General features: G+C 63.4%; 55 protein-coding genes (2 of these 55 only partly in view). 26 read left to right on the top strand and 29 right to left on the bottom strand.

Annotation, left to right across the window (positions count from 1 at the left end):
* The 7 genes in view from RO069_RS10265 to hpxZ are tightly spaced (at most 37 nt apart) and all read left to right on the top strand, a layout consistent with a single transcriptional unit that may run on beyond the window.
* A protein-coding gene (locus RO069_RS10265) for an ABC transporter permease (RefSeq protein ID WP_328187277.1) crosses the window boundary here: on the top strand, window positions 1–277 show its final stretch. It extends 782 nt beyond the left edge of the window; only the last 277 of its 1059 coding nucleotides appear in the window; its start codon lies off the left edge, out of view; the stop codon is at window positions 275–277.
* Between the two features lie 37 nt (window positions 278–314).
* Window positions 315–1247: an ABC transporter permease gene (locus tag RO069_RS10260; protein ID WP_328187276.1), complete on the top strand. Its 933-nt coding sequence runs from the start codon at window positions 315–317 to the stop codon at window positions 1245–1247.
* A 33-nt stretch (window positions 1248–1280) separates the two neighbouring features.
* A complete protein-coding gene (locus RO069_RS10255; protein ID WP_328187274.1) occupies window positions 1281–2342 on the top strand; it encodes a BMP family ABC transporter substrate-binding protein in 1062 nt (353 codons plus the stop codon).
* Between the two features lie 17 nt (window positions 2343–2359).
* A complete protein-coding gene (locus RO069_RS10250) occupies window positions 2360–3058 on the top strand; it encodes a cysteine hydrolase family protein (RefSeq protein ID WP_442915361.1) in 699 nt (232 codons plus the stop codon).
* Between the two features lie 6 nt (window positions 3059–3064).
* Window positions 3065–3751 carry a biuret amidohydrolase gene (biuH, locus tag RO069_RS10245; RefSeq protein WP_328187271.1) on the top strand — a complete coding sequence of 229 codons (687 nt, stop codon included), beginning with the start codon at window positions 3065–3067 and terminating at the stop codon, window positions 3749–3751.
* Window positions 3748–5565 carry an allophanate hydrolase gene (gene atzF, locus RO069_RS10240; protein ID WP_328187269.1) on the top strand — a complete coding sequence of 606 codons (1818 nt, stop codon included), beginning with the start codon at window positions 3748–3750 and terminating at the stop codon, window positions 5563–5565. Before biuH ends, atzF begins: the two co-directional genes overlap by 4 nt.
* Window positions 5566–5570: 5 nt before the next feature.
* On the top strand, window positions 5571–5960 hold the full coding sequence (gene hpxZ / locus RO069_RS10235) for an oxalurate catabolism protein HpxZ (RefSeq protein WP_328187339.1): 390 nt from the start codon (window positions 5571–5573) through the stop codon (window positions 5958–5960).
* Here hpxZ and RO069_RS10230 read toward each other — a convergent pair.
* A complete protein-coding gene (locus RO069_RS10230; RefSeq protein WP_328187267.1) occupies window positions 5955–6902 on the bottom strand; it encodes an isopenicillin N synthase family dioxygenase in 948 nt (315 codons plus the stop codon). The two genes, hpxZ and RO069_RS10230, sit on opposite strands and share 6 nt — an antisense overlap.
* A 26-nt stretch (window positions 6903–6928) precedes the next feature.
* Window positions 6929–8275, bottom strand: a complete 1347-nt coding sequence (locus tag RO069_RS10225) for an amidohydrolase family protein (RefSeq protein ID WP_328187266.1) — start codon at window positions 8273–8275, stop codon at window positions 6929–6931.
* A 305-nt stretch (window positions 8276–8580) separates the two neighbouring features.
* On the opposite strand from RO069_RS10225, the gene RO069_RS10220 reads away from it, so the two are divergent.
* From RO069_RS10220 to RO069_RS10210, 3 genes are all read left to right on the top strand, one after another.
* Window positions 8581–9312: a hypothetical protein gene (locus RO069_RS10220; RefSeq protein ID WP_328187265.1), complete on the top strand. Its 732-nt coding sequence runs from the start codon at window positions 8581–8583 to the stop codon at window positions 9310–9312.
* 261 nt (window positions 9313–9573) lie between these two features.
* On the top strand, window positions 9574–10779 hold the full coding sequence (locus RO069_RS10215) for an amidohydrolase/deacetylase family metallohydrolase (protein WP_328187264.1): 1206 nt from the start codon (window positions 9574–9576) through the stop codon (window positions 10777–10779).
* The gene (locus RO069_RS10210) at window positions 10776–11669 is read left to right on the top strand and encodes a rubredoxin (RefSeq protein WP_328187263.1); all 894 of its coding nucleotides are present in this window, start codon (window positions 10776–10778) and stop codon (window positions 11667–11669) included. Before RO069_RS10215 ends, RO069_RS10210 begins: the two co-directional genes overlap by 4 nt.
* 58 nt (window positions 11670–11727) lie before the next feature.
* Here RO069_RS10210 and RO069_RS10205 read toward each other — a convergent pair whose 3' ends face one another.
* The 13 genes from RO069_RS10205 to RO069_RS10145 all read right to left on the bottom strand — a co-directional run bounded on the left by RO069_RS10205 (window position 11728) and on the right by RO069_RS10145 (window position 25600).
* Window positions 11728–13113, bottom strand: a complete 1386-nt coding sequence (locus tag RO069_RS10205) for an amidohydrolase family protein (protein WP_328187262.1) — start codon at window positions 13111–13113, stop codon at window positions 11728–11730.
* Window positions 13110–13646, bottom strand: a complete 537-nt coding sequence (locus tag RO069_RS10200) for a (2Fe-2S)-binding protein (RefSeq protein ID WP_328187260.1) — start codon at window positions 13644–13646, stop codon at window positions 13110–13112. The genes RO069_RS10205 and RO069_RS10200 overlap by 4 nt, the downstream gene beginning before the upstream one ends.
* Window positions 13643–15916, bottom strand: a complete 2274-nt coding sequence (locus RO069_RS10195) for a xanthine dehydrogenase family protein molybdopterin-binding subunit (protein WP_328187258.1) — start codon at window positions 15914–15916, stop codon at window positions 13643–13645. The genes RO069_RS10200 and RO069_RS10195 overlap by 4 nt, the downstream gene beginning before the upstream one ends.
* Window positions 15906–16739 carry an FAD binding domain-containing protein gene (locus RO069_RS10190; protein WP_328187256.1) on the bottom strand — a complete coding sequence of 278 codons (834 nt, stop codon included), beginning with the start codon at window positions 16737–16739 and terminating at the stop codon, window positions 15906–15908. The genes RO069_RS10195 and RO069_RS10190 overlap by 11 nt, the downstream gene beginning before the upstream one ends.
* A gap of 8 nt (window positions 16740–16747) precedes the next feature.
* Window positions 16748–17818, bottom strand: coding sequence for an ABC transporter substrate-binding protein (locus tag RO069_RS10185; RefSeq protein WP_328187255.1), 1071 nt, complete (start codon window positions 17816–17818; stop codon window positions 16748–16750).
* A 115-nt stretch (window positions 17819–17933) separates the two neighbouring features.
* Window positions 17934–18437, bottom strand: coding sequence for an ureidoglycolate lyase (locus tag RO069_RS10180; RefSeq protein WP_328187254.1), 504 nt, complete (start codon window positions 18435–18437; stop codon window positions 17934–17936).
* Window positions 18434–19462: an allantoicase gene (gene alc, locus RO069_RS10175; RefSeq protein WP_328187252.1), complete on the bottom strand. Its 1029-nt coding sequence runs from the start codon at window positions 19460–19462 to the stop codon at window positions 18434–18436. The genes RO069_RS10180 and alc overlap by 4 nt, the downstream gene beginning before the upstream one ends.
* Window positions 19459–20418 (bottom strand): allantoinase PuuE, encoded by a 960-nt coding sequence (gene puuE / locus RO069_RS10170; protein WP_328187250.1) that lies wholly within the window; start codon window positions 20416–20418, stop codon window positions 19459–19461. The genes alc and puuE overlap by 4 nt, the downstream gene beginning before the upstream one ends.
* Window positions 20415–21104, bottom strand: a complete 690-nt coding sequence (locus RO069_RS10165; protein WP_328187248.1) for a TetR/AcrR family transcriptional regulator — start codon at window positions 21102–21104, stop codon at window positions 20415–20417. Before RO069_RS10165 ends, puuE begins: the two co-directional genes overlap by 4 nt.
* A 69-nt stretch (window positions 21105–21173) precedes the next feature.
* Window positions 21174–21950: an outer membrane protein OmpK gene (locus tag RO069_RS10160; RefSeq protein ID WP_328187246.1), complete on the bottom strand. Its 777-nt coding sequence runs from the start codon at window positions 21948–21950 to the stop codon at window positions 21174–21176.
* Between the two features lie 99 nt (window positions 21951–22049).
* On the bottom strand, window positions 22050–22970 hold the full coding sequence (locus RO069_RS10155) for an ABC transporter permease (RefSeq protein WP_328187245.1): 921 nt from the start codon (window positions 22968–22970) through the stop codon (window positions 22050–22052).
* A 1-nt stretch (window position 22971) separates the two neighbouring features.
* Window positions 22972–24078 carry an ABC transporter permease gene (locus RO069_RS10150; RefSeq protein ID WP_328187244.1) on the bottom strand — a complete coding sequence of 369 codons (1107 nt, stop codon included), beginning with the start codon at window positions 24076–24078 and terminating at the stop codon, window positions 22972–22974.
* Window positions 24065–25600, bottom strand: coding sequence for an ABC transporter ATP-binding protein (locus tag RO069_RS10145; protein WP_328187242.1), 1536 nt, complete (start codon window positions 25598–25600; stop codon window positions 24065–24067). Before RO069_RS10145 ends, RO069_RS10150 begins: the two co-directional genes overlap by 14 nt.
* 238 nt (window positions 25601–25838) lie before the next feature.
* Between RO069_RS10145 and xdhA the strand changes: the two genes are divergently transcribed.
* From xdhA to RO069_RS10105, 8 genes are all read left to right on the top strand, one after another.
* Window positions 25839–27302: a xanthine dehydrogenase small subunit gene (gene xdhA, locus RO069_RS10140; RefSeq protein ID WP_328187240.1), complete on the top strand. Its 1464-nt coding sequence runs from the start codon at window positions 25839–25841 to the stop codon at window positions 27300–27302.
* A complete protein-coding gene (gene xdhB, locus RO069_RS10135) occupies window positions 27295–29649 on the top strand; it encodes a xanthine dehydrogenase molybdopterin binding subunit (protein WP_328187238.1) in 2355 nt (784 codons plus the stop codon). The genes xdhA and xdhB overlap by 8 nt, the downstream gene beginning before the upstream one ends.
* Window positions 29649–30539: a xanthine dehydrogenase accessory protein XdhC gene (gene xdhC, locus RO069_RS10130; RefSeq protein WP_328187236.1), complete on the top strand. Its 891-nt coding sequence runs from the start codon at window positions 29649–29651 to the stop codon at window positions 30537–30539. The genes xdhB and xdhC overlap by 1 nt, the downstream gene beginning before the upstream one ends.
* The gene (gene uraD / locus RO069_RS10125) at window positions 30529–31029 is read left to right on the top strand and encodes a 2-oxo-4-hydroxy-4-carboxy-5-ureidoimidazoline decarboxylase (protein ID WP_328187234.1); all 501 of its coding nucleotides are present in this window, start codon (window positions 30529–30531) and stop codon (window positions 31027–31029) included. The genes xdhC and uraD overlap by 11 nt, the downstream gene beginning before the upstream one ends.
* Window positions 31026–31370, top strand: a complete 345-nt coding sequence (uraH, locus tag RO069_RS10120; RefSeq protein ID WP_328187232.1) for a hydroxyisourate hydrolase — start codon at window positions 31026–31028, stop codon at window positions 31368–31370. Before uraD ends, uraH begins: the two co-directional genes overlap by 4 nt.
* Window positions 31371–31390: 20 nt before the next feature.
* Window positions 31391–32767, top strand: a complete 1377-nt coding sequence (gene guaD / locus RO069_RS10115; RefSeq protein WP_328187338.1) for a guanine deaminase — start codon at window positions 31391–31393, stop codon at window positions 32765–32767.
* Window positions 32768–32770: 3 nt separating this feature from the next.
* Complete coding sequence (locus tag RO069_RS10110) at window positions 32771–33964, top strand: urate hydroxylase PuuD (protein WP_328187231.1); 1194 nt, start codon at window positions 32771–32773, stop codon at window positions 33962–33964.
* Window positions 33965–34455: 491 nt separating this feature from the next.
* Window positions 34456–35589: a hypothetical protein gene (locus RO069_RS10105; RefSeq protein WP_328187230.1), complete on the top strand. Its 1134-nt coding sequence runs from the start codon at window positions 34456–34458 to the stop codon at window positions 35587–35589.
* A 230-nt stretch (window positions 35590–35819) separates the two neighbouring features.
* Here RO069_RS10105 and RO069_RS10100 read toward each other — a convergent pair whose 3' ends face one another.
* Complete coding sequence (locus RO069_RS10100; protein ID WP_328187228.1) at window positions 35820–36803, bottom strand: AraC family transcriptional regulator; 984 nt, start codon at window positions 36801–36803, stop codon at window positions 35820–35822.
* A 156-nt stretch (window positions 36804–36959) separates the two neighbouring features.
* On the opposite strand from RO069_RS10100, the gene RO069_RS10095 reads away from it, so the two are divergent.
* Together RO069_RS10095 and RO069_RS10090 are read left to right on the top strand one after the other, a co-directional pair.
* Entirely contained in the window at window positions 36960–37646 is a 687-nt protein-coding gene (locus RO069_RS10095; RefSeq protein WP_328187226.1) for a class I SAM-dependent methyltransferase, read from the top strand.
* Entirely contained in the window at window positions 37594–37770 is a 177-nt protein-coding gene (locus RO069_RS10090; RefSeq protein ID WP_328187223.1) for a hypothetical protein, read from the top strand. Before RO069_RS10095 ends, RO069_RS10090 begins: the two co-directional genes overlap by 53 nt.
* Before the next feature lie 16 nt (window positions 37771–37786).
* On the opposite strand, the gene RO069_RS10085 is transcribed toward RO069_RS10090, so the two are convergent.
* The 3 genes from RO069_RS10085 to tmpA all read right to left on the bottom strand — a co-directional run bounded on the left by RO069_RS10085 (window position 37787) and on the right by tmpA (window position 40460).
* A complete protein-coding gene (locus tag RO069_RS10085) occupies window positions 37787–38632 on the bottom strand; it encodes an EamA family transporter (RefSeq protein WP_328187221.1) in 846 nt (281 codons plus the stop codon).
* A 95-nt stretch (window positions 38633–38727) separates the two neighbouring features.
* On the bottom strand, window positions 38728–39297 hold the full coding sequence (locus tag RO069_RS10080; protein WP_328187219.1) for an HD domain-containing protein: 570 nt from the start codon (window positions 39295–39297) through the stop codon (window positions 38728–38730).
* Window positions 39297–40460 (bottom strand): 2-trimethylaminoethylphosphonate dioxygenase, encoded by a 1164-nt coding sequence (gene tmpA / locus RO069_RS10075; RefSeq protein WP_328187218.1) that lies wholly within the window; start codon window positions 40458–40460, stop codon window positions 39297–39299. Before tmpA ends, RO069_RS10080 begins: the two co-directional genes overlap by 1 nt.
* Before the next feature lie 105 nt (window positions 40461–40565).
* On the opposite strand from tmpA, the gene RO069_RS10070 reads away from it, so the two are divergent.
* Window positions 40566–41444 carry a LysR substrate-binding domain-containing protein gene (locus RO069_RS10070; protein ID WP_328187216.1) on the top strand — a complete coding sequence of 293 codons (879 nt, stop codon included), beginning with the start codon at window positions 40566–40568 and terminating at the stop codon, window positions 41442–41444.
* Here RO069_RS10070 and RO069_RS10065 read toward each other — a convergent pair.
* The 5 genes from RO069_RS10065 to RO069_RS10045 form a co-directional block, all read right to left on the bottom strand.
* Window positions 41436–43049 (bottom strand): ABC transporter ATP-binding protein, encoded by a 1614-nt coding sequence (locus tag RO069_RS10065; RefSeq protein ID WP_328187214.1) that lies wholly within the window; start codon window positions 43047–43049, stop codon window positions 41436–41438. The two genes, RO069_RS10070 and RO069_RS10065, sit on opposite strands and share 9 nt — an antisense overlap.
* Window positions 43046–43852: an ABC transporter permease gene (locus RO069_RS10060; protein WP_328187213.1), complete on the bottom strand. Its 807-nt coding sequence runs from the start codon at window positions 43850–43852 to the stop codon at window positions 43046–43048. Before RO069_RS10060 ends, RO069_RS10065 begins: the two co-directional genes overlap by 4 nt.
* A gap of 86 nt (window positions 43853–43938) precedes the next feature.
* Entirely contained in the window at window positions 43939–44895 is a 957-nt protein-coding gene (locus RO069_RS10055) for an ABC transporter permease (RefSeq protein WP_328187211.1), read from the bottom strand.
* A 3-nt stretch (window positions 44896–44898) separates the two neighbouring features.
* Entirely contained in the window at window positions 44899–46497 is a 1599-nt protein-coding gene (locus RO069_RS10050; RefSeq protein ID WP_328187210.1) for an ABC transporter substrate-binding protein, read from the bottom strand.
* Between the two features lie 212 nt (window positions 46498–46709).
* Window positions 46710–47426, bottom strand: coding sequence for an HD domain-containing protein (locus RO069_RS10045; protein ID WP_328187209.1), 717 nt, complete (start codon window positions 47424–47426; stop codon window positions 46710–46712).
* A gap of 86 nt (window positions 47427–47512) precedes the next feature.
* Between RO069_RS10045 and RO069_RS10040 the strand changes: the two genes are divergently transcribed.
* Complete coding sequence (locus tag RO069_RS10040; protein WP_328187207.1) at window positions 47513–48133, top strand: TetR/AcrR family transcriptional regulator; 621 nt, start codon at window positions 47513–47515, stop codon at window positions 48131–48133.
* A 272-nt stretch (window positions 48134–48405) separates the two neighbouring features.
* Window positions 48406–48870 carry an SRPBCC family protein gene (locus RO069_RS10035; RefSeq protein ID WP_328187205.1) on the top strand — a complete coding sequence of 155 codons (465 nt, stop codon included), beginning with the start codon at window positions 48406–48408 and terminating at the stop codon, window positions 48868–48870.
* A 145-nt stretch (window positions 48871–49015) separates the two neighbouring features.
* On the opposite strand, the gene RO069_RS10030 is transcribed toward RO069_RS10035, so the two are convergent.
* From RO069_RS10030 to RO069_RS10015, 4 genes are all read right to left on the bottom strand, one after another.
* Window positions 49016–50152, bottom strand: coding sequence for a glycerate kinase (locus RO069_RS10030; RefSeq protein WP_328187203.1), 1137 nt, complete (start codon window positions 50150–50152; stop codon window positions 49016–49018).
* 1 nt (window position 50153) lies between these two features.
* Complete coding sequence (locus RO069_RS10025) at window positions 50154–51497, bottom strand: GntP family permease (protein ID WP_328187201.1); 1344 nt, start codon at window positions 51495–51497, stop codon at window positions 50154–50156.
* Window positions 51498–51605: 108 nt separating this feature from the next.
* Entirely contained in the window at window positions 51606–52730 is a 1125-nt protein-coding gene (locus RO069_RS10020) for a sugar diacid recognition domain-containing protein (RefSeq protein ID WP_328187200.1), read from the bottom strand.
* A 1-nt stretch (window position 52731) separates the two neighbouring features.
* Complete coding sequence (locus tag RO069_RS10015; RefSeq protein ID WP_328187198.1) at window positions 52732–53646, bottom strand: LysR family transcriptional regulator; 915 nt, start codon at window positions 53644–53646, stop codon at window positions 52732–52734.
* Between the two features lie 134 nt (window positions 53647–53780).
* Between RO069_RS10015 and RO069_RS10010 the strand changes: the two genes are divergently transcribed.
* Window positions 53781–54221, top strand: coding sequence for a VOC family protein (locus tag RO069_RS10010; RefSeq protein ID WP_328187196.1), 441 nt, complete (start codon window positions 53781–53783; stop codon window positions 54219–54221).
* 13 nt (window positions 54222–54234) lie between these two features.
* A complete protein-coding gene (locus tag RO069_RS10005; RefSeq protein ID WP_328187194.1) occupies window positions 54235–54831 on the top strand; it encodes a glutathione S-transferase family protein in 597 nt (198 codons plus the stop codon).
* A 47-nt stretch (window positions 54832–54878) separates the two neighbouring features.
* On the opposite strand, the gene RO069_RS10000 is transcribed toward RO069_RS10005, so the two are convergent.
* A complete protein-coding gene (locus tag RO069_RS10000; RefSeq protein WP_328187192.1) occupies window positions 54879–55967 on the bottom strand; it encodes an aldo/keto reductase in 1089 nt (362 codons plus the stop codon).
* Window positions 55968–56126: 159 nt separating this feature from the next.
* Here RO069_RS10000 and RO069_RS09995 point away from each other — a divergent pair, with 159 nt between their 5' ends.
* On the top strand, window positions 56127–56548 hold the 5' portion of the coding sequence (locus RO069_RS09995) for an AraC family transcriptional regulator (RefSeq protein WP_328187191.1). The gene runs 538 nt beyond the window's last position; only the first 422 of its 960 coding nucleotides appear in the window; the start codon lies at window positions 56127–56129; its stop codon lies off the right edge, out of view.

The raw sequence follows: 56548 nt of genomic DNA, 5'->3' as shown, positions 1-56548 counted from the left end.
CGCCGGCATCGCGGAAGCCTCGGTGATCCAGAACCGCCTGCAGGACGGCCTCGCCAGCGGCTACGGCATGACCGGCTTCCTGGTGGCCTGGCTCGCCGGCCAGCACTTCCTGCGCATCATCCCGCTGTCGGTGCTGATGGGCGGCCTGCTGGCGTCGGCGGACTCGCTGCAGCTGTATGCCCAGCTCCCCAAGGCCAGTGCCGACATCCTGCAGGCGCTGCTGTTCATCATCGTGCTGGCGGTGGCCAGCCTGTGGGCCAGGCGCCGCGAGGCCTGATCGCACCGTCGCCTGAAAGCAATCCAGAGGAACCTGTATGGAATCGTTTATCACTGAACTCCTCACCCTACTGTTTGCCGCCCTGCGCAGTGCCACGCCGGTACTGGCAGTGGTACTGGGTGAAGCCATGACCCAACGCAGCGGCGTCATTAACCTCGGGGTGGAAGGCCAGATGCTGCTGGGGGCAATGACCGGCTTTGCGGTGGCCTCCGTCACCGGCGACCCCTGGCTCGGCGTGCTGGCCGCCTGTGGTGCCGGGACGGCCCTGTCGATGGTGCACGCCACTCTGGTACTGGGCTGTGGCGCCAACCAGATCGCCAGTGGCGTGGCGGTACTGATCCTCGGCGGGGGGCTCAGCGCCTATTACGGCATCCCTTTTGTGGGCGACAAGATCGACACCCTCGGCAACCTGAACCAGACCTTCGTCAGCGATATCCCGCTGCTGGGACAGTTCCTCGGCCCCATCACCCCCACCGTGCTGATCACACTGCTGGCGATCCCGGCGATCTCCATTTTCCTGTTCCGCACCCGGCTCGGCCTGCGCTGGCGCTCCACCGGTGAATCCCAGGACATCACCCGCAACCTGGGCCATAACCCGGTGCCCTACCAGCTCGCCGCCATTGCCTTTGGCGGCCTGATGTCCGGTTTCGCCGGCGCCGCGCTGGCCGTGGACTACACCGCCAACTGGGTGGAAGGCATGACCGCCGGCCGCGGGCTGGTGGCCGTCGGGCTGGTCATCGTCGCCCGCTGGAACCCCTGGTACGCCCTGCCGGCCGCCTTGCTGTTCGGGGCCTCCGAAGCCCTCAACCTGAAACTGCAGTCCTGGGGTGTCGATATCTCCCCCTACCTGCTGGCAACCCTTCCCTATCTGATACCCCTGAGCGTGCTGATGCTCAGCTATCGCGGCCTGAGGGCCAGCGGTGGCGGCATGCCGGCCGGTCTCAGGGTGGTCTTCCAGAGTGCCCGATAACTGACTGAAACAACCATCAAACGGAGAATCCTCATGAAAAAAGCCATCCGCACCCTACTGGCTACGTCCATTCTCGCCGCAAGTCTCCCGGTAGCCGCCGAGACCAAGGTCGGCTTCATCTACGTTGGCCCCAAAACCGATTACGGCTACAACTACGCCCAGGACCAGGGCCGACTGTACCTGGAAGAGCATCTGGACGACGTGGAAACCGTCTACTTCGAGAACATCCCGGAAAATGCCGATGTGCAGCGGGTTATGGAGCGCATGGTGCGCTCCGGTGTCGAGGTGGTCTTCCCCACCAGCTACGGCTACCTGGACCACGCCCTGAAGGTGGCGGAGAAGTATCCGGAGGTGCATTTCGCCCACTCCGGCGGTCTCAAGACTTCCGACAACCTGATGACCTACTTCGCCGAGATCGACCAGGCCATGTACCTGTCCGGTGTTGCCGCCGGCCTGACCACCGAGACCAACCAGCTGGGCTTTATCGCCGCCCACCCCATCCCGCAGGTGCTGCGTAACATCAACGCCTTTACCCGGGGCGCCCGGAGTGTCAATCCGGACGTCACCACCTCGGTGATCTGGACCTCCAGCTGGTCCGACCCCACCAAGGAAGCGGAAGCGGCGGAAGCCCTGATCAGTGATGGCGCCGATGTGCTGACCGGTCACGTGGACTCCCCCATCAACTACGTGCAGGTGGCGGAGCGCCGGGGCGTCTACTCCGTGGGCTATCACGCCGATGCCAGCCAGTTCGCGCCGGAAGGCTGGCTGGTGGGTGCCGTCTGGAACTGGGGACCGATGATGGTGGACATCGTCAACTCCGCCCAGGACGGTACCTGGAAGTCCGAGCACCTACGTGGTGACCTGCTGACCGGCGCCGCCAGGCTCAGCGACTTCGGCAGCGCGGTGAGCGAGGAAGACCAGCAGACCGTGCTGGACCGCCAACAGGCCATCATGGATGAAGAATTCCGCGTCTGGGCCGGCCCGGTGGTTGCCCAGGATGGCACCGTGCTGGTGGCGGAAGGCGATGTCATGACCCTGGAAGAAACCGAGAAGATGGACTTCCTGGTGGAAGGCGTCGAGGGACGGCTGAAGTGAACACCCCGAATACCGTCATGATCCCCGATGCACGGCCCTATGCCTGGCCGTGCATCGCGCCGGTGGACGCCCGGAGACTTGCCCTGGTGGTCATCGACATGCAGAAGGATTTCTGCGCGCCCGGGGGGTATATCGACTCCCAGGGCGTCGACCTGACCCCGGCCCGGGCGACGATCGAACCGATCCGGCGGGTGCTGGATGCGTTCCGCGCGCTGCCGGACTCGCTGGTGATCCACACCCGTGAGGGCCACCGGCCGGAGCTGGTGGACCTGCCCGACAACAAGCAGTGGCGAAGCGAACAGGTCTGCCCCGGCATCGGCAACGAGGGCCCTCTGGGCAAAATCCTGGTTCGTGGTGAGCCTGGCTGGGAGATTATCCCGGAACTGGCTCCCGCGCCCGGCGAAATCGTGATCGACAAGCCCGGCAAGGGCGCCTTCTACGCCACCGACCTGGACCACATCCTGCGGCTGCGGGGCATCACTCACCTGATTGTCGCGGGCCTGACCACCGACGTGTGCGTGCATACCACCATCCGGGATGCCAATGACCGGGGGCTGGAAACGCTGATCCTGAGGGACTGTACCGCGGCCACCGAGACCCGGCACCGGGATGCGATCTTCACCATGACCGAGATGCAAGGCGGACTGTTCGGTGCCACGGCCACATCCGACCAGCTGCTGTCCGCCCTCGGCCCCCTACGACCGATTCAGGAGTAAATCACCATGACCTCCACCCTGGACTCACGTCCCTACGCCTGGCCCTGGGACAACAACCTGGACAAACTCAACACCGCCCTGGTCATCATCGATATGCAGACGGATTTCTGCGGCAAGGGCGGCTATGTCGACACCATGGGCTATGACCTGTCCCTGACCCGGGCGCCCATCGAACCGATTGGCCGGCTGCTGGCGCGCTTCCGGGCCCTGGGCATGCCGGTGATCCATACCCGCGAGGGTCACCGCCCGGACCTCAGCGACCTGCCCGCCAACAAACGCTGGCGCTCGCAACAGATCGGCGCCGGCATCGGTGACCCCGGCCCCTGCGGGCGCATTCTGGTAAGGGGGGAGCCAGGCTGGGACATCATCCCGGAACTCTATCCAACGGACGGTGAACCCATCATCGACAAGCCCGGCAAGGGCTCTTTCTACGCCACCGACCTGGAGCTGATCCTCAGGACCCGGGGCATCCGGAACCTTGTACTCACCGGCATCACCACCGATGTCTGCGTGCATACCACCATGCGGGATGCCAATGACCGGGGCTTCGAGTGCGTGCTGGTGGAAGACTGCTGCGGCGCCACCGACCAGGCCAACCATGACCACGCCATCAAGATGATCCAGATGCAGGGTGGCGTGTTTGGCGCGGTCACCGATTCCGGCAGCCTGTTGCAACGACTGGAGTCCCTATGACCAAGGATTTCACCCCGCCCGTGCGGCTGGATATCGACCACCTCCAGTCCCTGTACCGGAGCGGCGGGCTGACACCCCGCCAGCTACTGGACCGGTTGGACGACTATCAGGCGGCGTTCACCGATCGCAACCTCTGGATCCACTACCTCACCCCCGATGAACGGGAACCCTTCCTGCAGACCCTGGAAGGGGAATCGCCGGATTCCCTCCCCCTGTATGGCGTGCCCTTTGCCATCAAGGACAACATTCACCTGAGGGGTATTCCGACCACCGTCGCCAACCGGCACGTGCGCATCGTTCCGGACGCCAGCGCCTTCGTGGTGGAGCAACTGCTGGCCGCCGGTGCCATCCCGGTGGGCAAAACCAACCTGGACCAGTTCGCCACCGGGCTGAATGGCACCCGCTCCGATTTCGGCCCCTGTGGTAACGCCTTTGATCCGGACTGGATTTCCGGCGGCTCCTCCGCCGGTTCCGCCGTCGCCGTGGCCCTGGGGATGGTCAGTTTCGCCCTGGGTACGGATACCGCCGGCTCCGGTCGCGTACCCGCAGCCCTGAATCACATTGTCGGCCTCAAGCCCACCCTGGGCAGGCTGAGCGTGGAAGGTGTGGTACCCGCCTGCCAGACCCTGGACTGTGTCTCAATCTTCGCCCGCACCGCCGCCCAGGCCGACCGTGTGCTGACCCTGGCTGACCGACGCAACCCGACGGATGCCTGGCAGGAGCACCAACAGCCACCCAAACGCCTGATGGGTCAGAGCTTCCGCTTTGGCGTTCCCGCCGCCGATCAGTTGGGACTGGTTGAATACCCGGAGGCACAGGCCCTGTTCGATGCGACCGTCGCACACCTGGAGGCCCTTGGCGGGACTGCCGTGGACATCGACCTGACACCCTTCTCGGAGGCTGCGGCCCTGCTCTACGACGGCCCCTGGGTCAGCGAACGGCAACTGGCGATCAACGATCTGGTGAATACCCCGGACCAGGTCCACCCGGTGGTCCGCGATGTCCTCTCCGCAGGCGATCAGTTCACAGCCGGCGATGCCTTCAGCGCCAGGTACCGGCTGGCGGCTCTGAAACGCCGGACCGATGCCGTACTGGCAACCCTGGATACCATCCTTACCCCCACTTGTCCGGCGCCTTACACCATCGCCGACATGATGGCCGATCCGGTTGCCCTCAACGCCCGTCTGGGTGCTTTCACCAATTTCATGAACCTGCTGGATTACTCGGCGGTGTCGGTGCCGGCCGGCTTCCTCGACAACGGCATGCCCTGGGGAGTCACCCTGTTCGGTCCCGCCTGGAGCGACAGCACGCTCAATGGCCTGGCTGGCCGCCTGCACCACCGGGTTACCGATACGGTGGGAGCCACCAGCGACCCGTTACCCGATGAACAGCCACCGCAACCGCTGCGCACGTTGCAGGTCGCCGTCTGCGGCGCCCACCTCGCCGGATACCCACTGAATCACCAGTTGACCGACCGTGGCGCCGTGCTGGTGAAACGCACCCGCACCGCCCCACGATACCGGTTCTATGCGTTGGCCGGAGGGCCTCCCTACCGGCCAGGACTGATCCGCACCGAAGACCGTGGCGCCGCCATCGAGGTGGAAGTATGGCGCATGCCTGAGGACCGCTTTGGGAGCTTTGTTGCCGGCATTCCCCACCCCCTGGGCATCGGCCAGCTGGAGCTGGAAGACGGCACCTGGTGCACCGGCTTCATCTGCGAACCCTGCGGCATGGACGGTGCCACCGATATCAGCGACACCGGCGGATGGCGCCGGTACATGGCCAGCATGGCAACGACGGAGACCCGACAATGACTGACCTGACCATCAATCAGCCGGACACGGTCGCCAGTGTCACCCACGCCTTTGAAACCTATGAGAAGGCGCTGATCGACAACGACCTGGCGATACTGGATGGCTATTTCTGGAACTCGGAATTCACCGTGCGCTTCGGCGTGACGGAAAACCTCTATGGCGCGGACGCCATCCAGGCCTATCGCCGGCGATGCCAGCCGGTAGGCCCGGGGCGGACCCTCCATGGCACCGTGGTGACCACGTTCGGTGATTCATTCGCCACTGTCAGCACCCGGTTCCGGGATGGCGAGACCGACGACCAGGGGCGCCAGATGCAGACCTGGGTACGGTTCGCCGATGGCTGGAAAGTGGTGGCTGCCCACGTCAGCGTCATGAGGGCAGCCGCCGGCTCATGATGGCTTGCGGTGATCGTAGGTGGCATTCAGCCGTGACGCCAGGTACTCGGCGCAGGTAATCGGCTCGTACTTCGGCGTCTCATCCTTCACGATCTCCCGCGGGTCCACCACCGAGTCCGGGTTCACTTCCAGGAAAAAGGCGATGGAGTATCGCTCCTTCGCCGGCGGCCTCACCCGGTGGGGCGTGGACACGTAGGTGTCGTTGCTCCAGCGCATCAGGCAGTCACCAATATTGCACACAAAGGCACCCGGAACATGGGGTGCCTGGATCCACTCCCCCTGGCGGTTCAGCACTTCCAGCCCCGCCACTTCGTCCGTCGCCAGGATGGTGACATTGCCATAGTCGCTGTGGGTGCCGGCACCGCCATCCTCGCGCTCGAGCTTGCCGGCACTGGGCGGGTACCGCAGCATGCGAAGGGTGGCGATGGGCAGGGTCAGGTGACCCGCGAAAAAATCCTCCTCCAGCCCCAGGTCCAGGCTGAACCCCCGGTGGATGGTCCGCCCCAGCTCCAGGCAGTGGTTGAAGTAGTCCAGGGCCTGCTGGCGCCAGCCGTTGATGGGCGGCCAGAAGTTCACGCCCCGGAAGGGCTTGCCCGCCAGCACGTCCGGGTGATCCGCCGGGAAGTCGGTGCCGATATTGAACGCCTCCTTCATGTCAGCCCCGGACTCCGGATTCAGCTTCTCGTCCGCCATGGCCACGTAGCCCCGGTTATGGGGTGAGCGCTTGATGGACAGGGGTTCCTTGTCCTCTGCCGGTAGCGCAAAAAGTTGCTTCGCCAGGTCAAAGGCCCCCTGGCAGACCTCATCCGGAATGCCATGGTCGGTGACGTAGAAGAAGCCCACCTCACGGCAGGCACGGCCCAGCTCGGCGGCTGTGGACTGTCGTTCGGTCGGGTCGTCGCTGCGTAGGCCGGCCAGGGAAATAATGGGAAGTGATGACATGGGGTTACTCCAGACTGTTCTCGTGTTCAAACCATGGACGTTCGGGTATGGGAAAGTTTCCTGCAGGCCTCGTGCAGGGCCAGCCCCTGGTGCTGGGCCTCGGCGATCACCCTGGCGCCGTTCACCAGCGTGGCATTACCGTTATCGATCAGCCGGCGGCCATCCACCCAGACCCCGGCCACGTTGGTCGTACCGGCGGCAAACACCAGGTTCCACAGCAGGTTGCCACCCTGTTCATCGATACTCACCGGGGTCAGGTTGGGGTTTTCCAGGTCCAGCAATAACAGGTCCGCCTTCTTGCCCACCTCCAGCGAGCCGATCTCATGGTCCAGCCCCAGGGCCTTGGCACCATTGATGGTCGCCATGCGCAGGATCTGGTCTGCGGGGAGTGCGGTGGCGTCCAGCCGGGTGGCCTTCTGGATCAGGGAGGCGAACTTCATCTCCTCAAACAGGGTCAGGCTGTTGTTGCACACCGGGCCGTCCGTACCCAGGCCCACGGTGACGCCGGTGGCCAGCATCTCCGGCACCGGTGCCACCCCACTGGCCAGCTTGGCGTTGCTCACCGGGCAGTGGGCGATGCTGGTACCGGTGTCCGCTACCCGGGCAATCTCGTCATTGTTCAGCCAGACACAGTGGGCCAGCAGGGTGCGCTCGCCAAGAATGCCGTAGTGATCCAGCATGGCCAGGGACCGTCGCCCCAGCTCGGCGGTGACTGCCTGCTCTTCTTCCTTCTGTTCGCTGCAGTGGGTGTGAACACCCACCCCGTATTCCCCACTCAGTTGCGCTGCCTCGCGATAGGCGTCTTCGGTGCAGTAGAACAGGTGCTCCAGCCCCATCCACACGCGGATGCGACCGCCTTGGGTCTCATGATGGCTATGGATCAGCCGGCGGTTCTCCTCCCGGGTGGCGAAGAAATCCTTGCCGGGGCGGTCCGCCACGTAGGGCGCCAGCTGAACCCGCAGGCCCAGCTCGGCGGCGGCATCGGCACACCGGTCCATGTAGCGGAACATGTCCATCACGCAGGTGGTGCCGGACTGCAGCGCTTCCAGGTAGCACAGGCGGGCCGAATGGTAGGCGAATTCCTCGGTCATGGCCCGATGTTCCAACTGGTACCAGGGCAGCCACTCCATCAGCGGCATGTTCTCGGTCACGCCCCGCATCAGGCTGGAATGGGAGTGGCAGTCGATCAGTCCGGGCAGCAGCGCGTGGCCCCGCCCGTCGATAACCTCACAGCCTTCGGGCACAGTGACCGCCCGATCATCCCCCACCTGGGTAATCACACCATCCTGCACCACCAGGGTGCCGTCCGGAATGACCCGATCATGGGGGTCGACCGTGAAAATCGCGGCATGACGGATCGCAAAACCGGGCATGGAGACTCCTGAAACTTCCTGACCAAATGATCAGTTTTTAAAGCAATCACTATGCCACGGCCATCCGTCCGCCAGCCCCCTGATTCCGGCGCCCATCAATAAAGCTGGTATCGGGTATTGGCGCACCGTTAACGATCATCCGCTCATTCCGCGCACCACAACCTTCCAGCTTACCTGACCGTATGCTCATCATTTTAAGGGGATAACAAAACGTCAACAGTTCGTGGCATGCATCGTGCAAAACCGCTGTAAACACCCATTGATCCCCAACGCCCCGCCAGCCAGGGGTTACCCAAGGAGGCTGCATGATTACCGCGACACTCAGGCCACGGCCAGCCAAGGACCCCACCGTCTTCTACGACGACCTGGCCCTGACCCTGACCGCCCGACGGGACGCCCTTATCGGGTCCTCCCATACCGTCAACGGGCGCCAACCGCTCGCCTGGGAGGAGCTTGTCGAATGGCTCCGGTTCCAGTGCTGGTATCGTCGACAGGAAACGGACATCATCGATTCCTGGCTCGATCACGTGCCCCAGCCCGACATTCTCACGGCCCTGCGCAGACAGCTGGCCGAGGCGGGGCGTCACCATCGGCGATTGCTGGCCCACCTGGACACCCTGGGCACCTCCATGGCGGACTGGTCGCCGGAACCGGAGTGGGTGAACTGGGCGAGCGAGTTCCACGCCAGCGGATCCGATACCCTGGAGCGGGTCATTGCCCATAACCTGGCCGGTAACTCTGGCATCATGGAGGTACCGGATGGGCTGATACCCCGACTACCCGAGGGAACCCACACTGTTCTCGAACAACTGCGCCCGGATACCGCACTACAGGTCACCCTTGGGCGCATGGTGGCGAACCGGTACGCCACGACCCTGGAGACACAGGCCCAAACCCATGCCAGGGTCATGCGCGCCTTCGAACGGGAGCAGAAGGGGCGGCTGGCACTGGACCGTCGTATTCGCGCCATTCGTCAGCGGTCGGCTGCCAATGACGGTATCGATGACAGTCTGGCCGCCGGTGGCGACGCCGGCTGATTCCTGGCGCCATATCGATGCACCGATAGCTGTCACAACGGGGATGACTGCACCCCAACGGGCCACACAGGTGATCCGTCATCAGGCAATGAACCGCCAAAACAGCGGTCTGGTGCCCCCTGGCATGTATCCTGCAAAATTCTGTTCAGGGAATTTCCGGGCCGAGAGAACCTCCTGGATCAGACTCCTGAGTCAAGATGACATTCCTCTGTCATAACGCCGCGGTGGCGTACGGTTCTCGTGAAATACCGGAGGAATGCTATGCCTTCCGCTCAAGATGCCATTCTTGTACTTACGGGTGGCCGGGTGATCGACCCGGCCAACGGAACCGACAACGTCGCTGATGTGGTCACCCGGGGCGATACCATACTGGAAGTAGGGCCGGATGCCGGCACCCGCTATCCCGATGCCCAGGTGAGAAGCGTGGCCGGTAAGCTGGTCACTCCCGGCCTGATCGATATCCACACCCACTGTTTTACCGGCCTGGGGGATTTCTGCCTGCCCACCGACCTGATGGGGGTGGATTCCGGCGTCCCCATTATCGTGGACGCCGGCACCACCAGTACCACCATCTTCGGCCTGGCCCGCAAGGGGATCATCGATCACCCGGACACCAAAACCAGGATCTTCGCCCTGATGGACCCGTCCCAGATCTACCTGGCCAACAAGACCTTTATCTGCCACTACCTGCGCATCGCCGATGACGAACGCAATATCGACATCGACGCCGCAAAGGAGGTGGTCGACGCCAACCGGGACGTCATCGTCGGCTTCAAGGTACGGCCCACCATTACCGATAACCCGGACCGCTCGCCTTTCCTGGAGGCCGCCCACCAGATCGCCCCGGACCTGCCCATCATGATTCACCTGGGGTCCTTCCCCCACACACCGGTGCTGGAAACGGAAAAGCTCCTCTATCAACTACGCAAGGGCGACATCATTACCCACGCCTGCCGTGGCGGTGGCGGGCAACTGGACGCCCGGGGCGAACCCACCCAGGCGTTCATCGATGCCTATAATCGCGGCGTCCTGATGGACATCGGCCACTCCGCCGGCGATTTCCACTTCCGCACCGCCCGGCGCCTGATCGAACGGGGCTACATGCCCAACACCATTTCCACGGACCTGAACGTGTTCAATGTGGACGGCCCCGTGCATTCCCTGTCCACCACCATGTCCAAGCTCTGGGCGCTGGACGTGCCCCTGGAGCAGGTCATCGCCATGAACACCATCAACGCGGCAAGAGCCATCAACCGCGAAGACCAGTATGGAACCCTGACGCCCGGCCGGGCCGCCGAGGTCAGCGTGCTGGATATCGAGGAAGGTTCCTGCACCCTCTCCGACGGCCACGAGGAAATCACCGCTGACCGCCGTTTGCGGGCCGTAGGCTGCCTGCGCAACGGCCAGTGGCACGATGCCGTCCATGACCAGAAAGCCCTTCAGGCAGAGATGAAGGAGGCGGTATGAGTACGGCAGCAGCGGAAACATCGTCCGCAGAGGACCCGAAGGCCTTCTACCAGAACCTGGTCAGCACGCTGGAAAGCCGCCGTGATGCCCTCTCCGAGGCGGAGAAGAGCTTTGGTGGCTACCAGCCCCTGGAACGGGCTGAACTGATCGAGTGGCTGAAGTTCCAGTGCTGGTACGAGCAGGAAGCCGCCGGTTTTATCGGCTCCTGGTTACGGGATACGCCGGAGCCGGAAGTGTTCGTCGGGCTCTGTCGGCAGGTGGCCGATGAAGGCAAGCATTACCAGTTGATCCTGTCCCACCTGGAGTCCCTCGGCACCAGCATGGAGGGCTGGACACCGGAACCGGAATGGGTGGCCTGGGTGAGCGAGTTCTACGCCGCCGGCGACGACACCCTGGAACGGGTGGCCGCCCATAACATCACCGGGGAACTGGGCGCCATGGATGCCTTCGACGGCCTGCTGCCCCGGGTGCCCGACAGTACCCGAGCGGTGCTGGAGAAAATCATCCCGGACGAGAAGTTCCACGTGTCCCTAGGGCGGATGGCCGTGCACCGTTACGCCACCACCGCTGACCGGCAGGCCCGGGTGCGGGACCGGGTGATAAAAGCGTTCGAACTGGAACAGAAGGGCCGGCTGGCCTTCGAGCGCCGGCTTCAGCAGGTGCGGGACGAAACGGCCGCCAACGACACCAGCTCTGCGGTGGAGAAGGCGGCAGACACCGGCCAATCCCTCCAGTGGGTTTGTCAGGTGTGCGGCTGGATCTATGACGAGGCCGTGGGTGACCCGGACTCGGGCATTCCTCCCGGCACCGCCTTCGAGGACATCCCGGATGACTGGATGTGCCCGGAGTGTCTGGTGACCAAGGAGGATTTCGTCCTGTTGTCCGTCTGATTCAGCCAACCGCGGAGGGCCCGGCGCCCTCCGCATCCTCGTTTCCCTCCACCGGCCTTCAGGCCAGTGAGGTGGCCTCGTCCTGACTGGCCAGCCAGTCATCCCGACGTGTCAGCAATCGCACGGCCGCAGCGTTCGCTTCATCGATATAGGCCGGCAGGTCACCGCTAAGCAGCACCTGATTTTCAGTCACGATCCTGCCCGCCACCATGGTCATGGTCACATCACCACCCAGGGTGGAATGCACCAGATTGTAGTGCAGGTTCTGGAGCGCCCCGGACGGGATAAACGGCGTCATCCTCGGCGTATCCGCCTTCACGGCAATGATATCCGCCTGCTTGCCCGGTTCCAGGGACCCGATCTCCCGCTCCATGCCCAGGGCGCGGGCGCCCTCGATGGTCGCCGCCCGCAGCACGTCCCAGGACCGCCACGCCGACGCATCCATATTGCGCAGCTTGGCCAGCAGTGAGGCAAACTTCATCTCCTCGAACATGTCCAGGTTGTTGTTCTCCTTCTCGCCGTCGGTACCGATACCCACCGCGATGCCGGCCTCGATCATGGCTTCCACTGGCGCCGAGCCGCTGGCCAGCTTCATATTGCTGCAGGGGTTATGGGCCACGCCCACGTTGTAATCCGCCAGCGCCCGGATTTCGTCGTCATCCAGCCATACGCAGTGGGCCAGCAGCACCCGCTCCGGCGACAGCAGGCCCAGTTTCTCCAGGGCGCGGATCGGGCTGAGCCCGTGGAGCCGTTGGGATTCCGCCCGTTCAATCTCGGCCTCGTTGGAATGGGTGTGCAGCCCGGTCCGGAAGTGATTGCTCAGCGCCACCGCCCGGCGACAGGCCGCCGGCGTGGCGTAGGACTGGTGCTCCAGCCCCACCCAGACCTGGACCCGGCCACCGGCGCCACCATGCCACTGGTCCAGCAGTCGTTCATTGTCGTCCAGGGTGTCGAAGTAGTCATGGCCTTCGGCCTCGCCCACGTAGGGCACCATCACCACACGGTTGCCCAGCTTTTCGGCGGCCCGGGCGGAACCGGCCATATACCGCCACATATCCACGGACGTGGTGGTGCCGGCCAGCAGGCTCTCGGCGTAGCACAGCCAGGACGCGGTCTCCGCCTCGTCCGGCCTGAGCACCCGGTGCATGGGGTCAATGTATTTCTGCAGCCACTCCCATACCGGCAATTCCTCCGCGGTCCCCCGCAACAGGCCGGAATGGCTGTGGGTGTTGACCAGGCCGGGCATCAGCACGGCGCGCCCGTATTCCCGACGCTCCGCATCCGGGGCCTGCGGTTCCAGCTGCGAGCGGGGGCCCACGGCCTCGATGGTGTCGCCACTGACCAGCACGGCGCCGTCGGTGATCACCGGATCGCCCGGAGTCATGGGCAGCACCGCATCGGCGCACAATAGGGTCCGGCGGTTGCCGGCGGGTGTTGCGGTCACTCTGGTTCTCCTGGAATCGGGTTGCTGTTGCCGGCCCCGGTACTCATCGATGGACAGGGGCTCAGATGTTTTTCCACGGCCCGCTTCAGGCCGCCGTAACCGGTGCAGCGACAGAGGTTGCCGGCGATGGCCTCGCCCAGGTCCACCGGGTTGCCATTCCGACGCTCCCGCAGCCCCGACACCAGGGACAGGGCGAAACCGGGGGTGCAGTAGCCGCACTGCAGGGCGCTCTCCTCCGCCAGAGCCTGGCGCACCTTCAGGAAGTCGGGGTCACCGGCCAGGCCTTCCACGGTTTCAACCCGACGGCCCGGCAGTTGCCAGGCCATGATCAGGCAGGCCGGCATTGCCTGCCCGTCCATCAGTACGTTGCAGACACCGCAACGACCGATACGGCAGCCGGGGCGCACGGAGGTGCACTGGCCGTCCTCCCTGAGCAGGTCCAACAGCGGCGTGGCGGCGGGCACCGAGCGGGTGACGGTTTTCCCGTTCAGTTCAAAGGTGATGGGCTCCGGGGCCCTGTACAGATCATTCATGACGCGGTCTCCCGGACATGGATGGCTGTCAGCAGAACGCCCGGGTCAACCGGCAACGTTCGTATGCGGACGCCCGTTGCGGCCTCGATGGCCGCGGTGATGGCCGGCGCGACGGCTTCAATGCCCAGCTCGCCCACGCCCCGCACCGGGAAGGGATCGTCTTCGGGGGTCCCGTCCAGCACATCAACCCGTTGCGTCGGCGCGTCATGGAAGGTGGGGATCAGGTACTGGTCCAGGTTGTCCCGCCGCAGACGGCCCTCCTCCGCCGGCATGTCCTCGGTCAGTGTCATACCGAGGCCCATGACCGCCGCGCCCTCAATCTGTCCAAGATAACCGGGCGGATAGATCACCCGGCCGGCGGCGGTGATGTGGTGGAGATCGGTCACCCTGACACGACCGGTCAGGCGGTCCACCATCACCCTGGCCACGGTGGCAATCTGTAGCTGCAGGTATCGCCCCACCGGGTGGTCCTGGCCCGGCGCTACGGGAAAATCCTGGCGGGCATCGGCCACCATCGCTTCCCGCCGCCCATGCTCCGCCAGTTCCCGGTAGCTGAGCACCTGGCGGCCCTGGTGGAAGACACCTCCGGGGCCGTGGGCCAGGTCATCGCCGGGATAACCGGTCAGTTCGGCGGCCTGGCACCTTACCGCCTCCATCCACCGGGGCAGCATACCGGCCAGCACACCGTGGACCAGCACCGAACTGCGTGAGGCGCTGGTGGGCCCGGAATCCGGCCCCCGGGAATGCCCCAGCATCACCTCCACGTCACTCCCCTGGCAGCCCAGTACCGCACACACGGAATGGGTGATGGCCTCGCCAATGTTCTGGCCGTAGTCGGAGAATCCGAATTCCACCCGGACACGGCCCTCACGGCTCAGGGAGATGCGGCCACCACCGGCATCCGGCAGGCCGTCGCCGAGCCCGTTGCCCTGGGCACCCATGGCCATGCCGGTACCCGTCAGCCAGCGCCCCCGGGGAACTGTCTCCGGTGACCACAAGGACGATGCCTGCGCCTTCCGCAGCACCTGGACGGGTGGGGCCGTCCAGCGTACGGGCTGATGGCGGCTACCGGGTTCATCCACCGACCGCAGATTGATGCGCCGCAGTTCCCGGGGGCACAGCCCCAGCTCCCGGGCGAGGGCGTCCAGCTGGGATTCCACGGCGAAGGTGGCCTGGTTGCCGCCGAAGCCCCGGAAAGCGCCGCAGACGCCGTTATTGGTGTAGACCAGCCGCCCGGACACCGCATAGGCACCGATCCGGTACAGTGGTGCGCTGGCGTGGTCGAGGAAGTTCTCCAGTACCGCCGGACCCAGGCTGGCGTAGGCGCCGGTGTCCAGCACCGCCTCCACCCGATGGGCCAGCAGCCGCCCGTCCGCATCGCAACCGGTGGTCATCCTCGCCGTCACGGGATGTCGCTTCATGCCCGCCCGGCAGGACTCGAAACGGTCCAGGTGGATCATCACCGGACAGCCGGTTTTCAGGGCCAGGATGCCCGCCGCCGGCTGCACCGTCAGTTCGTCCTTGCCACCAAAAGCACCGCCGGTGGCCATGGCTTCCACGGTCACCTGCCCGGGCGCCAGTGCCAGGATGTCGGCCAGCTGTTCCGCATCCCGGTGGCCGGACTGGCAGCCCACCCGGAAGTGCACACCACCGGCGTCATCGGGTATGGCGATGCCGCCCTCGGTTTCCATAAAGGCATGCATCTGCCGGGGCGTCCGGTAGTCGTGTTCCACCACCACCGCACAGGCGGCAAAGGCCTGCTCCGGATCACCACGGTGGAAAGTCTCCTGTGCCAGCAGGTTGCCACCCTCATGGAGGGGCACCTGCTGCTCTGCCGTCATGGGGTCGGTGACCAGTGACAGCGGTTCGTACGCCACCTCGACGGCCGCCAGCGCCGCCCGGGCCTGGGCCCGGGTGTCCACCGCCACGGCGGCAATGGCATCGCCCTCGTAGCGCACGCGATCCTCGCAGAACACAGGCTGGTCCCGCACCACGATGCCAAACCGGTTGAGCCCGGGCACATCGTCGGCGGTCACCACTGCATGCACTCCCGGCATATCACGGGCTCGGCTTGCATCGACTCGCAGCAGCCGGGCATGGGCGTATTCACTGCGCAGGATCGCCCCCTGCAACAATCCCGGGATATCGAGAAGATCGGTGGGGTAGCTCAGTCGACCCTCTATGCGGCGATAAAGCTCCGGCGACGGACCGCCGCCGTCGGGGGCATCGGCGCCGAGAGTGACCATCCTCCCAGGGGTATCAGACGCCATGGCCCACCTCCGCCAGCAGGTAATCCACCATCCGCTGGATGGCCAGGCGCAGGGTCGGATCCTGCCAGCCACGGAATTCCAGCTCGGTGTCCAGGATCTGAATTCGGTCCGCCCCGGACAGGGAGTGGCCATCGTTCAATGCCGCCTCGCTGATGGACAGTCGGCCTGGCCCGCCTTCCCCACACACCGCCAGCCGTACGCGCTCGCCGTCATGGACACAGGCCACCGTCGCCCGGGTGGGACTGAAGCGCTCCCGGTGACCCAGTTTGTCGACGGCAATACGCCATGGCCGGGCATCGGGCAGGGTAACCGACTGGATCAGATCGACGCCGGGGTCGGCCGCGTCCCACACCACCAGGCTCTCGCCTTTCGGGTCGTGGTGACCGACAAGGTGAAGCCGGGCATCCAGGGCCAGGAACAGGGCCGACAGGTCGCCCCCGGCGCACAGGTTGCCGCCCACCGTTCCCAGGCGACGCACCCCCGGCCCCGCCACCTGGTCCAGCAAGGTCCCCAGGCCCGGCAGGTGGTCGTGAACCAGCGGATGGCTGGCCAGCTCGTCCAGCGTCGTCAGCGCACCAATGGTGAGCCCGCCCTCGTCCTGGTCAATGCCCCGGAACCCCGGCCAGCCGGGATCCAGGGCCACCAGGCAGGAAGGCCAGCTCTGGCGCCGTTCCCAGACCGGCTGCAGCCAGCTGGCACCTGCGACGTAGGTGCCACCGAAACGCCGGGCCATGGTGACGGCCTCGCGGGGGGACTCCGGGCGCAGGACCCGGACCCCGCCCCGCCCTGCCACTTCAGGTTGCACGGTCACATCAGGTTGCATGGCGACACTCAGTCCGCTTCAACACCGGATACATCCGGATAACGGGCCATGATGTCGTGGATCGCCTCGGTGCCCACGAACTCCGTGGTATAGCCCTGCGTCGGATCAACGGAGTCATCGACCAGCCCCAGGCCCACCAGTTGCTCATGAATCGCCTGCCACCGCTCATCGGTCATGATGCCGATGCCATCGGTGAGGGCATCGCCGGAAAGCACGATGCCCCGCTCATCCATTTCCCGCAGGGAGTGGGCCAGCTGCTCTGGAGTCTGGTTCTCGTTGAGCTCGTTGATGTACTCGTTGGTGGCCTGCGGGTCCTGCAGGTACTGGTACCAGCCTTCGATGGTTGCTTCCACGAACTTGCGGGCCACTTCTGGCCGCTCCTCCAGGGTCTCGCGGGTGGTCACGATCATGGTGGAGTAGGACCGCCAGCCATGGTCCGACAGCAGGAACACGTTGGGGTCAATGCCGGCCTCCTTCACCACGAAGGTCTCGGAGGTGACGTAGGCCTGCTGGATCACCTCGGGATCGGCAATGAACGGCCCCATCTGGAAGGTGTAAGGGCGCACCTGGTCGTCGGTGTAGCCGTACTTCTGTTTCAGCCAGGGCCAGAACGACTGGTGGGCGTCCTGGGACAGTAGAATCGGCTTGCCTTTGAGGTCCTCCAGGCTGTCATTGCCAACGCCCGGGTGACTCATGATGATCTGCGGGTCCTTCTGGTAGAACGCGGCCAGCGCCACCAGGGGCAGGCCTTCCTCCAGGGCGGTGAGGATCTGGCCACTGGAATGGAGCATCACGAAATCGGCACGGCCGCCCAGCAGCAACTGGATGTTGTTCACCTGGGGGCCACCGGGCTCCATGTCCACATCCAGGCCGAAATCCTCGTAAGTGCCCTGGGAATCGGCGTGATACCAGCCCCCATGTTCCGCCTGCGGAAACCAGTTGGTGCGGAAGGTCACCTTCTCAAGCTCCGCCGACCAGGCCGCCGCCGATGACAGTGTCAGGCCTGCCGCCAGGGCCAGTCCCGAAAGCCAGCCAGCACGACCCACCCGGGTCACGTCAGAAATTGTCTTGCTCGTCATACCACTCTCTCCTCGCACAAGGTCACAGGGGCGTACCAGCGGCAAAGCTGGTGCACCATTTTTGAGTTCCCTATTCTTTTTGTTGGAGGGAGGTTTTTTCCGGCATTGGCAGGGATCAGGACGTTGGCAGTAGCGGTCGCACCGGTGTCGCCAACAGGGTTTCATCGCAGTTGTTACCCGGCCCCTGGCGGTCCACCACCAGGTAGTCGGCATCCGCTTCCAGCGGTAGCAACGGCGCGTGCCAGGTGCCGGCGCGATAGCTCAGGCCCTGGTCGCCCCGGGCCAGGAACACCCGGATGGCGGATTCGTCGAAGTCCCCCGGCGGCGCCACCACCGCCAGGAAGGGCTGGTTGTTGAGGGGCACAAATGCCTGGCTGCCCAGGGGGTGGCGCTCCATCAGGGTGATTTCCAGGGGCTCCAGGGGCTGGCCCCGGAAAATGGACAGGATGGCCCGGGGATCATCGCCCAGCAGCTCCACACCGGCCAGGGCGTGGAACCGTTCGGTGCGGCCCTGGTTGATGGGAAACGACTCGGCGCCGTGGGTATCGATCACCTCGCCAAAGCGGGCGAAGGCCTCCCGGGTCAGGGGTTCCGCGACGATCTCCCGGGGCATGGTCATGACACCGGCTTCCCAAACAGGCGAACCCGGCTGACACCGCCATCCGGAATCATGTTGAAGCGGATATGGGTGATCGGTCCCAGGTCGTTCAGCTCGCTGAATTGGTGGATGTTGTCCGCGGTCAGGGGCTGCTCGTCCATCAGGGTGTGCCAGAACATACTCTGGGTGATCAGGGACCGGGGCGTCGCCGCACCTTCCTGGACACAGGCGGCCTGGATCGAGCAGCCCGCCGGAAAGTTGCCCTTGAAGTGGGCAGTGTCCACCTCGATACGTTCGGCAATACCCTTGTGGCCCAGGGCCAGGATGCACCAGTCGTTACCCGGTTCGCGGCGGCGGCGGGTCTCCCAGCCATCACCCATATTGATGCCCCGGCCCGGACGCAGCAGCTTGCGGGGCTCGCCGTAGTGGGCGTCGCTCCAGGCCTGGTCCACCTGGTCCCCGCCATGCTCCAGGGCCAGCAGGTTGACGGATTCACTGGCTGCCAGGGTGGACCAGTCACAGAACGGCTTGCCGTAGACCCGCAGCCGGGCCAGGCCGCCATCCGGATAGATCTGCACCCGCACATGGGTGAAGGGCTGGTCAGAGGTAATCCCGCAGAAGCAGTGGTCGTTGCCCTTCAGTTCCGTGGCCGGCACCAGGGGCTGCCAGTCACTGTGTTCGTCCGGCTCCCCCGCCGGGCTGAAGCAGGCCTCCAGGGACACCGCCGGGGGAAAGTTGCCGGTGAAGAAGCTGGTATCGAAATCCACCCCCATCAGCACGCCAGGAATCGCCAGGCGCACGATGCACCAGTCATGGCCGGTGGAGCGTCGACGGCGGGTTTCCCAGCCGTCCATCCACTTGCCGTGATCGTCGTAGCGATCCGGGTAGAACACCGGCTGCTCCGGGTTCAGCATACGGTCCCGGGGGCCGAAGAATTCGTCGGTCACCCGGACCACTTCCGCGCCCAGGCTGCCATCCGCCAGGTTCAGGCCCTGGCGGGTAAAGTCGGGCCCCTCAACAAGGGGGGCCACTACTGCATCAGTCATTCGTTGTCTCCGGGGTGATAGGGGTGCACCTGTTTCCAGTGGCGGGCGATATCGATTCGCCGGCACACCCACACCTGCTCATGCTGTTGAATATGGTCGAGAAAGCGCTGCAGTGCCCGGAAGCGACCGGGACGGCCGATAACGCGACAGTGAAGACCCACTGACATCATCTTGGGAGCCTCCGCGCCTTCCTCGTAAAGCACATCAAAACTGTCCTTCAGGTACTGGAAGAACTGCTCGCCGGAGTTGAACCCCTGGGGCGAACAGAAACGCATGTCGTTGGCTTCCAGGGTATAGGGCACGACGAGGTGCGGTTCCTCGGCGCCGTCGCGGGTGGTCACCGTGGTCCAGAACGGCAGGTCGTCGCCGTAGTAGTCACTGTCGTATTCGAAACCGCCCTGCTCCACCACCAGGCGTCGGGTGTTGGGGCTGTCGCGACCGGTGTACCAGCCCAGCGGCGGCGCGCCGGTGAGCTGGGTGTGCTGTTCAATGGCCAGTTCCATGTAGCGGCGCTCTTCCGACTCGCTCATGTCCTGGTAGTGGATCCAGCGCATGCCGTGGCAGGCAATCTCGTGACCGTCGTCGATAAAGGCCTTCACCGCCTCCGGGTTGCGGGCCATGGCCATGGTGACGCCGAAGATGGTCAGCGGCAGTTTCCGCTTGCGGAACTCCTTCAGGATGCGCCAGACCCCGGCCCGGGAGCCGTATTCGTACAACGACTCCATGCTCATGTGCCGGTCGCGATAGGCCTCGGCACCAATAATGTCTGAGAGAAAGGTCTCGGAGTGCTCATCACCGTGCAGCACACAGTTCTCGCCGCCTTCCTCGTAGTTCAGCACAAACTGGACGGCGACGCGGGCGTTACCGGGCCACCGGGCGTGGGGCGGATGTTCGCCGTAGCCCCGCATGTCCCGTGGATACTGCGTGTCTGATGGAAAGGCGTCGGATTCATTCATTGCGGTTTCTCAAGGCCACACCCCCGCAGGATCACATCGGTGAGAAAGTCGGCGGCGTGGTCGAAGTCGCGCTGCTCGTACTCCGCCTTGTTCTCCACCATCAGGATCTGCACCTGGAAGTCGGCATAATGTTGTGTGGATGACCAGATCAGGAAAATCAGTTGCACCGGGTCCACCTCCGCCATGCGGCCTTCGTCGATCCAGTGCTGGATCACCTCGGCCCGTCCGCGAACCCATTCCCGCATGTTGGTGCGCAGGTGGTCCATCAGGAACGGCGCGCCCTGGATAATCTCCATGGCGAACAGCCGCGAGGCCAGCGGGTAGCGGCGGGACATCTCCACCTTGGTGCGGATGAAAGTGGACAGCGCCTCCGCCGGATCGTCCTCCGGCCGGATGTCCGAGAACACCTTGTTCCAGCGCCCGAGGATGTCGTCGAACATGGCGCTGTACATGCGCTTCTTGTTGCTGAAGTAGTAAAGCACATTGGACTTCGGCAACCCCGCCCGTTCGGCGATGTTCTGGATGGTGGCTCCCTTGTAGCCGTGCTGGGCGAACTCTTCCTCGGCCGCTATCAGGATCTTCTCCCGATTCCGTTCCCGTATGCGCCCTGGCCGGTACTTGCGGCCATTGCCGGCTTTCAGGTCCTTGCCGTCAACCGGCGCGTCTGCAACTGGGTTATTGGTCATTCGCGTCTCACTTGTTGTCCATGTGTTCAGGAGTCCGACAGAGCTATTCTGCCGGACTCCCGTGACGGATCAAAAGTGGAATTTCACCAGGGCACTGACAGAGCTCTGAGTGTCGATCAGGGTGTCGTCCAGACCGAACTTGTTGTTCCAGTACTGGTATTCCACACCGGCATACAGAACGCCCGGCTCACCCCAGAAGTTGCTCACGTCCAGCTTGATCTGCGGGGTGAACTGGAACTCGGACTCGTGGTCGCTGGCCGAGGTGGACCAGTCAATGTAGCCATCCACCAGGAACAGGGCCGGGCCGACATTGAAAGGCACACCCCAGGTCACTGTTGTCTGCCAGTCATCGCTGATCTCGCTGTTGTTCACATAGTAGAACGCGGTATTGAAGTAGTTGAAGCCGGGCACGTCCCAGGCCAGCCCAAAACCGGTCATGTAGTTGTTGGCCTCAGTGCCACCACCGAATTCGTACTGCCCCGCCAGCACAACGTCCTTGACCGGGCCAAAGGACAGGTCCTGTCCCGTCAGCCAGCTACCACTGAGGGTAGGTGCGAATTCGCCATAGACTTCATCCGTGCCTTCCAGGTCACCCTGGGGCTGGTCACGGTCGATGAAGAAGAAAGTGCCGCCCCAGTCATGGGCCGTCACATTCTCGAAGGTGAAATAAGTGGCTTCATACTCCATGCCGCCATCACCGCCGGCGTCAAATTCAACACCCTGGTACTGATTGCTGTGGAGGATGGAGATGCTGGACCCGCCGAAGAACTTCTCGGCATGGGCCGCGGGTGCGAAGGAAGCGGCAGCCACGCAGCCGGCGATCAGTGTCTTACGAAATGCATTCATGGTAATACCTCTGTGGTTACAGTCTCTCGGATTACGTTCTTTTTTGGGCATTGTTGGCGCACGGTGGATCGTTATTGTTGGAAGCTTCCTGCTCGGCTCCTAACGGCCAGGCCGATACGGCTGGCCAAGGGAAAGTGGTGTGTTCAATCGGGTCCGGGCCGGGTTCCAGGACAGCAGGATCAGCATCAGGATGGTGACCACGTAGGGCAGCATCGCCAGCAGCTCGGTGGAACTCTTCCAGCCCAGCCCCTGGAGCACCAGGTGCAGGATGCTGGCGGCACCGAACAGGTAGGCCCCCAGCACCACCCGCTCCGGGCGCCAGGTGGCGAACACCACCAGGGCCAGGGCAATCCAGCCACGGCCGGCGGTCATGTTCTCGGTCCACAGCGGGGTATAGGCCAGGGACAGGTAGGCGCCGGCCAACCCTGCCATGCCGCCGCCGAAGGCCACCGCCAGGTAGCGCACCGTCAGTACTTTCAGGCCATTGGCGTTGGCCGCGTCCGGGTCCTCACCCACGGCCCGCAGCAGCAGGCCGCCCCGGGTGTGGCGCAGGAAAAACCAGACACCGGCGAAGGCCACCAGCGACAGGTAGACCAGCGCATCCTGATCAAACAGGACCCGACCGATCACCGGGATATCGCTGAGCAGGGGGATCGCCACACGGGTAAAGCCGTCAATGGACTCACCCACGAAGCCTGCCCCGACAAAGGCACTCAGCCCGGTACCGAAGATGGTCAACGCCAGCCCGGCGGCATACTGGTTCGCCGCCAGGGTCACCGCCATGAAGGCGAACAGCAGCGACATGGCGATGCCGGCCAGGATCGCGGCAACCACCCCCACCAACAGGCTGCCACTGGTCAGGGTGGCTACGAACCCGGCAACGGCACCCATCAGCATCATGCCCTCCTGCCCCAGGTTAAGGACGCCGGAGCGCTCGCAGATCAGCTCGCCCAGGGCCACCAGCAGCAGGGGCGTGCCCGCCACCACGGTGGCGGCCAGTACATTGGTCAGCAGTTCCATGTCAGGCCTCCTGGGTGGCAGCGCTGGCTGCAACGGGGGTGGATTGTCGTACCGGCTGCTTCAGGCGGAGGCGGTAGTGGATAAAGGCATCGCAGGTCAGCAGGTAGAACAGCAGCAACCCCTGGAACAGTCCGGTGGTGGCCTTGGGCATGTTCATGGCGATCTGCAGCATCTCGCCGCCGATAAAAGTCAGCGCCAGCAGGGCACTGGCGGCGATGATACCCAATGCGTGCATGCGCCCCAGGAACACCACGATGATGGCGGTGTAGCCATAGCCGGGTGACACTTGCGGCACCAGCTGGCCGATGGGGCCGGTCACTTCCGAGGCCCCGGCCAGGCCGGCAGTGGCGCCCCCCACCAGGAAGGCGAACCAGGTCAGGCGGCGGGCGCCAAAACCGGCGAAGGCGGCGGCGCGCTGATCCTGCCCCACCACATTGAGCTGAAAACCGATAAAGCTGCGGGCGAACAGCACCCACACGGCCACGGCCGCAAGCACTCCGAAGGCCAGCCCCAGGTGTAGGCGGGTACCGGGAATCAGGTCCGGCAACAGGGCGGATTCCGCAAACATCACCGACTGGGGGAAGCCAAAGCCGTACGGGTCCTTCAGGGGACCATGAACCGTGAACAGCAGCAGGTTCAGGGCGATGTAGTTGAGCATGATGGTGGTGAGGATTTCATTGCAGTTCAGGTGGGTCTTCAGACCGGCGGCAATGGCCGACCACAGCATGCCCGCGATGACGCCCGCCACCAGCACCAGCGGCAGCACCCAGAAACCGGAGGCATCCACCAGTTGCACGGCCACCACGCTGGCGCCCAGGGCCCCCATCAGGAAGTGCCCCTCGGCGCCGATGTTCCATAGTTTGGCCCGGTAACAGACCGTCAGGCCCGCCGCACACAGCAGCAGCGGTGCCATCTTCAGGCCCAGCTCGGCCAGGCCGATCAGGTCGCTGATGGGAGTAATAAAGAAGAACCTGAGGCCTTCCACCGGGTCCTTGCCCATGGCCAGGAACAGGAAGAAGCCGGTGATCACGGTCAGCACCAGGGCAAGCACCGGGGACGTCCAGCGCATCAGGGCCGAGTCAACGGGGCGTCGCTCAAGCAGCAGCATGGGTCGCCTCCCCGTTGTCGAAACCGCCGGCCATCCATTCGCCCAGTTGTTCGATGGTCAGGTCCGCCGTTGGTGCCAGGGGCGACAGGCGGCCGTTGCAGATGGCCCCGATGCGACCACAGAGCTGGAACAGCTCGTCCAGGTCCTCGGAGATGAGCAGGATCGAGGCGCCCTCATCCCGCAGGCGTACCAGCGCTTCGTGGATCGCCACCGCCGAGCCCACATCCACGCCCCAGGTGGGGTGGGACGCCACCAGCAGTTTCGGGTTCTGGAGGGCTTCACGGCCAATAATGTATTTCTGCAGGTTGCCGCCGGACAGGCTGGCCGCGGTGCTGTCCTCACCGGTGCAGCGCACGCCGAACTGGCGGATCACCTCACGGGAGAACTCGCGAACCTTGCCGAAGCGGATCATGCCCCGCTCCACCAGCCTCTGACTGGACGCGGTCAGCAGGGCATTCTCCGCCAGGGTCATGCCCGGCACCGCCCCTCGCCCCAGGCGCTCCTCCGGCACAATGGCGACGCCAAGCCTGCGACGCTGATCCGGCTTCAGGGCGCCAATGCCCACGCCGCCGAACGACAGGCTGTCCCGGGCCGAACGGATCTCTCCAGACAGTGCCTTGAGCAACTCATCCTGGCCGTTGCCCGCCACACCGGCAATGCCAACAATCTCGCCCTGATGCAGGTCGAGGTTGATGTGTTTCAGACTGGTGCCGAACGGGTCGCCGCTTTGCCAACTCAGGTCACGAACCTCAAGCAGCACGTCGCCGGCTTCCGCAGCCGCCACCCGGGTGGAAATCGGGGTATCGTCACCCACCATCAGGCGGGCAATCTCGGCGGCGGACACCTCCGCCGGTTTGCAGTCGCCACTGACCCGACCCTGGCGCAGCACCGTGGCGTTGTGACAGAGCGCCCGCACCTCCTCCAGCTTGTGGCTGATAAAGAGAATGCTGCAGCCCTCCTTCGCCAGTTGTCGCAGCGTGGCGAACAGGTCCGCCACCTCCTGTGGGGTCAGCACCGAGGTGGGCTCGTCCAGGATCAGCAGGGTGCTCTCCTGGATCAGGCAGCGCACAATCTCCACCCGCTGGCGTTCGCCCACGGACAGGGTGCTGACATAGCGCCGGGGGTCCAGGGCCATGCCGTAGCGCTCCGATACCTCACGAATGCGGCGATCCAGTTCGCCACGATTGCGGGCCTCTTCCGGCGGCAGGCCCAGGGCAATGTTCTCGGCCACGGTGAGGGTCTCGAACAGGGAGAAGTGCTGGAACACCATGCCAATGCCCATCTCCCGGGCCTGGGCCGGGCTGGTGACCCGCACCGGGTGGCCATTCCAGGTCATGGTGCCCGCATCCGGCTGCACCACGCCGTAGATCACCTTCATCAGGGTGCTCTTGCCAGCACCGTTCTCGCCCAGCAGCGCATGGATCTCCCCGGCTTCCACCGTGAGATCAATACCGTCGTTGGCCCGGCAGCCCGGGTATTCCTTGACGATGTTTTCCAGTTTCAGACGTAGCGCCGCAGTCATACACAGCCTCTGGTTCATTCCACATTCCGGCCTGGCCAATTTCATAAACTGACCAACCAATCAACATTTCCAGGCTGAGCAATATGCTTGCCAATCGTTAATAAAAACTGAAAAAACTGGAAATGAACCAATTGGTCAGATTTTTGCAGAATCGGGCGTAGAAGCTGCGAAAACCCTGTCTATAGTGAAAGGCAGTAGCCCGCGAAATACCGCAAATAGCCCATAAGCGGAGAGAGCCGTGATTGAATTCCTTCTTAACGGTCAAATGGAAAAAGTTGACCAGGTCGACCCAAATTTGAGCATCCTGGAGTGGTTGCGCACCAAAATGCGACTCACCGGCACCAAGGAGGGCTGCGCCTCCGGTGACTGTGGTGCCTGCACGGTCATCACGGGAACCCCTGACCGGGATGGCAACATCCAGTACGAGGCCATCAACAGCTGTATCAGCCTGCTGGGCAGCCTGCACGGCAAGGAGCTGATCACCGTGGACGCTTTCCAGCAGGAACCGGGCCACCCGGTGCAGCGCGCCATGATGGAGAAGTACGGTGCCCAGTGCGGGTTCTGCACACCGGGCATCGTGATGTCGCTGATCGCCCTGCATGCCCATAAGGAAGGCATGGACCCGAACGACCACCAGCTGCTGGAAGCCCTGTCCGGCAACCTGTGCCGTTGCACCGGCTACCGCCCGATCATCGACGCCGGTCGCCAGGCCCTGGTGCAGGAGTGGACGCCGGAGCCATCCCACCCCGCCGCCAGCCTGTGTGGCACGAGCGCCAACCCCGAACTGGCGGGCATTCCGGGTGGCAGCGTCTCGTCCGGCACGACGGACGGTCTCCGCTACGACGCCCCCGCCACCCTGGCCGAGCTGCGGGAGCTGCGCCGTAACTTCCCCGAGTCCCGACTGGTGGCTGGCAGCACCGACCTGGCCCTGGAAATTACCCAGCAACTGAAGACACTGCCGCACCTGATCAGCGTGGAACGGGTCGATGAACTGAAAGGCTGTGCACAGGAAGGGGATGAACTGGTCATCGGCGCCGCCGCCACCTACCAGCAGTTCCGTGGCCCGCTATCAAAGCTGTGGCCGGCCTTCGACCCCATGGTGGAACGCCTGGGCTCCCTGCAGATCCGCAACCGGGGCACCCTGGGGGGCAATATCGCCAACGCCTCCCCCATCGGTGACATGCCCCCGCCGCTGATAGCGCTGGGCGCCACCCTGGTGCTGGACGGCCCGGAGGGCGAACGTCGCCTGCCCCTGGAGGACTTCTTCCACGGCTACAAGCAGACCGACCTGAAAGCGGGCGAATTCGTACATTCGGTTCGGGTGCCTGTCCCTGCGGCCAACGAACAGCTTTATATCTACAAGATCTCCAAGCGGCTGGATGACGACATTTCCGCCGTACTGGGTGCCTTCCGCCTGACCGTGGACAACGGCGTGGTGGCGGACTGCCGGCTGGCCTTCGGCGGCATGGCCGCCACCCCGGCCCGGGCCCATAAGGCCGAGGCCGCCCTGAAAGGCCAGCCCTGGAACGAGGCCAGCGTGGCCGCCGCGATCACCGCCCTGGCCAGTGACTTCTCACCGCTGACCGACGTGCGCGCCTCCGCCGCCTACCGCCTGCAGGTGGCCGGCAACCTGCTGCGCCGGGCACTGCTGGCCTCAGACGCCAACACCAGCGAACCCCTGATGGTGACCGACTATGCGTAAACTGCCCCTGAACACCCCGACGCCGGCCCACAGCGCCCGCGGCCTGGCCGGCCACAGCGCCCACCACGACAGCGCCTGGAAACACGTCAGCGGCCAGGCCCGCTATATCGACGACCTGCCCATGCCGGAGGCGCTATTGCACGCCGCCGTGGGCCACAGCGAACAGGCCCACGCCCGCATCCTGTCCATGGACCTGGAGGCCGTGCGGGCCTGTCCCGGCGTGGTGGCCGTGATCACCGCGAAGGAGGTCCCCGGCCACCTGGATATCGGCCCGGTGTTCCCCGGCGACCCGGTACTGGCGGACAACATCGTGGAACACATCGGCCAGCCCATCTTCGCCGTGGCCGCCACCAGCCACGAGGCCGCCCGCAAGGCGGCACGACTGGCGAAGGTGGAGTACGAACCGCTGGATGCCGTGGTTACGGTAGAACAGGCCCTGGAGAAACAGCTCTTTGTCCGCCCCAGCCATACCCAGCAACGGGGCGAGCCGGACAAGGCCCTGGCGGAAGCCCCCAACCGTCTTAAGGGCGAGCAACACGTGGGCGGCCAGGAGCACTTCTACCTGGAAGGCCAGGCCTGCCTGGTGGAGCCCACCGAAGACGGCGGCATGTTCGTGCACACCTCCAGCCAGCATCCCTCGGAGGTGCAAAAACTGGTGGCGGAAGTGCTGGGCCTGCCCATCCACGAAGTGCAGGCGGAGGTGCGCCGCATGGGTGGCGGCTTCGGCGGCAAGGAGACCCAGGCGGCGCCCCTGGCCTGCGTGGCGGCACTATTGGCCCACGCCACCCGGCGACCGGTACGGTACCGGCTGTCCCGGGCGGACGACATGGTGCAGACCGGCAAGCGCCACGACTTCTACAACACCTACGACATCGGCTTCGATGACGACGGCCTGATCCGGGGTGCCGACCTCATGGTCGCCGGGCGCTGCGGCTACTCCCCGGACCTGTCCGACGCCATTGTCGACCGCGCCATGTTCCACGCCGACAACGCCTATTACCTGGACCAGGCCCGGGTGGTGGGCCACCGCTGCAAGACCCATACGGTGTCCAACACCGCCTTCCGGGGCTTTGGTGGCCCCCAGGGCATGATGATCATCGAGCAGGCCATGGACGACATCGCCCGCCACCTGGGCCGGGACCCGCTGGATATCCGCAAGCTCAACCTCTACCGGCCCGGGCGCGACACCACCCACTACGGCCAGACCGTGGAGCAGCATGTACTGGCGGAACTGATGGAAACCCTGGAAACCAGTTCCGACTACCGCCAGCGCCGGGCGGAGATCACCGCCTACAACCGCACCAGCCCGGTCCTGAAACGGGGCCTGGCCCTGACCCCGGTGAAATTCGGCATCTCCTTCACCGCCAAGCACCTGAACCAGGCCGGCGCGCTGGTGCACATCTACACCGACGGCAGCATCGTGGTGAACCACGGCGGCACCGAAATGGGCCAGGGGCTGTACATCAAGGTGGCCCAGGTGGTGGCCTCCGCCTTCCAGGTGGACCTGGAACGGGTGAAAGTCTCCGCCACCCGCACCGACAAGGTGTCCAACACCTCGCCCACCGCTGCGTCCTCCGGGTCCGACCTGAACGGCATGGCGGCACTGGATGCCTGCGAGAAAATCCTGGACGGGCTGGTGGACTTCGCCTCGAAACACTGGGCCACCCCGGCGGAGGACATCACCTTCTCCGACAACCAGGTGATCATCGGCGGCCTCGCGGTACCCTGGGAGACCTTTATCCAGACCGCCTACATGAACCGCATTCCCCTGTGGTCCTCCGGCTTCTACGCCACCCCCAAGATCCACTATGACCCGGAGACCGGCACCGGCCGGCCGTTCCTCTACTACGCTAATGGTGCCGCCTGCTCCGAGGTGGTGGTGGACACCCTCACCGGCGAGTACCGGGTGATGCGCACCGACATCCTCCACGATGTGGGCCGCTCCCTGAACCCGGAGATCGACATCGGCCAGATCGAGGGCGGTTTCGTGCAGGGCATGGGCTGGCTGACCACCGAGGAACTGGTGTACAGCGACGAGGGCCGGCTGCTGACCACCGGCCCCGCCACCTACAAGATCCCGGCGGTGTCCGACTGCCCGCCGGACCTGCGCGTGGCCCTGCTGCCCCAGAGCCCGAACCGGGAAGCCACCGTATTCCATTCCAAGGCCGTGGGCGAACCGCCGCTGATGCTGGGCATTGCCGTATGGAGCGCCCTGCGGGATGCGGTGGCCAGCCTCACCGACTATCGCTTCAGCCCGCCCCTGGACACCCCGGCGACACCGGAACGGGTGCTGGGCGCTGTCACCGCCGGCCAGCATTGGCTGGCCCAACAGAAGGAGACCGCGTGATGGAAAAGCGACTGAACTGGTACCAGGCCGTGGCCCACTGCGAGGACCGGGGCGAACCCTACGTGCTGGTCACCGTGCTGGGGGTGACCGGCTCGGTACCCCGGGAGCCCGCCAGCAAGATGGTGGTCACCGGCGAACACAGCTACGACACCATCGGCGGCGGCCACCTGGAATACCGTATCTGCCAGCAGGCCCGGGAGCGACTGGCGAAGCAGGACTACACCAGCGAGCTGGCCCACTTCCCGTTGGGCGCGAGCCTGGGCCAGTGCTGCGGCGGTAGCGTGTCGGTACTGATCGAGGCGCACCCGGGCTGTGAACAGGAACTGGTGATCTTCGGCGCCGGCCATGTGGCCCGGGCCCTGGTCACCATCCTCGGGGACCTGCCCTGGCGCATCACCTGGGTGGACGAGCGGGCGGACCAGTTCCCCGCCGAGGTGCCCGCCAATGTGCGCATCCACCACACCGATGACCCGGTGGGAGACGCCCCGGCCCTGTGCGCCGGTAAGCAGGTGCTGATCCTGACCCACAACCACCAGCTGGATTTCGACCTGTGCCGCACCCTGCTGACGGCAGGAGACTGCGCCGGCATCGGCCTGATCGGCTCCGACACCAAGGCGGAGCGCTTCCGCCAGCGGCTGGAGCACCGGGGCTTCAGCCCGGACCAGATCGCCACCATCCGCTGCCCGGTAGGCCGTTCCGACATCCCCGGCAAGCGCCCCATGGAAGTGGCCGTGTCCATCAGCGCCGAACTGCTGAGCCTGACCGCCAGCACGGACCAGACCGCCACCCGCCGCGGCCTGCCATGGAAGGAACTGAAAGGCCTGATCCAGAACACCGACACCGATCAGCAATCTGAGCCATCCAAAAAGAGAAGCCCGAATGAGTCTTGAGGAACTGAACACCCTGCCCCGTGACCAGGCCGAAGCCCGCTTCCGTGACTGCTGCGCGGCAAGGCCCTGGGTACAGGGCATGGTGGACAACCGCCCCTACGCCAGCCGTAAAGCCATGATGGAACAGAGCCAGCGCCTGTGGCCCACCCTCACCGAAAGTGACTGGCTGCAGGCCTTCGAGGCCCACCCGAAAATCGGCGACGTGGACAGCCTGCGCCGCAAATACGCCAGCACCAAGGCCCTGGCCAGCGGCGAACAGGCCGGCGCCCGCCAGGCCCCGGAAGCCGTGCTGCGACGCCTGAAGGCGGATAACGACGCCTACCAGCAGAAGTTCGGCTTTATTTTCATCGTCTGCGCCACCGGCAAGTCCGCCGAGGAAATGCTCGAGCTGCTGGAAGCCCGCCTGCCCAACACCCGCGAGCAGGAAATCGCAAACGCCGCCCGGGAACAGGCCAAGATCACCGAACTACGACTGGAGAAACTGGCATGACCGCAAAGAGCCCCATCACCACCCATATCCTGGACCTGGGCGGTGGTCGACCCGCCGCCGGTGTGGCGGTCTCCCTCTACAAGGTGCTGCGCGGCAGGGAGACCCTGATCGCCGAAGGCATCACCGACGACGACGGTCGCATCACGGACTGGTTCGACACCGCCATCGAGCAAGGCCATTACCGGCTCACCTTCGAGACCGGCGCCTGGTACCGGCAGCACGGGCTGGACACCTTCTTCCCGCAGGTAAGCCTGGACTTCCAGGTGTCCGACACCAACGCCCACTACCACGTCCCCCTGCTGCTGAATCAGTGGGGCTACTCAACCTACCGGGGGAGCTGATGACCGACACCAACACCCGCCTGCCCGAAGGCTGTGAAGCCCACCGGGGCGCCCTGCTCCACTTCCTGGACGATCCGGGCAACGCCCCCGATCCCGTCGATGGCAGCCTGGAATACGTCGAAGACGGTCTGCTGGTGGTCCACAACGGCAAGGTGGTCACCACCGGCCAGGCCAGCGACCTGTTGCCCCGCCTGCCCGCCGGCACCCCGGTCACCCACTGGGACCAGCGCCTACTGGTACCCGGCTTTATCGACACCCACGTGCACATGCCGCAACTGGGGGTGATGGCCAGCTACGGCACGCAGCTGCTGGACTGGCTGGAGACCTACACCTTCCCCCACGAGGCCCGCTTCAGCGATGGCGACTGGGCCCGGGCCGAGGCGCAACGGTTCACCGACCTGCTGCTGGCCCACGGCACCACCTCCGGCTTGGTGTTCTGCACCTCCCACCCCGCCTCGGTGGACGCCCTGTTCGAAGCCGCCGAAAGCCGGGGCATGGGCCTGACAGCCGGCAAGGTGATGATGGATCGCCACGCCCCGGACAACCTCACCGACACCACCCAGGGCAGCTATGACGACAGCCTGGCGCTGTTACAGAAGTGGCATGGCCGTGGCCGACAACGCTACGCCATCACCCCGCGCTTTGCCGCCACCTCCACGCCGGAGCAACTGACCCTGGCCGGCAAACTGGCCAAGGACCACCCGGACGTGATGGTACAGACCCACTGGGCCGAGAACACCGGCGAGATCCAGTGGATCAGCGAACTCTTCCCGGACCGCCACAGCTACCTGGACGTGTACGACCACTACGGCCTGCTGGGGGAGCACACGGTGCTGGCCCACGGCATCCATATTGATGACCGGGACCGCCAGCGGCTGGCCGAGACCGGCACCCGCATTGCCTTCTGCCCCACCTCCAACACCTTTCTGGGCAGCGGCCTGTTCGACTTCCGCAGTGCCCGGGAGGCTGACGTCACCGTGGGCCTGGCCTCCGACGTGGGCGGTGGCACCAGTCTGTCGATGCTGGCCACCATGGCCGAGGCCTACAAGGTCTGCCGCCTGCGGGGCCAGACCCTGACGCCCTGGCAGGCCTTCTACCTGGCCACCCTGGGTAACGCCCGGGTGCTGCACCAGGCGGAGCAGACCGGCAGCTTCCGGCCCGGTCGCCATGCCGACTTCGTGGTGCTTGACCAGGGCGCCACACCCGCCCTGGACATGAAGCAGGCCTATACCAACACCCTGGCCGAAACCCTGTTCAGCCTGATGATCCTGGGGGACGACCGGGTCATCGCCGCCACCGCCGTGGCCGGCGAGGTCCGTTACCGGCGACCGGGTGATGCCCCGCTCTCCACCGCGAGCGACACCCCAAAACCCACCTCCCCCGACCAAGGAGTCTGATTGATGGAAGCTTACCTCAGCGAGTGGCTCGCCCTGATGGTCCGCTGGTTTCATGTGATTGCCGGGGTCGCCTGGATCGGCGCCTCGTTCTACTTCATCTGGCTGGACAACCACCTGCGGGAACCGCCGGAGTGGAAGAAGCAGGAAGGCATCAAGGGGGATCTGTGGGCCATCCACGGGGGCGGCGTCTACGAGGTGGCCAAGTACAAACTGGGCCCGAAAAAGATGCCGAAGGAACTGCACTGGTTCAAGTGGGAGGCCTACTCAACCCTGCTCAGCGGCCTGGCCCTGCTGTTCGTGGTGTACTACATGGGCTCGCCGGGCTACCTGATCGACCCGGCGAAAGCCGACATCAGCATGGGCGCCGGCATCGCCATCGGCCTGGGCACCCTGATCGGAGTAACCGCGCTCTACGAAGCCCTGATCCGCAGCCCCCTGGCCGACAACGGCAAGGCCTTCGGCCTGGCACTGTTCGCCATCCTGCTGGTGGTGGACTGGGGCCTGTTCCAGGTGTTCTCCGGCCGCGGCGCCTTTATCCACGTGGGGGCGGTGATCGGCACCATCATGGTGGCCAACGTGTTCCTGGGCATCGTGCCGTCCCAGTGGGCGCTGGTGAACGCTCTCAATGAAGGCCGGGAGCCAGACGAGAAGGTAGAAAGGCTGGCCGCCCTGGCCAAGCTGCGCTCCACCCACAACAACTACCTGACCCTGCCGATCATCTTCATCATGATCAGCAACCACTACCCGATGCTGTACGGCCACCCCCACGGCTGGGCCATCCTGGCGGCCATCGGCTTTATCACCGCCTTCACCCGCCACTACTTCAACCTGAAGCACCGGGACATCCACCGGCCCTCCATCCTGCTGGCCTCGTCCATCATGACCGTGACGCTGATCTGGATCGTCGCGCCCACACCCACCACCTCCGCCAGCACGGACAGCGCCGCCGTCAGCGACGAAACCGTAACGCAGATCGTGGAAACCCACTGCGTGGCCTGCCACGCCGAAACACCCACCCAGCCCGGCTTCCAGTCCGCACCGGCGGGCATCAAGCTGGATAACCTGTCACTGCTGGCGGACCATAACGGCAAGGTCAGACAGGCGGCGGTGGATACGCATTACATGCCCTTGGGGAATATGACGGGGATGACGGAGGAGGAGCGGGAGTTGTTGGGGATTTGGTTGAGCGAGCAGTGATCCTTATGAGGACCGGGCAGGTAATCGGCTTTTTGCCTGCCTGGAAGCACAGTCACCTGTTTTGTCACCACCAGGACCACCGGTTACTACGAACCGATGGTTTACCATTCGCCTGGTTTCTTCACGTGGCTCACTGCGATCACTTATCAAACGACTCATAAACTTGTAACACCATACTTCACCGAAAAACCCATAGGGCCCAAATAGGTCAGAAAGTCCCCCACCGCCAACAATAGAAGGCCATAGCCAGGGATGATCTCCAGGCATCGAAGGACCAATCGTTCGCTGCAGCCATCTTTGTTGCTCCGCTTCTGCTCGGCTGGGGCGCGCGGAGGCTTGGCCGATGGGTACCTCAACGTTGAAACGAACCTGGCCCAAGCCAGTATGGGAACATGGTAAAGTGCAATTCCCCCAAAGCTCAGGACGGATGACCCCAGGGCTGTAACAGCACCTCATCGACGAGGCGCGAAATCGCTTAAAAGGATGTTCCAATGACACTATCCGTGGATCAACTCTGCCAGCGGCTGATAACCGAGGAGGGCTGGCTGCTGCTCACGGACTGCGACCACGAGCCGCCTTTCCCCGAAGAGGACGATTACTGGGATCGCTTCGACGCCACCAGCGACCCCGTCGAACAGGACCTGCTCTTTTTGGAGCTCCTGGACGAGAAGGCGAAGCACCTCAATGCACTGCCGCTGATTGGTGGCCCGTTCCCCGACATGAGCAACTTGACCGAGATTGAGGGCATGACCCATGCCGTGGTCATTACCTCCCCGGCCCTGCGGCGACTGAAGCCCTATTGTTCACGTCTGCTGGTAAAACAGCGCCCCTTTGCCATCAAGATAACCCTGGTTATTGAGGATCACGTGCCTGCGAATCTGAACCGGGAGATGCTTTCCCAAATAGGTGCGCAGGCCCGGGAAGAGTTGTTGGCGGAGCCGGAAGCGGAGGAACCGGTGGAAGAAAGCCGCCGCGGTGCAAAAGCCAGGAAGAAAAGAGCCAAAGCCCTGAAACGGCTCCCGGTGTTTTTCGAGCTCATCGTGGTGGGTCAGCGCATCCAGACTGACCATCGTCGGAAGGCATTGCACGGGCTTCGTCAGGGGCGGCTGCGTAAACCCTCTGTTGCGATCCACGGTTACCTTTTGGACAGCGCCGCCGGATCCGTGTGGTCCACAAGCGGACTCTCCGGGTGGCGCCGCCATGACTACTTCAGGTATGCGCTCCGGCACCACACGGACTCTGTCCCGGAGATTCAGGAAGCCATCCTCAACAGCCGGCCGGGCGTTCTGCTCATTGTTGCCAGCGTTGCCATTGCCGTGCTGACCAACTTCGGTTTCAAGGCCCTTGTGCAGGACCTTGGCGAGCTCACTACCGTGCTCTGGTTTGCTGCCGACATTCTTGTTCCCACCGCCGCGGTCCTGACCGCCTGCTGCTCAATGAGGCTGAACACCCATGTGGTCACCCAGACCAAGTGCTTCCTGATCGGTTATTTTGCGGTCTACTCAACCCTGTTTCTGGCCCTCGCCTGGGTGCCCACTTTTCAGCACTTCTACTATCTGACAGTTGTGGGTGTTATTACCACCGTCGCTACTATGATGGGTGCCTATATGATGAGTCTGGAGTAGGTCTTAAAGATCACGGCGTGGTGCGGCCAGGCCCGCTCGGTCAGCAGCCCCTTATCGTATCGCTGCAACCGCAGAAAGGTCTTCGCGTATCGGCTGACGATGTCCACCAGCCCGCCGCCGCACACGCCGTTGGCCTTCCTGCCGAACTACCGGGGATTCCTCGGTAGTTGCACTCTCATTCAGATAGTGAGCGTCCCCAGGCTGTTTCCCGAACCTTTCCATGGGCCCCGCTACGTTGATCCGTTTCTTCGATCCGTCATCGCCGGCTGCACAGACCGGCGGAATGCACTGGGGCTGCTTCCCATGGTGCGTTTGAAGGCCCGACTGAAAGATGTTTCTGACTCGTAGCCCACACTGAGAGCGATCGACAGTATCTTGTCCTGCCGGTCACGCAGTAGCCGGGCGGCTACCTGCAATCGCCATAGGCTCAGATACTTCATCGGTGGCACTTCGATGACCCGGCTGAAGCGTTCCGCCAGAACGGACCGGGAACAATTCACTGCGCTGGCCAGCTTCTCCAGGGTCCAGGTTTCCGCGATGCGGCCATGCAGGAGCAACAGGCTCCTGGCAATTAGCGGGTCGGACAGCCCCCGTATCCAGGGGTTGTTGACCAGGTTCCTCTGCTGCACATACTGCCGGATGACTTCGATAAACAGCACCTCCCCCAGACGGAGCATCATGGACTGGGTGCCAACCTGTGGATGGCGACACTCCCGCAGCACGATATCCACTAGATCGTTAATCGGCCCGTCCAGTGCCGAGCGCGAAAGCACGATGTAGCCGGGTAGCCCCTCCAGCAGGGGATTCACCGGATGTCGGTCACACCCCAGGAAGCCGCACACCAGCTGGTTCCGTCCAGGGCCGTTTCCACCGTCTTCGATCACCAGGGGCAGGTCACCGGCAGCCATCAGGGAAAAGAACTCTCGGGCGGGGTCTATATCGCCGTCAGAAGGCTCCCGGGGCTGGTCCGATATGACATAGGCATCGCCGTGGGGTATCAGAAGGATGTCGCCACCCTCCAGTCTGACGGGCTGTTCGCCTTCCACGGTTGCCCAGCAGGGGCCTTCCAGCACGATATGGTAGGAGATGACCTGGTCGGACGTCGGCAGAACCAGATCCCTGAAATGACGCTCGTTGGGAACGCCTGTGGCGTATGGCCAACTGGGCTGCCAGCCAAAGAAAACCGCCCCCCGCAAACGGATGTTTTCCAACACATTTGAGAGGAGCGCATCCACGGCCTTTGCCGTCCCGGACGTTTGGGCAGTAGATTCGGACGACCGGTTATGGTTCCTCTGCATGGCTCACCCTAGCATTCGAGTTAAGGGAAACGGATCACCATTGCGATCCGAAGCCAGATAAAGGAGGCTGCCATGCCCTCGCTCAGCACCGTGGAAATCAACCCCCCAGGTCCTGCTTTAATCTATCACCAACAGTTTGTACCCGCATTGTTTGGCCAGTGGGGGCCTCGACTGGCAAAGCAGGCAAACGTCCGCAGCGGCAGCACAATGCTCGATGTAGGCTGCGGTACCGGCGTATTGGCGTCGGCCGCCGCGGATATCGCTGGTGATGCCTATGTCACGGGTGTGGATATCAACCCGGAGATGCTGGAGGTAGCCCGGCAGCAGCGCCCGACCATTGACTGGCGCTACGCCCCGGCCGAGAACCTGCCTTTTACAGACGCCAGTTTTGGCACGGTTCTGAGCCAGTTTGCCCTGATGTTTTTTGACTCCCGGACACAAGGGCTGGCCGAGATGTGGCGCGTACTCGAACCGGGAGGAACCCTTCTCGTTGCGGTGTGTGATGGCGTGCACCGTTCCCCCGGCTATGCGGTGTTCGCGGAAGTGCTGAACAGCCTGTTTGGTGCCGAAGTGGCCGAATCATTCAGGGCGCCTTTCAGCGCCGGTAATGTGGACCACCTACGATACGTCGTGGCCCAGGCCGGCATCCCCAACCCACGGATCGAGCAGCAACGGGGAACGGTCAGGTTTGACACCGGTTGGCGACATGATTGCTACCGAACGCGCCTGCATTTTTACCCTGGGCGGCATCCTGGATGATGCGCAATTTGAAAGACTGGCCAGCGAGGCTGACGTTGCGTTCCGGGACTTTGTCACTGAGAGCGGGATGATCGAGTTCTCCATGCCAGCCCTGACCATTCAGGCGCAAAAATCAGCCAGGTGAGTCTCCCAGCCGGGATTCAGGGGTGACTGAACTGAAGCAGGACCACACCGACGGCGACCAGGCAGGCGGATACCAGTCGTTGTCCACCGAAGGGTTCGTTTAGGAGGCGGGTACCAATCAGGGCCGCAACGATCACACTGGTCTCACGCAGGGCGGATACGTAGGTCATCGGCGATATGGACATGGCCCAGACCACCAGACCATAGGCAAACGTATAGAGAAAGCCGCTGGCAACGCCCTGTTTCCAGTGACCCCGGACCGTCGCATAGGCCAGGCGACCGTACCGCCCTGCTGCCCAGGTAACAAGCAGGAGCCCGTCGAGCACGAACATCCAGGCGATGTACGACAGCGCGTTGGACGACTGCCTTGCTCCCATGCCGTCGAGGACGGAATAGCCGGCGATCAGCGCCCCGACAATCAATGCGACCCCGACCGCGCGTCCGGTTTCCTCGCTGCGGGGCAAACGCATGGCCATCAACGCGATAGCGAATGAGATCAGGCTAATACTGACGATCCCCAGGGGGGTCAGGCGTTCGCCTGCCATCAGGAACGCCCCCAAAGCCACCAATGGAGGCGCCGACCCACGCGCTATCGGATAGAGCAGTGACAGATCCGCCACCCGATAGCCATAGGACAGGAACGCGTAATAGGCCAGGTGCACCACCATGGAACCAAACAGGAACGGCCAACTGGCCGGGTCGGGAAGCCCCAGGTACAGGGCCGGCCCCAGCATGACCAGTCCGCCGAATCCATTGGTAATGGCCAGCCGGATGAAGGGCTCCCCACCACTCTTGACCAGCGTATTCCAGCCGGCATGCATGACGGCAGCCAGCAACACCAGGCACAGTACCCACAGGTCCATGGAATCCCCCGAATAAGCTCACGGCCAGTGGCGACTGGCAAGCATCGTTGGTGGAGCACCCGGGCTACGGGTGAAACACAGATAATCGCCGGGGCTTACGGCTTCAGCATGCGTCGCAGCAGGGGGCGATAGTCGTCAAACGTGCGGGTCTCCACACCCGCAACCTTGCCCTCATCGTCCCAGACCCTCAGGCGCAGCGCGTCCCGGTAGAACTCATGCTCACGAAAGGCCGCAACTTCCGTCTCATCCATGGGGCCACCCTGAACGTTCAGCGAGTTCACGGAGGCCGGTGACAGTCGGTCGAAATAGTCCTGGTTGACCGCACACAGGTAGCGTTTGGCAGCGACGTGAAGCTCAATCGGCTCCGTCACTGACGTGGGGAAAAAGGCCTCCAGCACCGCCGAGCCTGCGGTTTCATGATAATTATCCCGCCCCATTTCCAGGGACTCTTCCGGGAACTCACTGGTGTAGTGGCCGATATCATGAAGCAGCGACGCCGCAACCAGGCTCTCTGGCGCGTCAGCCTTCTCGGCAAGAGCGGCACTTTGCAGCATGTGCTCGGACATGCTGACATCCTCTCCCATGTAGGACTCACCGCCCCGGCGATCGAAGATATCACCCAGAAAGTCGATAATGTTGTCGCGATTCAGTGATTCAAAAGCCATCAGGCGCTCTCCTTTTCTCCGAGTTCCTGACGCTGAAGAACGGCCAGGGTCGAACGCAGGCTGTCCAGGTCCGCGTACGCCCCCTGCAGCCAACGCGAGCCAGTGCCTTCGTATGCAATCCGGCCATGGGTCACCCGGGTGTTGTCCACAATGAACAGCTCACCGGGACGCAGCTTGAAGGTCACTGCCAGCTCAGGCCGCTCCATGATGTCCGCCAGCTTGCGGTAGGCCTCGTAGAACGCGGGCATCTGGTCGAACGGGATATCGGTCAGAGGCCCGAGCGAACGGTTATTGAACCGCACGGCCAGAAGTTCACCGTCCGGGCCCAGCTCGATCATTGGTCGTTTGGACCGCAGATAAACCCCGTTGCTTCCGGCGTAGGTGTAGTTCGCAGGCTGCCCTGCGAGCACGGCGAAAGCCTCCGGCGACTCCTCCTTCAGAATCTCCACCGCCTTGAAACTGTCGACGACGATCGAGTCCCCGCCTTCTACGGAATTCTCCAGACAGGACAGCAATTGCAGTGTCGGCACCGGGTCCCGGTACGGGTTATCGGTATGAACCTGCAATCCCAGCCCGGTATAGGCCAGGTTGACCGGGTCTACCTCGGTCCTGACTTCGAAGAACCGACCATAGTTCGTTTCACGGACATAACCGAACAGATCCACCACCCGGCAGATTGCACCGCTCTCCCGCGGCATCTCGGTCATCTTCGCCACACCGTAACGGTCGATATCCGACAACCAGCGGCACAGCTCGCCCGAATCCTCACGGGCCCGGGCATAACTCGCGACCGGTAACTCGCTCTGCAGCTCTTCGCCCCAGCGAACAATGTCCGGTCTTGTCCAACCGGTCGTGTCAATGCACGTCCGGTCGTATCGGTTCGCCAGCAACCAGGATGCATCAAAGGTTACTGTCTTTCCCTCGGGGAGGAAGGTCAGCTCAATGTGAGCGTCGCCGACCACTTTCACCCCATCAATACGCACCTCGGCGGGCAGGTCCTGAATACGGACAAGCCGCTGACCATTCCCCGGTGACAATGTGTCCGGATCCGGAGAATGGTCACGTAGCCATATGGCATGGAAACGGGCCGTGGTGCTGTCAGTCCACTTCACCTGCAGGATCTCACCCTGCGCAAACGTCTCGACGTTGCTTAAACCCAGCATCTTTCACTCTCTTCAAACTTCTCTCATCTAGCGCGGGATGAATCATAGCCATCTGTCCGGTATTATAAAAACAATCTTTTTTCGCTCTGAGGGGTCATTTTTCTAATGGATAGCACACCCACCAGTCAGCTTTTGCCCCCACTGCGGTGGTTGCAGGCATTTGAAGCGGCTGCCCGTCTCGAAAGCTTCACGCTGGCCGGAGAGGAGCTGGGTCGCTCCCAGGCGACCATCAGCCAGCAGGTCAGGTACCTGGAGGATCGACTCCAGTCTGAACTGTTCCACCGTCTGCCCCGTGGGGTGGAGCTCACCCTGGACGGGGCGGCCTACATGCCCCATGTCCGCTCCGCCTTTGAAACCATTGCCTCCTCTACCCGGGACCTGTTTGCCACAAACCGGCGCGCAACCGTCACCATCGCCACGCCGGTTTCGTTCATGGCAACCTGGCTTGCCCCCCGGCTTCCTGGCCTGGATACACGAACCAGCCGGATCAATCTGTCCATTGCCACCATCAACCGACCGGTTGACTATGAGATGGAAGGGGCCGATCTGGAGATTCACTACGGAGACGGCGAGTGGCCGGGCGTTGAGCGGACCCTAATCCTTAGGGAGCGGCTGTCGCCCGTGTGCGCTCCTGAACTGCTGGACAGGGACAGCGACTGGACTCAGCTGCCAATCATCGGGTTGGCGGGAGCGCGGGCGGGATGGTCCGAATGGTGCGCACTGGCAGACATCCCGCCCCTGCCCATGCCGCCGCTGCGGTTTGACAGCTTCGTGCTGGCGCTGGAAGCCGCCAGGGCGGGAGCGGGTGTGCTGCTGGCTTCATTGCCTCTGGTCGAGGCATCGTTAAGGGAAGGCAGACTGGTGAGGTTATCAGACGTGGAGCTGACACCCCGGTCCGGGCACTGGCTGACCCGCGATCATCGCAAGCCGGTCAAGCCCGAAACCGAGATGGTGTGGCGCTGGATTGTCAGCCAGTCAGGCTAGTACCCGGTCCAGCCAGCCCGGATCCATTTCCGGCACGGAATCCAGCAGTTCACGGGTATAGGGCTGATGGGGCGGAGCGAAAACCTGGTCCTTGGCACCCTGCTCCACGACCTGTCCCTTGCGCATGACCACGACCTGGTCCGCGATGGCATCCACCGTGCCCAGGTCATGGGTGATGAACAGGTAGGACATGCCCAGTTCGCGCTGGAGACGCAGCAGCAGGTTCAGGACCTGCTCTCCCACCAGCTGGTCCAGGGCCGATGTCACTTCATCACAGATAATCAGGTCCGGCTCCGCAGCCAGTGCCCGGGCAATGCCGACACGCTGCTTCTGGCCACCGGACAACCGTGCGGGAACCCGATCCAGGAAATGCCGGTCCAGCTCGGTCATGTCCATCAACTCTTCCAGGCGACGCTCCAGCGCTACACCGCGAAGGCCATGATAGAACTGCAGCGGACGCCCGATAATATCCCTGACCCGCTGTCGCGGATTGAGAGCCGTATCCGGCAACTGATAGATCATCTGCACGCGCTGCAGCGTCTGCTGGTCACGGTCCTTCAGCGCCGGCTTCAGGGGCTTTCCGTGCAGGCTCACCCTACCATGGGTGGGAGGAAGCAACCCGGTAATCACCCTGGCCAGCGTGCTTTTACCCGAGCCGGACTCGCCCACGACGGCCACCGTGCGCCCCTTCTCGACGTCAATGGATACACCATCCAGTACGGCAACCCCACGGCTATACTCGGCACGCACCGCTTCAATCGACAGGACCGTGTCCCCTGCCGGCGTTGCTTCCTTGTGCAGATTTCGCACACTCACCAACTGCCGGGTGTAGTCTTCCCCCGGGGTCTCCAGTAGCTGGCTGGTATCGCCTTCTTCGATCATGTTCCCGTGGCGCAGGACCATCACCCGGTCGGCAATCTGGGCCACCACCGCCAGGTCGTGGGTGATATAGAGCGCCGCGGTACCATGGTTGCGAATCGTCCGCCGAATAGCGGCAAGAACCTCGATCTGGGTCGTCACATCCAGTGCCGTGGTCGGCTCATCAAAGACCAGAACCTCCGGGTGGCAGGCCATGGCGGCCGCCACCATGGCCCGCTGCAACTGACCACCGGACACCTGATGGGGATAGCGATTGCCGAAGGTTTCCGGATCCGGCAGACCGAGCTGACGATATAGATCCACAGCCTCTTCACGGGCCTGCGCATCCGTGCGGACACCGTGCACCACAGCGGTTTCAACGTACTGGTCAATCAGTGTGTGGGCAGGATTGAACGCCGCGGCCGCACTCTGTGCCACATACGCGACCCGCCGGCCGTGATAGTGGCGACGGCGGCGTTCCGGCAGGCGGAGCAGGTCCGTACCCTCGAAGAACACCTCTCCAGAGGTGATCTCCATGCCATCCCTGACGTACCCCATCGCCGCCAGACCAATGGTGGATTTGCCGGCACCGGATTCCCCGATCAGGCCCAGTACCTCGCCCGCATTCAGTGTCAGGCTGATGTTGTTGACCAGCCGCTGACGGGCCTTGCGGCTACGGCTCTCGATCACCAGATTACGGATATCCAGAATCGGCTGGTCCAGGTTTTCCTCAGCTTTCGAGATCATTTTGCCAACCCACTTGTCTTGTTAAGGAACCAGTCAACGACCAGATTGACGGCAATGGTCAGAATGGCGATGGCCGCGGCAGGCAACAGCGGGGTGATCTGGCCAAAGGTGATCAGCATGACGTTTTCACGCACCATGCCCCCCCAGTCTGCGGTGGGCGGTTGCAGACCCAGCCCCAGAAAGCTCAGGGAACTGACCAGCAGGAAGATGAAACAGAACCTCAGGCCGAACTCGGCGGACAGGGGCGCCAGTATGTTGGGCAGTATTTCCCGGCGCACAATCCACAGCATGCCTTCACCACGCAACCTGGCGGCCTCCACGTACTCCATGGCCGCCACGTTCATGGCAACGGCCCGGGTCAGCCGGAAGACGCGGGTGGATTCCAGGCCCGCAATGATCAGGATCAACGCCGGCACGGAGCTACCGAAAATCATCAGCAGCAACAGGGCGAAGATCAGCAGCGGAATCGCCATGAGGATATCGACAAGCCGCGACAGGAACTGGTCGACCCAGCCACCGCTTACCGCAGCCACCATCCCCATGGCCCCACCGATAAGGAAAGCCAGGACCGTGGCGGCGAAGGTGATGCCGACCGTATTGCGGGCCGCATAGATCATCCGGCTGAAGATATCCCGGCCAAGGCTGTCGGTGCCCAGCAGGTGTTGCGGGCTCCAGGGAGCAAAGGCGTCCCCCACCACCGCTGCTTCGCCGTATGGCGCCAGCATGGGAGCAAACAGGATCACCACAAGGTAGGCCGCCAGCACAACCAGTGCGAGCTGGGCGGATACCGGGGCCTCAATCATTCCCCGCGCCAGCTTGCGCCACCACGACCTTTGGCCCTGATGGTTCCCAAGCGGCACAGGACGGTTGGAGTGTTTGTCTGACGTCATCATTTCGGGTGCAGTAGTCGGGGATTACTGACGATGGAAACCACGTCGGCAATCAGGTTGAACAGGATATAGGTTGTCGCAAATATCAGGCTCGCGGCCTGGACCACCGGCAGGTCACGCTTGGCAACCGAGTCCACCATAAGCTGTCCCAGCCCCGGATAGACAAACACCACCTCAACCACAACCACCCCGGTTATCAGGTAGGCCAGATTCATCACGACCACATTGACAATGGGCGCCCAGGCGTTCGGCAGCGTGTGCTTCAGAACAATTCGCCAGGGCCCCAGGCCCTTGAGCCTGGCCATTTCGATGTACGGGCTGGACAACAGGTTGATGATGGCGGCCCGGGTCATGCGCATCATGTGGGCACAGGTGACGAAAGTTAAGGTGATCGCCGGTAGCAGCATCAGCTCCAGACGATCCAGAAACGACTGCTCGGCACTCACCTTTGACAGGCTTGGCACCCAGCCCAGCTGAACGGAAAAGAACAGGATCAGCACATAGGCAATGAAAAACTCCGGCATCGAGATCGCCGACAGGCTGAAGATGGATACCGTCCGGTCCACGATGGTATTGCGATACAACGCGGCCAGAATGCCCAGACCCAGCGCCAGTGGCACCGAGATCAGGGCCGCCAGGCCAGCCAGATACAGGGTATTCATCAGGCGGTCGTCAATCAGGGCCGATACCGGTCGGTCCGTTGCCAGCGACTCGCCAAGGTCGCCTACCATCAGGCCTCCCAGCCAGTCCAGGTAGCGCTGGTGGATAGGCTGGTCGAGCCCCAGTTCATCACGGATCGCGGCCACCGCTTCGGGCGTGGCCATCTGGCCAAGGATTTCCGTGGCGATATCCCCCGGCAGCATGTCCACTGCCAGGAAGATCACCAGGGAAATCACCAGAAGCGTAAACAGGCCAAGCCCAAGGCGCCTGGCCACTGTCATCAGGAGCTTGTTCATGGCTCAGTCCTTGAACCACCAACGCTCGGCAATCCGGTTGCCATCCATATCCCGGTTCATCGCAATCCTGCCATGGCCGACATTGGTCCGGGCCGCGCTGACATAGGCCGAGAAGGCCGGCGCCACGGAACCACCATCGTCGTGGATGAGACGCTGCATCTCAGCGTACATGCCGGCCCGCTTGTCCTCATCTAGTTCTGCCCTGGCGGCCACCAGAAGCTCATTGAAGCGTTGGTTTTTCCAGTTGGTATCATTCCAGGCCGCATCGGCGGAATAGTACTGGGAGAAGAACCAGTCCGCAGTGGCGCGTGGGCTGGAGTAGGACATGCACCAGGGCCGCTTGCGCCAGATGTTGTCCCAGTACCCGTCAGCGGGTTCACGCCGGACGTTGATGTTGATACCGGCTTGTGCCGCATGCTCCTTGAACAGCACGGCCGCGTCCACCGCTCCGGTGAACACGGCACTGGAGGTGCTGAGATCCACGGTGAGCGAGTCCATGCCGGCTTTCTTCAGGTAATGCCGCGCCTTGTCAGGGTCATACTGACGCTGGGGCAGATCCGCGAAATAGCGGTAGGACGCGCCAATCGGGTGGTCATTGCCGACCCGGCCATACCCCTTGAGCACACGCTCCACAAGGTCTTCACGATCAACGGCGTGCTTTAGCGCCAGGCGGACGTTGTTGTCGTTGAACGGGGCGGCCTGGGTATCCATCGGGAAGTAATAGATCTGGTCGCTGTCGACGGAGTTCACTTCCAGATTGGGGTCCATTTTCAGCAGGTTGACCGTTTTCAGATCCACCCGGTCCATGGCGTCGATCTGTCCGGTTCGCAGGGCATTGGTCCGCGCTGCCGTATCAGTGATTGCCAGGAAGGTGATCTTGTCAAACCACGCCCGGTCGCTCTTCCAGTAGTCCGGGTTGCGGGTGACAACCGCCTCCACGCCAGGCTCCAGGTTCTGCAGGATATAGCCGCCACAGCCAATCCCCGAGTCAGGATCGATCTCGCCGCCCTTCTCGGGCAGGATCGCCATATGATAGTCCGAGGTAATGGCGGGGAAATCCGCGTTCGCCGACTTCAGGTTGAAAATGACCGTATGGGGGCCATCGGTTTCGATGCTCGCAATGGGATCAACGATTCCCTTGGCCGCCGATTGGGAGTTCTCACCCCGGTGATGATTGAATGACGCCACCACGTCCGCCGCCGTCAGCGACTTGCCATTATGGAAGGTGACGCCCTTGCGCAGATGGAACACCCACCGGGTGGCATCCGGAGCCGGCTCCCAGCTTTCGGCCAGTTCACCGACCAGCTCGCCATCCTCTGTCAGCTCGGTCAGGTAGTTGTGAATGGCGAAACCGACAGATTGCATGAACACATCAGCAAACTTTGCCGGGTCCAGAGTGTCTGTAGTGGAGCCCCGTGAAAGGCCCAGCCGGAAATGACCTCCGCGCTTTGGCGCGTCTTCGGGACCGGCTCCAAATGCCGGAACTGCCAGGGCCCCCGCTCCGGAAGCGACGATGCCAGCGGCGGCTGCCGTTTTGAGAAAATCCCGCCGAGACACCATGCCTGTGCGGGCCTGGCGATCCAGGTTCTTTTTGCTGTACATGCAAGTACTCCTTGCCTCTAATTTAATGGAACTTCGAGAGAGCAAGGCTGGGTCTGATCTGTGCGCGCTAGAGAGATGGCCCCTGTTGGTCAGAAAGCAACCGACAGAAGCGAGGCGGGTATCTTAACGTTCTATTGATCAATGTCAATGCAGCGGACAAGCTGAGGCAGTATCTCGGCTGGGCCAACCGACATTCGTCTGGGGCTGACAGGTCAAGGTAAAGGCGCATGCTCTATTTTCTTCAGAAAGCCAAGCTTTATAAATGGGGCCATATAGCTTGAGGGTTTACGCCGCACCTGATCCTTTAGCAGAGCCACCATTCCTTGTTTAAAACCCTCCCTCGGGTAATTTTCCACCACCTGTGCAAGAGTTCGCGGATGAATCTCATCAAGCCATAGCCCTGCAACGTCAACACCTGCGCCATAGTGCAGCAAGGCAATCTCGGGGTTCATTTTATGGGCATGCCCCACCGAGTTATGGTGCACCACCATCTCGTGCACCAGGTCTGCTCTATCAGTGGTCAGGTTCTGATCTATACAGAACGATCGCGCAGCCCGGGCACCGTCTACCTCAAACGTGTTACCACAATCGTATTGGGATGTCAGGCCCAGGTCATGCATGATCGCGCCCATGAACAGCACCTCCCGGTCAAAGGGCTTGCGGACACGGTGCGCCATCGCGACCGCAAAGGCATAACTGCGTAAGCCGTGGTTAACCAGAAACTCCGGGCTACATTCAGCCACCAACGACAGCGCTTTTCTGCAGTGATCAGAATCCGGCATCTGATACTGCTTCTGCGCGATCTCGTCTATCCGTTCGCGCCGAACTTTCCGGGCCGCTTGTCTCGCGACAAACTGTATGTCGGCGGTGACGAAATGACATAGCAGGCAGAACGTGGCCGGAGCCGTTTTGGTGTGAGTCAATGCCATGCTTCTCCCTCTTATATTTTGTACTGAAATGTACAATAATATGGAGAACGGCTTTGGCGCAAATTTTTATGCGGATTAGTACAAATATGACCGGAAAACGTCGCGGGCGCCCGCCCAAGTATGATAGAGATACCGCCCTGGCTCAGGCGGCCGAGGTGTTCTGGGAACGAGGGTTTGCAGCGACATCACTGGATGACCTCGCGCAAGCGATGAACATGAATCGTCCAAGTCTCTACAACGCGTTTGGCGATAAAGAAACCCTGTATCGGCAGGCCATGGCCTGGGTCGATCGGCGCCTGTCTGACCAGTTGGGCACAGCACTTGATACGGAACCTGACCTCAACCGGGCACTCAAAGCATTCTACGACAAGGCATTGACGGTTTATCTGGGCAGGACCACGCCGCTCGGATGTTTTGCCATCTGCACGGCAACAGCACCTGCGCCTCGCAATGAGGCGATCAGGCGAGACCTTGCAGGGATCATCGCGCGGGTAGACGAGGCGTTAATCAGGCGGCTGCAGCAAGCCCAGTCCCAGGGTGCATATCAGGCGTCCGGTTCGGTTCATGACATTGCCAGAGTCCTGCAGGCGGTACTTCACAGCCTTGCTGTTCGGGCCCGGGCGGGTGAATCACATACCGCATTGGAAAAGATCTACAATGCCGCGGTGGACGCCATCGTGCCGGAAATGCCACCGTTGCAGAATTGAAGGCTGAGACGAGGCAATAGTCGTCAAAATTACTCGCCACTCATAGAATGCCCTCCCCTCCTGTCCTTGCGGGCCGCATCAAGGTTGCCCTGAAAATGGGCCATTGAGATAGCCCTTCCTTTCGACAGAACAGAAGGGCCCTGCTGTGTCGATCTCGGAAAGCCTCACCCGACTAACTCGGCAGGAGCAGATCGGTTCCGAAATATCCAGGCTAAGGTCGGTTATTTCGCTACTGTCTGCTGACTGTCCAATGAGATAACAGGGAGACTGGCATGTCCAATGAAGAAACAGGCACAGTTCACTTGCACCGGGTACTGAGAGCCCCGGCCGAGCGGGTTTACAAGGCGTTTACGGATCAAAGTGCTCTGGAGCGCTGGCTGCCGCCGTACGGGTTTACCGGAAAGATTCACGGCACCGTGGACGCCCGCAACGGTGGTGGTTACCGGATGTCGTTCACGAACTTCGGTACCGGCAGCCAGCATTCCTTCACCGTGGAGTACGTCGAGCTGGAGCCGAACCGGCTTATTCGCCACAAGGACCGTTTTGATGACGCTAATCTGCCCGGCGAGATGACGGTAACGATTGATCTCGAAGCGGTGTCCTGTGGGACGGATATTCGTATTGTCCAAAAAGGGATCCCGGCCGTGATTCCGGTGGAAATGTGCTACCTGGGGTGGCAGGAGTCACTGGAGCAGCTTGCCAGGCTCGTTGAGCCGGAGATTCCTGACAACGGCTAGCGAAATCACGACCATGACTACCCCGGCAAGCAAGGCCGGGGCAGTACCTGGCCTTTTGCCTTATATACCAGAAACCGGAACAGAGCGTCCCGACGCGATTGCTTTACAGCTTGGACGCAGCAGGACACCCGGGAATCGGGCAACTTTAGGTCCGGAAAAGACCATGGACGGTCCGGGCCAGTTGCCCCGCCGTCTGCTTCAGGTTGGCTTCGGCCTCGTGCATGGCTTCCTCAAGGGTGGCCGGCCCCGGCACGATGGAATAGGCGGCGGTCAGGCCCAGGTCGTGCATCGCCTGCAGGTCACGGCCCAGCCGGCCACAGAGCCCGATCACCGGCACACCGCTTTTCCGGGCCAGTGAAGAGACCCCGGCCGGGGTCTTGCCGGCGGCACTCTGGGCATCAATGGCGCCTTCGGCGGTAATCACCAGATCGGCCGTGGCAACCTGACCGGCCAGACCCACGGTCTCCATCACCAGTTCGATACCGGATTTCAGGGTTGCCCCCAGCATACCGGCGACCATGCCGCCGATACCGCCAGCGGCGCCGCTACCGGGGAAGGAGTGGATATCATGGCCCTGCTCGGCGGCAAGGCGTGAGAAGTGCGCCAGGGCGCTGTCCAGTTGGCGGACGTCTTCCGGAAGCGCGCCCTTCTGTGGCCCGAACACGGCGGCGGCCCCGTCCGGCCCCAGCAAAGGATTGCTGACGTCACAGGCCACCACCAGCTCAACGCCGGCAAGCGCCTCCAGCGCAGGCGACAGGTCCAGGGTGTCCAGCAACCGCAGGCCGGCGCCACCGGGCGGTATGTCCCGGCCCGACGAATCCAGCAGTCTGGCACCCAGCGCCTGCAGGATTCCGGCGCCGCCATCGGTGGTGGCACTGCCTCCCAGGCACAGCACGAGCCTGTCCGGCCCATGGGCGAGTGCCGCCCTGATCACTTCGCCGGTGCCACGGCTGGTGGCCTGCATGGCGTCCCGCTGCACGGCGGCAACATGGTGTAACCCACTGCCCTCGGCCACTTCCACAATGGCGGTGCGACCGTCATCCACCAGCCCGTATTGCGCACGGACTGTCGCCCCCAGCGGGCCGGTGACGTCGACCGGTATCAGCCTGCCAGCCCGGGACTCCACCAGGGCCACCGTGGTGCCCTCGCCGCCGTCGGCCAGGGGCACCAGGGAAAGGTCGTCCCCGGGCGCGGCCTGTTGCCAGCCTTCGGCAATGGCCGCCGCCACTTCCCTGGCGCTGAGGCATTCCTTGAACGAATCCGGGGCAATGACCACTCGCATGTTACAGCGCCACCAGGGAAACCGCCCAGACCGCCACGATGGTGACAATCCCCATGAACAGGGTGGCAGCGGTATGGGAACGATACGCCGTGGCCACATCCATCTTGCTGAACTGGGAGACCACCCAGAAGTAGCTGTCGTTGGCGTGGGAAATCGTCATGGCACCGGCACCAATGGCCATCACCGCCAGCACCCGGCCAAACTCGGAGTCCAGGCCAAGCTGCCCCATCAGCGGCGCCACCAGGGCCGAGGTGGTGACCAGCGCCACGGTGGACGACCCTTGCGCGGACTTCAGTGCCGCCGCCACCAGGAACGGCATGATGACACTCAGGCCCAACGTGGACAGGGTATCCCCCAGGTAGTCCCCCAGCGGGGTCTCCGACAGCACGCTGCCGAAGGCGCCACCGGCACCGGTGATCAGGATGATCGGCGCGGACACTTCCAGGCCTTTCTGGGTGTGTCGGGCGAACTCCTCAAGCTTACCCTTGCCCTGCAACAGCAGGACGGCAAAGCCCAGGCCAACCATCAGGGCGTTCAGGGGCTTGCCCAGGAAGTTGAGGGTTTCATAGAGCGCCCCCGTGCCCAGCGGTTCGGTGGGATAGCTGGCCACGGAACCCAGGCAGATCAGTACGATGGGCACGAAGATCGGAGCGAACGCGGCCCAGGCGGATGGCAGTTCGCCGTAATGCTCTTTCGCTTCCTCAAAGGCCTCTTCCGCCAGCTCCAGTTCCCGGCTTTGCAGGGTACGGCAACGGGACGCCCAGAACAGGCCCGCACCCGCCGCGATCAGGGCGAACACAAAGCCAACGCCGATCACCAGGCCCAGGTTGTCCTCAAGGCCAAGGTTGCCCGCGGCGGCAATCGGGCCCGGGGTGGGCGGCACCAGGGTATGGGTGGCGAACAGGCCCGTGGACAGGGCCACGGTCATGGCAACCGGCGACACCGACAGGGTGCGGGCCATGGAGCGCTTCAGGCTGTTCAGGATGACAAAACCGGAGTCACAGAACACGGGAATGGACACGATGAAACCCACCAGCGACATGGTCAGCGTCGGGAACCGTGGCCCCAGCACCCGCACGATGCTCTCGGCCATGACGATGGCGGCACCGGTGCGCTCCAGGATCACGCCAATAATGGTGCCGAGCACAATGACCAGGCCGATATAGCCGAGGATACCGCCAAAGCCCGAACGGATCGTGCTTTCGATGGAATCAAGGGGAAGGCCGAAGGCGAAGGCCGCCATGAAGGAGGCCAGCAGCAGCGTAATGAAGGGGTTGAGTTTCAGCTTGCTGGTGGCAAATACAATGAAGGCAATCAGTGCCACAAGGATCAGGACCAGATGCATCTTTTCACTCCGTTAGTCGTTCTTGTCGGAATACGGGTACAAGACGCGACAGTCTAGAAGCTAACCGGCAACAGGTCTTTAGCGGTTTGCACAAAAAACACCCAGCGCTTACCGGGGCTTTTTGTCATTTTCTACAAAACTGGTCGGATGGGTTTCCAACGCGAGGTGCAGCAGCAACAGATCGGGCAGGGAAAACGGGGACAATCCGGTCAGGCTGTGGATCTTGCGCAGGCGATAGCGGACGGTATTGGGATGGATGTGGAGGCGATCGGCGCAGCGCTGCACCTCGCCATTGCACTCGATAAACCGTGACAGGGTCTTCAGGTAGCCCTCGCCCTGTCGCTCATCCCGGACGGCAGCGATCAGGGTCTGCAGATCCTGCTGCTGCCAGCCCGGGGACAGGCTGTGCCAGAGTGCCGCCATGCGCAGATCCGGGTAACACAGGTCCAGGGCCTGCGGCGCCTTGCGCAGCCCCACCTCCCGGGTGGCCTGGACCGACTGGTAACCAAGCTCAAAATCCGTGGTGAACGTCTGCCCCACCGCCAGGGCCACGTCGTCGCGGGTTGTCAGGTTGAGCAGACGGCGGATACGGTCCGAGTCAGGCCGGTCCGATTCCGCCTCCAGGAACACCAGCAGGCGTGAAGCAGACTGCCGGACCGCCAGTACCGGCTTGCCTTTCCGCTCCAGGAAGGACACCAGCGGGGCCAGCACCTCATCCACGGCCCGCTCGCCACGGGCCTCCACGATCACCCCCACCCGCAGGCTGTCCGCCCTGAGCCCCTGCTGTTCGAACCACACCGCCGGTACCGGCTTGCCACTGCAGGCCGCCAGCAGGGTTTCCTCGATGTGGCGTCGGCGATGCTGGCCGGCCTCAAGCAGGGCGACCTGTTCCAGCATCAGTTCGGCGGTTATCCGCACCAGGTCCGCGAAGCGGGACACCTCCTCCGGCGGGCCGGAGATACCCACCACCGCCGCCAGCCTGCCCTCCACCCTCACCGGCAGGTTGACCCCGGGCCGGGCGCCCGGGTAGTTGTCGCAATCCTGCTCGCCAATGATCAGGGGTTCACCACCCTCGGCCACCAGCCGAGCGGCTTCATGAAGGCTGCCCACCCGGTGGGGGTCACCGGACGCGATGATCAGGCCGTCCGGACTCATGACATTCACCGAGTGGCCGATGGCCCGCATGGTGCGGTCGACAATCCTCTGGGCACTACGTTGGTCAAGGACTAGCACGTTATGTCACTCCACCGGATCGGGGTATGGCCCCGATGCGTTGCTGCAATGGTTCCACCACCGAATCCAGGAAGTGCCGTACCCTCGGTGACAGCAGGCGGCTGTGGGGGAAGACAAACTGCACCGGCAGTTCCGACACGATGTAGTCGGCCAGTACCGGCACCAGCGTGCCATCTTCAATGTCTTTCTGCGCCTGGTAACCCAGCACCCGGCACAGGCCGAGGCCGTCCCGGGCGGCGGCCAGCCCTGCCTCGATCCTGTTGACACTGACTACGGGGTGGACGCGCTGTTCCCACGTCTCCCCATCGACCTGAAACCGCCACACCTCACCGGCCGGATCGAAGCAGACAGTCGGCCAGTCCGACAATTGCTCGGGGTGGGTGAGCTCCCCCAACTGTTCGACCAATGCCGGACTGGCACAGATCACGAGTGGCGTGCTGCCGACCACCCGCGCCACCAGGGAGGAATCAGCCAGGTGGCCGATACGCAGCGCCAGGTCAAAGCCCTCCTCGATCATATCCACAATATGATCGTCCAGGCTCAGTTCGGCACTCATGCCCGGGTTCTGCTTGAGCCACTGGTTCAGCAGCGGCGCCAGGTGCAGACGCCCGAAGGTGTCCGGGGCAGTGATCCTCAGTTTGCCCGCCGGGTTGGCGCGGCAGCTGTCGAGCCGGATCTCCATCGCCTCGATATCCGCCAGTATCTGCCGGCTGTGTCGCAGGTATTCATGGCCTTCGTCCGTCAACGCAATACGACGGGTGCTGCGGTTCAGCAGACGAACGCCAAGGTGCTTTTCCAATGTGGCGAGGGTCCGCACCACGGCGGCCGGGGACCGGTCCAGCCTGTCGGCGGCGGCAGACAGGCTGCCCTCGTCGACAATGGCGACAAAGGTGCCCATGGCCTTGAGTTTGTCCATCGTCAGATACCTTCCGCAGCCGCTCACCAGGGATTTGTGCAAAAACCTGAATAAACCTAGCAGGTCCACGGCATTTATTGAATCCGTCTGGAGGCGTTTACTTATGCCACCACGTCACCCACTCGGAGTCAGCCATGAAACAACCCCAGCCCATTCGCCAGTACGACCACGTCGGTATCCGGGTGAGCGATCGCCAGGAGGCGGTGGCCTTCTACGAGCAGCTCGGATTTGAGGAGGTGCGCCATTTCGGCCAGTACGAAGCCAACGAGATGGAAACGCCCGATGGCGTGCGCATCAACCTGATCTTCAATGCCACGCGATTGCCCCACGGCAGGAATGTGCTTCTGGATGAGCCGATCAAGCTGCCCGGTGTCACCCACCCGGCCTTTGTGGTGGATGATCTCTACGCCCTGAAAGACTGGCTTGACCGGGCCGGCATTCCCATCACCGAAGGCATTCACCGCCTTGGCCCACGGCGCATCACCCTGTTTATCCGCGACCCGGACAGGAACGTGCTGGAGTTCAACCAGCTACTGCCTGAACCAGCGACCGACAACGACACCCCCACATCCTGAGGAGGAACCGACCATGACACTGTACGACCTGGAGCTCTCCGGCAACTGCTACAAGATCCGCCTGTTCGCCGCGTTGGCGGGCATCAAGCTGGAACGGGAACCGGTGGACCTGCCCGGCGGCGCCCACAAGCGCTCACCGTTCATTGACCTCAACCCCTGGGGCCAGGTGCCGGTACTGACCGACGGGGACCTGGTGCTGCGGGATTCCCAGGCGATCCTGGTGTACCTGGCGCGCCAGCACGGAGGCCATCAGTGGTGGCCGGATGCCGCCGCCCACCAGGGCGAGATCATGCAGTGGCTGTCCACCGCCGCCAATGAAATCCACAACGGCCCGAACATCGCCCGGCTGGTGGACAAGTTTGGCTACCCACGGGACAAGGCCCGCGCACTGGAGGTCAGTGACCAGATTTTGCCCCTGATCGACCAGCACCTGAGCGAGCACGACTGGCTGGCCCTGGGCCGTCCGACCATTGCGGACTGCGCCATGTTCCCCTACATCGCTGTTGGCTGGGAAGGGGGCGTGTCCCTTGAACCCTATCCGGCGATCCGGGCCTGGATCGACCGTATCAAGGCCCTGCCGGGATATCTCGCCATGCCGGGCATCGATTAGCCGCTGGCGTGCCCTCTTGCTGACTGTAGCGCCGGGGCACGCCCATATCAGCCCTTCATATGCGCCCGGTAAGCCCCCTGCCGCTCCAGCATCCAGCCGGGATACTCCGCCGGCAGGCGGCTGACCTCGTCCAAGGCCGTCAGTTCGTCATCCGAGAAGCGGACCTGGGCCGCCCGGATATTGTCCTGCAGCTGGTCCGTCCGCTTGGCGCCGATAATCACACTGGTGACCGCGTTCTGGTGCAACAGCCAGGCCAGGGCGATCTGCGCCACGCTGACCGGCTGGCCGTCCACCTGCTTGCCGGCGGCGATCTCCCGCATGGTGGCGATCACCGCACTGCCCCGCTCCCGGTCAACCGGCGGGAAGTCGAACTTGGCGCGGCGGTTCTCTTCCGACACGTCCGGCCCCTCGTACTTGCCGGACAGGTAACCACCGGCCAGCGGGCTCCAGACCATCAGGCCGATGTTCTCGGATTCCAGCATGGGGATCACCTCCCGCTCCAGGTCCCGGCCCACCAGGGTGTAGTAAGCCTGTAATGAGAGGATCGGGCACAGGTGACGGGCCCGGGTAATGCCCACGGCTTTCATCACCTGCCAGGCGGCCCAGTTGGACAAGCCGACGTAGCGGACATGGCCGTGTTGAACCAGGGTGTTCAGTGCCTCCAGGGTTTCCTCGATGGGCGTGGCCGGATCGAAACCATGGATCTGGTACAGGTCGATGTAGTCGGTTTGCAGGCGCTGCAGGCTGGCCTTCAATTCGCTCATGATATGGCCCCGGGAGGCCCCGCGGGCGTTGGGACCCTGGCCCATGGGGCCCAGCACCTTGGTGGCCAGTACGACATCTTCGCGGCGAACGTCCAGGTTCTTCAGGGCCTGGCCCACAATGCGTTCGCTGGCGCCACCACTGTACACATTGGCGGTATCGATAAAGTTGATGCCCGCCTCCAGGGCGGTCTTCATCAGCTCGTCGGCCTGTTCCTGCTGCAACTGGCCGATCAGCCCCCACATATCGTCACCGCCACCAAAGGTCATGGTGCCCAGGCACAGTTCCGATACAAACAGCCCCGAGTGGCCAAGCGTACGCAGGCGCAGGGGGGCGTTCTGGTCGGATTGGGGTAGGTTGGGCGTTGTCGTCATGGTCGATCACCTCCTCGTTCGGGAAAGAACCTGCCGGAGCAGGACCGTGTATTCATACTAGGTGACCCATGGCCAATCCGGCTGGCGGAAACTCTCAGGGAATTGCACAATCCTCTCAACCTGCTGGAGGGCATGCTGACCTGTCGCAATGGAAGGCCTATGATTCGATCAGAACAGGAGACCGCCATGACCGCCCAGCCCAACGTCGTTTCGATACAACCGGACAACCCTGCCCTGAACCGTCTCCGTGATCTGGTTGAGCAGCAATGGCTGACCCATGGCCAGGAGAATGCCATCGACGGTCTTCGCCTGACCCGGGCCCTGGAGCCCAGCGGCACCATCCGGGCCCTGTACCAGACCTCGTTCTGCATTGTGCTGCAGGGGGCCAAGGTGACGGCGGTCGGGGAGTCCGCTTTTCATTATCGCCAGGGCGAGTGCCTGCTGGCGTCCGTGAATGTGCCGGTCAACTCCCGCATTGTGGAGGCCGCCCCCGACAGGCCGTATCTGGCCCTGAGCCTGGCGATTGATCCGGCCATGATTTCCGAGCTGCTGGTGACCCATCCAGAGATGGCGTACCGGGG

The sequence above is a fragment of the Marinobacter sp. OP 3.4 genome, from assembly GCF_036224885.1.
GTDB lineage: Bacteria > Pseudomonadota > Gammaproteobacteria > Pseudomonadales > Oleiphilaceae > Marinobacter.
This window is presented reverse-complemented; position numbering and strand designations above follow the sequence as displayed.

What these genes read in the sequence shown, in the direction of transcription:
- RO069_RS10260 (WP_328187276.1), top strand. Translation starts at nt 315, where the DNA reads ATGGAATCGTTTATCACTGAACTCCTCACCCTACTGTTTGCCGCCCTG.
- RO069_RS10255 (WP_328187274.1), top strand. Translation starts at nt 1,281, where the DNA reads ATGAAAAAAGCCATCCGCACCCTACTGGCTACGTCCATTCTCGCCGCA.
- RO069_RS10250 (WP_442915361.1), top strand. Translation starts at nt 2,360, where the DNA reads ATGATCCCCGATGCACGGCCCTATGCCTGGCCGTGCATCGCGCCGGTG.
- biuH (WP_328187271.1), top strand. Translation starts at nt 3,065, where the DNA reads ATGACCTCCACCCTGGACTCACGTCCCTACGCCTGGCCCTGGGACAAC.
- atzF (WP_328187269.1), top strand. Translation starts at nt 3,748, where the DNA reads ATGACCAAGGATTTCACCCCGCCCGTGCGGCTGGATATCGACCACCTC.
- RO069_RS10230 (WP_328187267.1), bottom strand. Translation starts at nt 6,902, where the DNA reads ATGTCATCACTTCCCATTATTTCCCTGGCCGGCCTACGCAGCGACGAC.
- RO069_RS10225 (WP_328187266.1), bottom strand. Translation starts at nt 8,275, where the DNA reads ATGCCCGGTTTTGCGATCCGTCATGCCGCGATTTTCACGGTCGACCCC.
- RO069_RS10220 (WP_328187265.1), top strand. Translation starts at nt 8,581, where the DNA reads ATGATTACCGCGACACTCAGGCCACGGCCAGCCAAGGACCCCACCGTC.
- RO069_RS10215 (WP_328187264.1), top strand. Translation starts at nt 9,574, where the DNA reads ATGCCTTCCGCTCAAGATGCCATTCTTGTACTTACGGGTGGCCGGGTG.
- RO069_RS10210 (WP_328187263.1), top strand. Translation starts at nt 10,776, where the DNA reads ATGAGTACGGCAGCAGCGGAAACATCGTCCGCAGAGGACCCGAAGGCC.
- RO069_RS10200 (WP_328187260.1), bottom strand. Translation starts at nt 13,646, where the DNA reads ATGAATGATCTGTACAGGGCCCCGGAGCCCATCACCTTTGAACTGAAC.
- RO069_RS10195 (WP_328187258.1), bottom strand. Translation starts at nt 15,916, where the DNA reads ATGGCGTCTGATACCCCTGGGAGGATGGTCACTCTCGGCGCCGATGCC.
- RO069_RS10190 (WP_328187256.1), bottom strand. Translation starts at nt 16,739, where the DNA reads ATGCAACCTGATGTGACCGTGCAACCTGAAGTGGCAGGGCGGGGCGGG.
- RO069_RS10185 (WP_328187255.1), bottom strand. Translation starts at nt 17,818, where the DNA reads ATGACGAGCAAGACAATTTCTGACGTGACCCGGGTGGGTCGTGCTGGC.
- RO069_RS10180 (WP_328187254.1), bottom strand. Translation starts at nt 18,437, where the DNA reads ATGACCATGCCCCGGGAGATCGTCGCGGAACCCCTGACCCGGGAGGCC.
- alc (WP_328187252.1), bottom strand. Translation starts at nt 19,462, where the DNA reads ATGACTGATGCAGTAGTGGCCCCCCTTGTTGAGGGGCCCGACTTTACC.
- puuE (WP_328187250.1), bottom strand. Translation starts at nt 20,418, where the DNA reads ATGAATGAATCCGACGCCTTTCCATCAGACACGCAGTATCCACGGGAC.
- RO069_RS10165 (WP_328187248.1), bottom strand. Translation starts at nt 21,104, where the DNA reads ATGACCAATAACCCAGTTGCAGACGCGCCGGTTGACGGCAAGGACCTG.
- RO069_RS10160 (WP_328187246.1), bottom strand. Translation starts at nt 21,950, where the DNA reads ATGAATGCATTTCGTAAGACACTGATCGCCGGCTGCGTGGCTGCCGCT.
- RO069_RS10155 (WP_328187245.1), bottom strand. Translation starts at nt 22,970, where the DNA reads ATGGAACTGCTGACCAATGTACTGGCCGCCACCGTGGTGGCGGGCACG.
- RO069_RS10150 (WP_328187244.1), bottom strand. Translation starts at nt 24,078, where the DNA reads ATGCTGCTGCTTGAGCGACGCCCCGTTGACTCGGCCCTGATGCGCTGG.
- RO069_RS10145 (WP_328187242.1), bottom strand. Translation starts at nt 25,600, where the DNA reads ATGACTGCGGCGCTACGTCTGAAACTGGAAAACATCGTCAAGGAATAC.
- xdhB (WP_328187238.1), top strand. Translation starts at nt 27,295, where the DNA reads ATGCGTAAACTGCCCCTGAACACCCCGACGCCGGCCCACAGCGCCCGC.
- xdhC (WP_328187236.1), top strand. Translation starts at nt 29,649, where the DNA reads ATGGAAAAGCGACTGAACTGGTACCAGGCCGTGGCCCACTGCGAGGAC.
- uraD (WP_328187234.1), top strand. Translation starts at nt 30,529, where the DNA reads ATGAGTCTTGAGGAACTGAACACCCTGCCCCGTGACCAGGCCGAAGCC.
- uraH (WP_328187232.1), top strand. Translation starts at nt 31,026, where the DNA reads ATGACCGCAAAGAGCCCCATCACCACCCATATCCTGGACCTGGGCGGT.
- RO069_RS10110 (WP_328187231.1), top strand. Translation starts at nt 32,771, where the DNA reads ATGGAAGCTTACCTCAGCGAGTGGCTCGCCCTGATGGTCCGCTGGTTT.
- RO069_RS10105 (WP_328187230.1), top strand. Translation starts at nt 34,456, where the DNA reads ATGACACTATCCGTGGATCAACTCTGCCAGCGGCTGATAACCGAGGAG.
- RO069_RS10095 (WP_328187226.1), top strand. Translation starts at nt 36,960, where the DNA reads ATGCCCTCGCTCAGCACCGTGGAAATCAACCCCCCAGGTCCTGCTTTA.
- RO069_RS10090 (WP_328187223.1), top strand. Translation starts at nt 37,594, where the DNA reads ATGATTGCTACCGAACGCGCCTGCATTTTTACCCTGGGCGGCATCCTG.
- RO069_RS10085 (WP_328187221.1), bottom strand. Translation starts at nt 38,632, where the DNA reads ATGGACCTGTGGGTACTGTGCCTGGTGTTGCTGGCTGCCGTCATGCAT.
- RO069_RS10080 (WP_328187219.1), bottom strand. Translation starts at nt 39,297, where the DNA reads ATGGCTTTTGAATCACTGAATCGCGACAACATTATCGACTTTCTGGGT.
- tmpA (WP_328187218.1), bottom strand. Translation starts at nt 40,460, where the DNA reads ATGCTGGGTTTAAGCAACGTCGAGACGTTTGCGCAGGGTGAGATCCTG.
- RO069_RS10070 (WP_328187216.1), top strand. Translation starts at nt 40,566, where the DNA reads ATGGATAGCACACCCACCAGTCAGCTTTTGCCCCCACTGCGGTGGTTG.
- RO069_RS10065 (WP_328187214.1), bottom strand. Translation starts at nt 43,049, where the DNA reads ATGATCTCGAAAGCTGAGGAAAACCTGGACCAGCCGATTCTGGATATC.
- RO069_RS10060 (WP_328187213.1), bottom strand. Translation starts at nt 43,852, where the DNA reads ATGATTGAGGCCCCGGTATCCGCCCAGCTCGCACTGGTTGTGCTGGCG.
- RO069_RS10055 (WP_328187211.1), bottom strand. Translation starts at nt 44,895, where the DNA reads ATGAACAAGCTCCTGATGACAGTGGCCAGGCGCCTTGGGCTTGGCCTG.
- RO069_RS10050 (WP_328187210.1), bottom strand. Translation starts at nt 46,497, where the DNA reads ATGTACAGCAAAAAGAACCTGGATCGCCAGGCCCGCACAGGCATGGTG.
- RO069_RS10045 (WP_328187209.1), bottom strand. Translation starts at nt 47,426, where the DNA reads ATGGCATTGACTCACACCAAAACGGCTCCGGCCACGTTCTGCCTGCTA.
- RO069_RS10040 (WP_328187207.1), top strand. Translation starts at nt 47,513, where the DNA reads ATGACCGGAAAACGTCGCGGGCGCCCGCCCAAGTATGATAGAGATACC.
- RO069_RS10035 (WP_328187205.1), top strand. Translation starts at nt 48,406, where the DNA reads ATGTCCAATGAAGAAACAGGCACAGTTCACTTGCACCGGGTACTGAGA.
- RO069_RS10030 (WP_328187203.1), bottom strand. Translation starts at nt 50,152, where the DNA reads ATGCGAGTGGTCATTGCCCCGGATTCGTTCAAGGAATGCCTCAGCGCC.
- RO069_RS10025 (WP_328187201.1), bottom strand. Translation starts at nt 51,497, where the DNA reads ATGCATCTGGTCCTGATCCTTGTGGCACTGATTGCCTTCATTGTATTT.
- RO069_RS10015 (WP_328187198.1), bottom strand. Translation starts at nt 53,646, where the DNA reads ATGGACAAACTCAAGGCCATGGGCACCTTTGTCGCCATTGTCGACGAG.
- RO069_RS10010 (WP_328187196.1), top strand. Translation starts at nt 53,781, where the DNA reads ATGAAACAACCCCAGCCCATTCGCCAGTACGACCACGTCGGTATCCGG.
- RO069_RS10005 (WP_328187194.1), top strand. Translation starts at nt 54,235, where the DNA reads ATGACACTGTACGACCTGGAGCTCTCCGGCAACTGCTACAAGATCCGC.
- RO069_RS10000 (WP_328187192.1), bottom strand. Translation starts at nt 55,967, where the DNA reads ATGACGACAACGCCCAACCTACCCCAATCCGACCAGAACGCCCCCCTG.